Source organism: Streptomyces sp. NPDC050625 (assembly GCF_040654755.1).
In the GTDB taxonomy this organism is placed as follows: domain Bacteria; phylum Actinomycetota; class Actinomycetes; order Streptomycetales; family Streptomycetaceae; genus Streptomyces.
Map to the genome: position 1 here is coordinate 1 of NZ_JBFAIQ010000037.1, position 57,671 is coordinate 57,671.

Here is a 57,671-nt window from a genome sequence, read left to right on the forward strand (position 1 = left end):
GGGGGGGGGGGCCGCGCGCCCCCCCGGGGGGCCCCCGCCCGCGGGGGGGGCCCCGCGGGGGCGGCCGCCCCGGGCGGCCCCCCCCCCCCCCGCCCCCCCGGGGGGGGCGCCCCCGCCCCGGGGCCCCCCCGCCCCTGTCGTACGCGATCCCGTCTCAGCCCTGCTGGGCCTGCTGCCCCTGACCGGGCTGCCCGCCGCCCGGACCGCCGCAGCCACCGCCCTGGCCGCCACCCGGTCCACCCTGACCGCCACCCGGGCCACCGCTCGGGCCGCCGCTCGGCATGCCCGAGGGGACGCCGGTGGGGACGCCGGTGGGAGTGCCGGTCGGCCTGCCCGAGGGCGCGCCGGACGGGGCACCGCTCGGGCGTCCCGACGCACCGCCGGAGGGCATGCCGGACGGCGTCCCGCAAGCCTGCTGCCCGGAGGTGCCGTTCGAGGACGACGAGTCGCCCGAACCGCACGCGGTCAGCAGCAGCGGGGACAGCGCCAGCAGGGCGACTGCGGGGACGAGGCGTGCACGCTTCATGAGAGACAGCTCCACGGATGCTGAGGGAGTCCTGAGGCGGGCACTCAATCAACGGCGCTTAGGCCGTTCTTGGGACCGCCCTGTCACCCGCCTGTCGATCGGGTAAAGCACACCCCAAGGAACCGCGCCGACCTGGTCTTTCAGTCGCGCTCCCCGGCCGCCGCCCGGTACAGCTCCGTGACAGAACGGGCCGCGGCCGCCAGCTCCGCGCGCACCTCGGGCGGGGAGAGCACCTCCACCGAGTCCGAGAACGCGAGGAGTTGGCGGGCCGCGGGGACGAACGGGTACGACAGCCGGGCGGTCACCCACTCCTCGTCGCCCTCGCCGTCGGGGAGTTCGGTGAGCGACGAGGCCGTCATGCGCTGGAACAGGTCGAGGCGGTCCCTGCGGACCCGCACCGTGACCTCGATCCCGGCCGGCCGCTCCTCGACCTGGCGCCGCAACACCTCCCAGACGTCGGCGAGTTCGACACCGCTCCGGCGCCGTACCGGGTCGTCCAGCAGACGCGCGGAGCGCACCCGGTCGGCCCGGAACAGCCGCGGCTGCGCCCGCCGGTCGGCGACCAGGTACCAGACGCCCGCCTTGGCGACGAGGCCGTACGGGTCGACGGTGTACGTCCGCACCTCGCGCTCCCCGCTGTGCCGGTACCGCAGCCTCAGTCGCCGGTCGGCGAACACCGCGTCCTGCAGCACCTCCAGGTCCACGGCCTTCTGCGGGCCGCCCTTCCAGCGCGTGGCGTCGACCAGGATGCGCCGCGAGGCGACCTCGGCCGCCGGGCGGTACGGCGCCGGCAGGGCCGCCATCACCTTGCGCAGCGCCGAGCCGAGCGCCGCGTCCAGACCGAGCGCGGCGTGCGCGCCCTGGGCGGCCAGGACGAACAGGGCCCGGGACTCGTCGGCGGTCAGACCGGTGACGTCCGTGCGGAACCCGGCGAGCAGTTCGATGCCGCCGTGCCGGCCGCGCTCGGCGTACACCGGGACGCCGGAGGCCGACAGGGCCTCGATGTCGCGGTAGATGGTGCGCACCGACACCTCCAGGCGGTCGGCGAGTTCGCGCGCCGGGACCCGGCCCCGGGTCTGCAGGAGCAGCAGGATCGACAGCAGGCGGTCGGACTTCACCCCGCCACGATCGCGCCGCTCCGGGCCCGGACGCAAATGTTGACGGAAACTGTCAGGTTATCCGGCGATCCTCGGCTCACCGACCCAAGGAGAGGCTCGTATGAACGCCACGAACGCCCTGCCCATGGACCCCCGTCCGCTCTACGCCCGCGCCACCGAACAGGCCGCCGCCCTCATCAGGACCGTACGGCCGGAGCAACTGTCCGGACCGACTCCCTGTGCCGAGTTCGACGTCCGCACCCTGCTGAGCCACATCGTCGGCGGCTCCCGGCGGATCGCGGTGGTCGGCGAGGGCGGTGACGGCATGGCCGTGCACCCGTTCGCGGACGGAGTCGCGGACGACGCCTGGGCGGCCGCGTACGACGAGGTCCGGGACCGGGTGCTGAAGGCCTGGTCCTCCGACGAACGCATGACGTCGACGGTCCGCGTGCCCTGGGGCGAGGCTCCCGGCCACGCGGCCCTGTCCGGATACCTGATGGAACTGGTGACCCACACCTGGGACCTCTCCGAGTCCCTCGGCCACCCGCACGCACTCGACCCGGAGCTCGCCGAGGCCGCGCTCGCCACGGCCCGGCGTGTCCTGCCCGACCCCGAGCGCGACTCGAAGACCCCCTTCGCCTCGGCCCGCCCGGCCCCCGAGGGAGCCGACTCCTACGGGCGACTGGCGGCCTGGCTGGGGCGCGAGCCGATCAGGGCAGCCTGACGCGGGCCAGCTGGCGGGACTGGGCGACCAGCCGGTCCTGGCTGTCCCAGACCTCGGCGTCCTCCTCCAGGAAGCCGCCCGCCAGATTGCGGGTGGTGATCGAGACCCGCAGCGGGCCCGGGGCCGGGCGGTGCCGCACATGAACGGTGAGCTCGACCGTGGGCACCCAGCCCTTGAGGCCGATCTCGAACGCGGTGGGCGGCAGGGCGTCCACCGCGAGGAGGAGCGAGAAGGGGTCGGCGTCGCGGCCGTCCGCGAGGCCGAACCAGGCGCGCATCTCCCCCTTGCCGGAGGGCGCGCCGAGGGCCCAGCCCAGCGTGGAGGGGTCGAGCTTGAGCATCAGACGGTCGGCGATGGCGGAGCTGCCGTCCACCGGAGCGGGGCCGTCCTCGGGTCCGAAGCACTGGTCCATGGGCGGGATCGCGGGCGGCGTCGCCGTCGTACGGACGTCGTCGGGGAGGGCGTCGAGGTCGCCGTAGGAGGCGAGGACGCGGATGCGCTCGACCTCGTTGCCCTGCTCGTCGTACTGGAAGAGGGAGGCCTGGCCGGTGGAGAGGCCGCGGCCGACGCGCACGGTCTCGGTGCGGACGACCGCCGGGCCCGGCTGGGACGCCGTCAGGTAGTGCGCGGAGATGGTGAAGGGGTCCGGGTGCGGAAGGGCGTCCGCGAGGGCCCGGCCCAGGACGGCCAGCAGATAGCCGCCGTTGACGGCGTTGATGATCGTCCAGCCGGCCGAGAGGTCGATGTCGTAGACGCCGGGCTCGCGCCGGGCGACCGCGGTGTCGCGGTCGAACTCACTGTCGCCGATCACGGGTGCGGTAGCTGCTTCTGGCATACCTGAACGGTACAACATGAAATTACTAAGCGGTAGCTTTGGACGGGGCGCCCAGATCACCTGATGATCGTCCTGCCGGGTGAGGTTCCGGCAATTTCTCGGTAAGTGTCAGGACACGTCCACAACCCGGAGCCGCACGATCCCCTCTATGAGGACATGAGCCTCACCGGGACCCCGTTCCTCTACACGACCGTCGTGTTGTCCGTCGTCGCCCTCATACTGCCGCTCGTCCTGTGGTCGAGGATGCGGGGGCCCAAGGTCCTGCGCGCCACCGCCCGGGTCCTGATGCTGCTGTTCGCCCAGGGCACGGCCGTCACCCTGGTCTTCGTCCTGGTCAACAACCAGAACAACCTGTACGACAACTGGGCCGACCTGTTCGGCACCGGCAACCACGTCCAGCAGGCCGCGGACCTCGGCCGGGACGGCACCGGCGGAATAGCGCTGAAGAAGCTGCCCAAAGTGAAGCAGACGTTCAGAGCGGCCGACGGACCGGGTATGCGCCAGGCCGGCGGCGTGCAGGTCACCCAGCTCAAGGGCCGGGTGTCCGGCGTGAACGCCGAGGTCTACGTCTGGCTGCCGCCGCAGTACGGCGAACCCGCCTACCGGCACAAGAAGTTCCCGGTGGTGGAGGTGCTGCCCGGCTACCCCGGCTCGGCGAAGGCCTGGTTCGGGGCGCTGAAGGCGCACGAGCAGCTGCTGCCGCTGATGAAGAGCGGCCAGGTGGCGCCGTTCATCCTGGTGGCGCCCCGCACCAATCTGCTGGCCGGCGTGGACACCGGCTGCGCGAACACCCCCGGCGAGGTGAACGCCGACAGCTGGCTCAGCATCGACGTGCCGAAGATGGTCATGGACAACTTCCGCGCCGACCCCGCCCCGGGCGGCTGGGCCGTCGCCGGGTACTCGGCGGGCGCGCACTGCGCGGTCAAGCTGGCGGTCGCCCACCCCGACCGCTTCCGGGCCGCGGTCGGCATGTCCGGCTACAACGACCCGATCGGCGAGCGCAATTCGCTGGCCGCGCAGAACCCGACGGTGCGCGCCGAGAACAATCCTTACCTGATCCTCAAGAAGGCGGCCGTGCCGCCCCGGATCTCCCTCTACATCTCCGGCCAGCCCCGGGACGGCTACGAGGCGGGCGTGGCCCTCGAATCGGTCGCCAAGGCGCCGACGACGGTGCACGTGGTGTTCGTGCCGCGCAGCGCGGGCGGCCACACCATGGCGCTGTGGAAGCCGCAGGTGACGACGGTCTTCCGCTGGCTGACCCTGCAGATGGGCCAGAGCCGGGTCAGGACCGGGACTACTCCTCGGTCACCGTCGAGCGTCGATTCCACGCACGCGGCGCTCGCCAGTGGTACCGCATCGCGAGCAGGCGCAGGACGAAGGCGGTGACGACCGCGAGCCCGGTGGTGAAGGGGGTCAGCGCGTCGTAGTGGATGCACAGCACCACCGTGGTGGCGCCGACGATCGCCGGGACCGCGTACAGGTCGCGGTCCCAGCGCAGCAGCGAGGGCACCTCGTTGGCCAGCACGTCCCTGAGCACACCGCCGCCGACCGCGGTGGCCAGGCCCAGGGCGGCGGAGGCGGTCAGGTTGAGGCCGTAGGAGTACGCCTTCGTCGTACCGCTGACGGCGAACAGGCCCAGGCCGGCCGCGTCGAACACGAGGACGGCCGACTGGATCCGCTCCACGTGCGGGTGCAGGAAGAACACCATCAGCGCGGCGAGCAGCGGAGTGAGGAAGTACCCCAGGTCCGTGAAGGCGGCCGGGGGCACCGCCCCGATGATCACATCCCGGAAGATCCCTCCGCCCAGCGCGGTGACCTCGGCGAGGACGGCGATGCCGAACACGTCGAAGTTCTTGCGGACGGCCAGCAGCGCGCCGGAGATGGCGAACACGAAGATGCCGACCAGATCGAGCGTGTGCTGGACGGAGGGGCTGAAGAGTTGCTGGATCACCCTTCCATTCTCACCCAGAGAACGGTGTGCACCTTGCAATGCAAGGATTAAACGGCAGGTTTCCCTGTCGTGAACAGCCATGTCTGGAACAGGTCGTCCAGCTGCCGCCCGCTGATCCGCTCCGCGAGCCGGATGAAGTCGTCCGTGTCCGCGTTGCCGTAGCGGTGCAGCCGGGTCCAGGCGGGCAGCAGCCGGAAGAAGGCCGTGTCACCGATCCGCTCCCGCAGCATCTGGAGCGTCATCGCACCGCGCTGGTAGACGGCGGAGGCGAACATGGTGTCGCGCTGCGGGTCGGCGACCTCGGTCTGCCAGAAGGCCGAGTCGGCGGGGCGGGCGTTGTAGGCGGCGAGGAAGGAGTCGTGCGCCGAGCGGGTGCCCTGGTGTTCCGCCCACAGCCACTGGGCGTAGGTGGCGAAGCCCTCGTTGAGCCAGATGTCCTGCCACCGGGCCACGCTGACCGAGTCGCCGAACCACTGGTGGGCCAGCTCGTGCACGATCGTCGTCTCGCTGCGCACGGCCGAGTAGGCGGGCTTGGACTGCACCTCCAGCGAGAAGCCCGCCTCGGGCATGTCGTCGACGATCGCGCCGGTCTCCTCGAACGGGTACGGCCCGAAGACCTGGGACCAGTAGTCCGTGGCGGCCGCGGTGACGGCGTACACGTCGACGGCGTTGCCGCCCGCGAGGGTCGGGTCGATGGCGACGTAGATCGGGATGCCACCCGGGGTCCGCCCGGTCCGTACGTCGAACTTCCCGATGGTGGCGGTGGCGAGATAGGTCGCCATGGGCCTGCTCTCGCGCCAGTGGGTGTACGTCGAGCCGCCCTTGTCGTACGTCGAGACGAGCCGCCCGTTGGACACGGCGGTCAGGCCTTCGGGGGCCTTGATCCGGATGTCGTAGGTGGCCTTGTCGGCGGGGTGGTCGCTGGACGGGAACCAGGTGGAGGCCGCGTTGGGTTCGCAGGCGACGAAGACCCCGTCGCCGGTCTTCATCCAGCCGTAGTCGGAACCGAAGACGATGGGTCCGTTGAGGGGCTGGGGGATGCCGCCGTAGGTGACGGTGACGGTGAAGTCCCGGCCCTTTCGCAGGGAGTCGCGCGGGGTGACGACGAGTTCGTCTCCGTCGCGGGTGAACTGGGCCCGTCTGCCGTTGACTTCGACCCTGGTGACCTCCAGTTTCTGCAGGTCGAGGTCGAAGGAGGAGAGCTGCTGGGTGGCGCGGGCGGTGAGGGTCGTACGGCCGTCGAGGCGGCCGGTGGCCGGGTCGTAAGCGATGTCGAGGGCGTAGTGCCGGGCGTCGAAGCCGCCGTTGCCGAGCCGCGGGAAGTACGGGTCACCGATGCCGGGAGCGCCCGGGGTGGGGGCGGAGGAGGCGGCGATGACCAGGAGGGAGGCGGCCGCGGTGGCGACGGCGCCTGAACGTGCCGAACGGGAGAGTGCCATGAGTCGTCCCTTTCGAGCGTGTGTCTGTCAGTGGACGGACACGGTCGACTCTGCGCTCTCCCGTTCGGGCATGTACATGACTTTGCTCAGTTGTCATGTGTTACTTGTCGGTTGACTCCTGGGAGTCGGTCTCGGGTTCCTCGGCGACCTCGGCCGGCTCCGCCGACGCCTCCTCGGCCGGCTCCGCCGACGTGACCTCGGCGGCCACCGCCGCCGACGTCTCCGCCGACTCCTCCAGGACCGCTTCACCGACCAGCTCGGAGGCCTCCTTCGCCGCCGAGAGCAGGACCGTGTCCTGCGGGGCCTGGTCGGCGAAGTTCTCCGGGTGGTGGCACGCGACCCGCTGGCCGGGCTTCAGCTCGATCAGCTGCGGCTCGGTCGTCCTGCAGATCTGCGTGGCCTTCCAGCACCGGGTGTGGAAGCGGCAGCCGGAGGGCGGCGCGATGGGTGACGGGACGTCACCGCGCAGCAGGATCCGCTCACTCTTCGCGCCCCGGCGCTTCGGGTCGGGAATCGGCACGGCCGACATCAGCGCCTTGGTGTACGGGTGCATCGGCGCCTCGTAGAGCGCGTTGCGGTCGGCCAGCTCGACGATCTTGCCGAGGTACATCACCGCGATCCGGTCCGAGACGTGCCGGACGACGGACAGGTCGTGCGCGATGATCACGTACGTCAGGCCCAGTTCCTCCTGGAGGTCGTCCATGAGGTTGACGACCTGGGCCTGGATCGACACGTCCAGCGCGGACACCGGCTCGTCGGCCACCACGAGCTTCGGCTTCAGGGCGAGCGCCCGGGCGATGCCGATGCGCTGGCGCTGACCGCCGGAGAACTCGTGCGGATAGCGGTTGTAGTGCTCGGGGTTGAGGCCGACCAGCTCCAGGAGCCGCTGGACCTCCTTCTTCACCCCGCCCTCGGGCTCCACGCCCTGGAGCCGGAAGGGCGCCGAGACGATCGAGCCGATGGTGTGCCGGGGGTTCAGGGAGCCGTACGGGTCCTGGAAGATCATCTGCATGTCGCGGCGCATCGGGCGCATCTGCCCGGTGCTCAGCCGCGTGATGTCCCGGCCCTCGAACTCGATCGTGCCGTCCGTCGGCTCCTGGAGCCGGGTGATGACCCGGCCCATGGTCGACTTGCCGCAGCCCGACTCGCCGACGACGCCCAGGGTTTCGCCCTTGCGCACCTCGAAGTCGATGCCGTCGACCGCCTTCACGGCGCCGACCTGGCGCTGCAGGAGGCCCTTCCTGATCGGGAAGTGCTTCGTCAGGCCCTTGACCCGGAGCAGCACCTCACGCTCGGCGGAACGGTCCTCGGGAGCCGACGCCTGCTGCGGGACCGTGGCCTTGCCGGCGCCGTCCTCGACGGCGTCTGTCTTCTTCGTCTCACTCACAGCTTCGGCGCAATCTCTTCGGTCCAGATCCGCGTGCGGTCCTCGGCCGAGAGGTGACAGGCGGACCAGTGGCCGCCCTCCACCTGCTGCAGCTCGGGGCGCACCGTGCGGGTGACGTTCCCCTTGGGGAGGTCCGCGTACGGGCAGCGCGGGTGGAAGGCACAACCCGAGGGGACGTTGATGAGGCTCGGCGGCTGGCCCTTGACCGGGGTGAGCCGTTCGGCGGTCTCGCGGTCGATGCGCGGCATCGAGCCGAGCAGGCCCCAGGTGTACGGGTGCTGCGGCTGGTCGAAGATCTCCCCGACCGGTCCGCGCTCCACGCACCGGCCGCCGTACATCACCAGGACGTCGTCGGCGATCTCGGCGACCACGCCGAGGTCGTGCGTGATCATGATGACGGCGGAGCCGAACTCCTTCTGCAGATCCCGGATCAGGTCGAGGATCTGCGCCTGGACGGTGACGTCGAGGGCGGTGGTCGGCTCGTCCGCTATGAGCAGTTCGGGGTTGTTGACCAGTGCCATCGCGATCATGGCGCGCTGGCGCATACCGCCGGAGAACTCGTGCGGGTAGCCGTCGATGCGCTTGGCGGGCTCGGGGATGCCGACCCGGTCGAGCATCTCGATGGCGCGCGTGCGGGCCACCTGCTTGCTGACCTTGTTGTGGACCCGGTAGGCCTCGATGATCTGAGCCCCGACCTTGTAGTACGGGTGCATCGCGGACAGCGGGTCCTGGAAGATCATCGCCATCTTGCGACCGCGCAGCCGACGCACCTCGTCCGGGTCGGCGCCGATCAGCTCCTGGCCGTCCAGCCACACCTCGCCGGAGACCTTGGCGTTCGCCGCGCGGTGCAGCCCCATGAGGCCGAGCGACGTCACGGACTTGCCGGATCCCGACTCGCCCACGATGCCCAGGGTCTGACCGCGCCGTACGTCGAAGCTGACGCCGTCCACGGACTTGACCAGACCGTCGTCGGTGTTGAAGTGGATGCGCAGATCGCGAACGGAGAGGAACACGTCCTCGGCATCGGAAGGGGCGACGTCCGCGGCCGGTTCGCCCAGCGCCGCCTTTTCGAGCTTGCTCACGAGTACCTCACGCGGGGGTCGATGGCTGCGTACACCAGGTCGACGACCAGATTGGAGAAGACGATGAAGAAGGCGGCGACCAGGGTCACGGCCATCACGATGGGAAGGTCGTTGTCCTTGATGGCCTGGATCGAGTACGCACCGATGCCCTGGAGCGAGAAGACCGTCTCGGTGAGCACCGCGGTACCGATGAGGGTGCCGAAGTCGATGCCGAAGATGGTGACGATCGGGGTGAGGGTGGCGCGCAGGCCGTGCTTGGTGACGACCGTGCTCTCCCGCAGACCCTTGGCCCGGGCCGTCCGGATGTAGTCCTCGCTCATCGTCTCCAGCATGCCCGCCCGGGTGAGGCGGGCGTATGTGGCGGAGAAGAGGAACGCGAGGCTGACCCAGGGCAGCAGCAGGTGCCACGCCCACTCGCCCGGGTTCTGGGTGAACGGCACGTAGTCGGTGCTGTCCCAGATGGGCCACTGGTAGATGAACAGGACGTTGATGACCTGGCCGGTGAAGAAGATCGGGAGCGAGACGCCGGCGAGCGCGATGAACATCGAGATGCGGTCGACGGGCTTGCCCTTGCGCAGCGCCGAGATGACGCCGGTGGTGACACCGAAGATCAGCCAGATCACGGCCGCGCCGACGGCCAGCGAGAAGGAGACCGGGATGCGCTGCGTGAGCTGCGGCCACACCTCGACGTGACTCTTGAAGGAGTACCCGAAGCAGGGGGCGCTGCAGTGGGTCGCGTCGGGACCGAACTTGTAGTCGGCGCCCACGAACAGGCCCTTGATGTAGTCCCAGTACTGGATGTAGATGGGCTGGTCGAAGCCCAGGTTCCTCTTGATCGCGGCGATGGACTCGGGGTTGGCGTCCTTGCCGACGTACTGGGTGGCCAGCTGGGTGGCCGTCTGGCCGCCCAGGCGGGGGACCAGGAAGAAGATTGCGAAGGTGACTGCGCTGACCACCAGCAGCAGCACTACGGCGCCGAAGACGCGTCGGATGATGTACGCAGCCACAGCTGTGCGGCTCCGGGGGGCCGGGACGGAGTGTGTCCGTCCCGGCCGCCCGGCGCCTTCACCTGCCTTTCAGGGGTATCCGGCCTGCTGTTACTTCGAGGAGCCCAGCAGCGTGTAGTCGTACATGCCGAGGTACGCCTGCGTGACCGTGACGTTGGTCGCGGACGCAGGCCTGATCAGCAGGTTCTTGCGGTAGACCAGCGGGACGACCGAGGCGTTGTCCATGACCATCTTGTCGATGTCGCCCCAGGCCTTGGTGCGGGCCGCGGAGTCGGTGTTGGAGATGGCGTCGGACAGAGCCTTGTTGATCTTCGGGTCGTTCAGCTCCATCAGGTTGTTGCCGCCCGAGGGCTTGATGGCCGAACCGTCGATGATCTGGTCCAGGAAGCCGTAGCCGGTCGGCCAGTCGGCGCCCCACGCCATCATCATCATGCCGAGCTTGTGCTGGTGAACGTAGCTCGGGACACCGGCGAAGTTGGAGAAGTACTTGCCGGAGGGGAACTGCTTGATGTCGACCTTGATGCCGGCGGCCTTCAGCGAGTTCTGGATGGCCGTGGCGGCCGCCACCTCGGCGGGGCGGTCGGCGCGGGCCGTCAGCGTGGTGGAGAAGCCGCTCGGCTTGCCGCACTGCTTCAGCTCGTCCTTGGCCTTGGCCACGTCACCCTTGTGACCCGGCGTGGCGTAGGTGTCGAACTTGGTGTAGCCGTTGACCGACGGCGGCAGCAGCGTGGTGGCCACGTCGCCCTTGGGCGCACCGCCCATGGCGTCGATGACCGACTGCTTGTCGAGGGCCCACTGGACAGCCTTGCGGCAGTGGACGTTGTCGAACGGGGCGACGTTCAGGTTCAGGGCCATGTAGCCCGTGGCGCCCGCGTACGAGTTGTCCGTCTGCTTGGCGTACTTGCCGTTCAGGATCTTCGGCTGGGTCTGCGGCTGCACACCGGCGCCCGTGATGTCGGCCGTGATCTTGTCGGCGAGCAGGTCGTTGTCGACCGTGACCGGGTTGACCTTGAACTTGACGTTGATCTTGTCCGGCAGCGCCTTGCGGATCGGGTCCGTCTTCGGGTCCCAGTTCGGGTTGCGGACGAGGGAGGCGCTGGCGCCCTCCTCGTACGAGGCGAACTTGTAGGGGCCGGAGGACACGATGTGCTGGACGTACTTCGCGCCGTCGTCCTTCGCCTGCGGCACGGGGGCCGTCTGGGAGAAGGTCGCCAGGTAGTCGAAGTCGGCGAAGGGCTTGGCCAGGTGGAAGACGATCGTCTGGTCGTCCGGGGTCTCGATCGAGTCGAGACCCTTCTTGTCCTTGTAGGGGCCCTTGTACTTGTCGCCGCCCTTCAGGTACGCCTTGAAGTACGTAGGACCGTTGGACAGGGCCTCGGGCGCGAAGTTGGAGCGCTCGATCGCGTACTTGACGTCCTTGGACGTGATCGGCGTGCCGTCGTCGAACTTCAGGCCCGAACGCAGGTGGTACGTCCAGGTCTTGGCGTCAGCGCTGGCCTTGCCGAGGGAGTCGGCGAGGTCGGGGACGACGGTCAGGCCGTCCTTGCCGGCTGCCGGCTTGAACGTGACGAGCGTACGGGCGTACAGACGCGAGAAGTTCTGCACGAAGCCGTAGTACGTGTTGCCCGGGTCCAGGGAGTCCGGAACGTCGGAGTCCTCAAGGTTGACCGTCCCCCCCTTCTTGCTCGACGCGTTGACGATGGAGTTCAGCGCCGCGTCCTTCGCGCCGCTGCTGCCGCCACCGTTGTTGTTCTTGCTGTCGTTACCGCCGCCGCACGCGGCAGCGCCGAGCGAGACCGCCAGGACCGTCGCCACGGCGGCGGTAACCCTTCTCGTCTTCACGTGAGGAATGCCCCCTCGATTGTTGGATCACTTGCTGCGAGGGTCGAGCGCGTCACGCAGCCCGTCACCCAGCAGGTTGAATGCCAGGACGGTGATGAAGATCGCCAGTCCGGGCACGAACATGAACTGCGGATCTGCGGTGTAGAGATCCACAGCGTTGCTGAGCATTCCGCCCCAAGAAGCCTGCGGCGGTGCGATACCGACTCCGAGGAAGCTCAGCGCGGCCTCGAAGAGGATGTTCGTCGGGATGATCAGCGTCGAGTAGACGATGACCGGCGCGACGAGATTGGGGAGCAGTTCGCGGAACAGGATGTACGGGCCACGGGCGCCCATGCTGGTGGCGGCCTCCACGAACTCGCGCCGCGCGAGGCTCATCGTCTGGGCGCGCACGATACGGCCGATGTACGGCCAGCTGAAGAAGCCGATCACGAAGATCAGCACGCCGATGCGCAGTGGCAGCCCGTTGAAACCGAAGAAACCGTCCTGCACCGAGGCCGAGATGGCGATGGCGAACAGCAGCAGCGGGAACGCCAGGAAGGTGTCCATCAGCCGGCTGATGGCGCTGTCGACCCAGCCGCCGTAGTAGCCGGCGACGACGCCGAGCACGGTACCGATGATCACGGACAGCAGGGTGGCTCCGCCGGCGACCAGCAGCGAGACCCAGGAGCCCTCGATGATGCGGGCGAGCATGTCACGGCCGTACTGCGGCTCCACGCCCAGCGGGTGGTCCCAGCTCATACCGCCCCAGCTGCCCTTGGGGGCCAGCAGGGCCGGGTCGATGAGGTCCTGGTGGAACTGGTTGGGGTCCAGCCCGAAAGCCCACTCGATCGGCTTCGCGAGCACCGCCATCAGCACGAGCAGGATGACGACGACGCCACCCGCCACGGCCAGTTTATCCCGTTTGAACCGGGTCCAAGCGATCTGCGAGAGTGAACGCCCCTCGATCTGGGCTTTCTTGACCCCGGCGAGCACAGCCTCGGGCGGGGTCTCGGCCTCGGCTCCGGTGGTCTCGATCGGTGCGGTCACTATGAACCCGACCCCTCTCGCCGGTGGTGACCGGCCTGCGCCTGCCGCGGATTGCGGCTTTGTCGACTTGCTCATCGATCACCGGATCGACGATCCGGTGTCTGAGTCGCGAGTCTTCAGCGTGGTCACGATCACCCGCCAGATCTGACGGTGAAAGTATGCGCAACCGTGATGCAGCCTGTGGTTACCCGTTATGCGGACGGGCAGTTGCGGGGGGCGGACACCGCCAAACCGCCTATGAGTGAACAAAAGCCGAAAATTCACCCATATCTACGCGCGAAGATCTCTCTAAAACATCAAACAGGGACATACCCGCGAAAGTTGGGCGCGAGGCTCAGTACGCTCCGCTCTGCGGCAGCTGGGCCCAGTAGCCCCCACCTGCGGCGGGAGCGGCGTGCGCCTCACGGTCGTAGAAGGGGCGGGCGCCGGCCCGCATCCACATCACGACCGGGTCGTACTCGTCCGTCATCGCCACCGTCGACACCGGCAGCCCGTCCGGGACAGCGCCGACGGACTGCTGCATCATCGCCCGCACCGAGTCGACCGCGGGCGGGGAAGTGTCGTACACGTCCAGGCCGATGGCCAGGTACGGCGCCCCCAGCGCCGGTTGCACCCAGGCCCGGCGCAGCGAGCGGACCGCCGGGGTGCGGTGGGCGTTCTGCGCGAGCAGGGCGTAGAACTGGGGGATCTCGATGGCCGGTTCGGACAGCCGCAGCGGGCCCGCCGGCTGACGGTCCAGGCCGGTGGCGATGCGGCGCAGGTCGAGCCAGGGGATGCCCAGGCCGCCGCCGGGCGCGTGCGGGTTCAGCCAGAGGCCGTAGTGGTCGGGGTAGAGCGTGCGGGCCACGTCGAGGCCGTCGACGACCTCGTACGATCTGTTCCAGCCGCTGGCTGACAGCTCCTGGGCGGAGGTGACGCAGGGCGCGTAGCCGTACCCGTCGACCTCCATGTTTCCGTACTGGGCGTCCGGGGAGCCGCTCTGGCCGTGCCACAGGAGCATCCAGACCTGGCCGGAGGACGGGGTCGCCAGTGTGCGCAGCAGTGCCTCGTAGGCGTCGTAGCGCCCGGGCGTGACTTGCCGCAGCATGTGCTCGACCTGTCCGGTCGCGGTGCCGCTGCCGCTCGCGCTCACCTGGTTTACCGCCCCTTCGAGAAGTTGCCCCGCGTATGGAAACAGCTTAAGCGCCCGATGGCTCAGGACCCGGTGCGCGCAGGCGAAGCGCGCTTCAGTGGCCGTGCTGATAGAACGGCCTGACGTTGTCCCTCATCCAGTGGCCCACCGGGTCCTCCGCCACGTCGAGCAGTACGAGGTTGACCGGCCACCGCACCGGGGCGTTGCCCAGGGCCCTGCCCAGGGCTTCCAGGGGGAGCGCTCGCAGGTCGCCCTCCCACCGGGACAGTTCGACGCCCACGAACATCACCGGGTCCGCGGTCTCGATCGCGGCCAGGCAGCGGCGGGCCGTGGCGACCACGCCCGTCCCGGCGAACTCCGCCGAGGCCGCGGCGAGGAAGTCGACCGGGTCGTCCTGCCAGTCGGGTTCGAAGAGGCGGACGCGGCCGCCGGTCGAGGGGCCGTCGAGTTCGGTGCGCCCCGCCCGGCACAGCTCGGCGACCGCCTCCGGCGGGAGCGGGACGCCGACCACGCCGTCCGGGTTGATCGCGAGGCCGACCTGCGGGGGCAGACCGCGGGCGAACTCCACGGCGGGGGCGATGCTGTACGACATGTGGGAGCCGGCGACCTGGCGGAACTGCTCCTCGGAGCTGAACACCGGGACGTAGACCTGGCCCTCGATCTCCATCGTGGGCAGATCCAGGGGACCGCTGTTCGGGCCGCCGCCGTTGGGCAGCGGGATCCATACGAAGCTGCGGCTCAGGACCTCGACGATCCGGGCGCCGGCCGACGGCACGCCGAGTGACGCCGACAGCACCTCCTCCAGCTCGTTGCCGGGCCATCCGCCGTGAGGATGGGGGTGCGCCTGTGCCGGGAAGTCCGTGGGGAAGTCCGCCGGGAAGTCCATCTGCCTACCGCCTGCTGGGAACCACTGGTATGGCTGGAAAGGCTAGCGGGTACCGGTGACCCGGCCTTACCGCGCGAAGCCGATCCGGTGCAGGACATCTGCGGCGGCCCGGTCCAGCAGCACCGCCGAGCCGCAGCCCTCGGGCAGCTCGCCCCGCTCCACCGTGCGCAGGAGGCGGGCGGCGGCCCTGCGGTGGCGCAGGAAGGCGTAGCGGGAGACACCGCGACCGCGCTCGCGCTGGCCCTCCAGTGCGGTGTCCGGGGCGACGTCGAGCAGCAGCAGGTGCAGGGTGCCGCCACGGCGGCGGGCCTCGCGGGCCAGCCAGTCGCGCACCCATGCCTGGGCACCGCAGTCGTGCACGACGACCCCCTCGCCCGAGCGCAGGGCGCGGCGCAGCCCGGCGTAGTGGGCGAGGCGGACCAGGGGGCGGTAGACCGCGTACGGCAGGAGGCGGGGCATACGGGCGTCCCAGCGGTCACGGGTGTCCTGGGAGTCGATGCGCGCGCCCCGGACCGCCCGCCGCATCAGGGTGGACTTGCCGCTGCCCGGCAGGCCGGTGATCACGACCAGGTCGCCGGGGCCGAAGAGCAGGCCGTGCGGGCTGTGCCCGGCGCGGTCGCGCAGATCGCGGACGACCGGTGCCGGGCGCTCGTCGCAGCGTCCGCGGGCCGGGGCGGCGCGCCGCTTCGGCAGGGCCATGCCCGTGGTCGTGGCGTACGCAGTGGTCCTGTTCACCGTGATCGTCCTCCCCTTGGGCTCGGAGACCCCTGCCCGTCGAGTGTAAAGAGAAGGTAATGCCCGATGTCTCGCGTTTTCATGCGCGTACTGCCACAGCCCGGTTACAGAAGCCGACCTGCCGCGCGCGGGCGAGGCGTGCAATGATGTGGCCGCCAACTGCATACCGGCCGTTTGAATCCGCGCGGGAGAGTCCTCGGCAGCACATGCCGGGGCGCCGAAGGAGCAAGTCCCTCCCTTGAATCTCTCAGGCACCGTTACCGCGCGGGCGAGGCACATCTGAAAAGCGGGCCGCCGTGACGGTGGCCCCACCCAAGGTGCAAGCCGTGGTCGTCCCGGACAGGGGTGGTCATGGCGAACCTCTCAGGTTCCGATGACAGATGGGGAGGAACGACCTCGCCTTCCCCCACGCTCGAATTCGGCTCGCGCGGGGGACCCCCATCGCCTTGGGAGACAACCGACCGATGAGCAGTACCGAACTCCGTCATACCGCGCTCGATGCGCTGCATCGCTCGCTCGGTGCGACCATGACCGACTTCGCCGGCTGGGACATGCCGCTGCGTTACGGCTCCGAGCGCGACGAGCACATCGCCGTGCGCACGAAGGCCGGACTCTTCGACCTCTCGCACATGGGCGAGATCACGGTGACGGGCGCTGAGGCGGCGAAGTTCCTGAACTTCGCGCTCGTCGGCAACATCGCCTCCGTCGGGGTGGGCCGCGCCCGCTACACCATGATCTGCCAGGCCGACGGCGGCATCCTGGACGACCTGATCGTCTACCGGCTGGCCGAGACCGAGTACATGGTCGTGGCCAACGCCTCCAACGCCCAGGTGGTTCTGGACGCGCTGCTGGAACGTTCGCCCGGCTTCGACGCCGAGGTCCGCGACGACCGCGACGCCTACGCGCTGATCGCCGTCCAGGGCCCCGAGTCCCCCGGCATCCTGAAGTCCCTGACCGATGCCGACCTGGACGGCCTGAAGTACTACGCGGGCCTGCCCGGCACCGTCGCCGGTGTCCCCGCGCTGATCGCCCGTACCGGCTACACCGGCGAGGACGGCTTCGAGCTGTTCGTGAAGCCGGAGCACGCCGTCGAGCTGTGGCAGGCGTTGACCAAGGCCGGCGAGGGCGTCGGCCTGGTCCCCTGTGGCCTGTCCTGCCGTGACACGCTCCGCCTGGAGGCGGGCATGCCGCTGTACGGGCACGAGCTGACGACCTCCCTCACACCCTTCGACGCCGGGCTGGGCCGGGTGGTGAAGTTCGAGAAGGAGGGCGACTTCGTGGGGCGCGAGGCGCTCACCGAGGCCGCGGCCCGCGCCGAGCAGAACCCGCCGCGCGTCCTGGTCGGCCTGGTCGCCGAGGGGCGCCGGGTCCCCCGCGCGGGGTACGCGGTCGTCGCCGGCGGCGCGGTGATCGGCGAGGTCACCTCGGGTGCCCCCTCCCCCACGCTGGGCAAGCCCATCGCGATGGCCTACGTCGACGCGGCGCACTCCGCGCCCGGTGCGGCGGGCGTCGGCGTGGACATCCGCGGCAGCCACGAACCGTACGAGGTCGTGGCACTGCCCTTCTACAAGCGCCAGAAGTAGAGACTGATCACCGGGCCCCTCGCCCCGCCCACTTGTGATGCCGGGCACATCACCCCGCTCACCTGCGGTTTCAGTACTCCCCCAGTCATCAGCACCACCCCGCGTACAGGAGAATTCAGGCCATGAGCAACCCCCAGCAGCTGCGCTACAGCAAGGAGCACGAGTGGCTGTCGGGCGCCGAGGACGGCGTCTCGACGGTCGGTATCACCGAGTTCGCGGCCAACGCGCTCGGCGATGTCGTCTACGCCCAGCTCCCCGAGGTCGGCTCCACGGTGACCGCGGGCGAGTCCTGCGGCGAACTGGAGTCCACGAAGTCGGTCTCCGACCTGTACTCGCCGGTCACGGGTGAGGTCACCGAGATCAACGAGGACGTCGTCAACGACCCCTCCCTGGTGAACTCGGCCCCCTTCGAGGGCGGCTGGCTGTTCAAGGTACGCGTCACGGACGAGCCGGCCGACCTGCTCTCCGCCGACGAGTACGTCGCCCACACCGCCGGCTGAGGAGTCGTAGACGTATGTCCGTCCTGAACACGCCCCTGCACGAACTCGACCCGGACGTGGCCGCCGCGGTCGACGCCGAGCTGCTCCGCCAGCAGTCCACCCTCGAAATGATCGCCTCGGAGAACTTCGCTCCGGCCGCGGTCATGGAGGCCCAGGGCTCGGTCCTCACCAACAAGTACGCCGAGGGCTACCCGGGCCGCCGCTACTACGGCGGCTGCGAGCACGTCGACGTCGCCGAGCAGATCGCCATCGACCGGGTCAAAGAGCTGTTCGGCGCCGAGTACGCCAATGTGCAGCCGCACTCGGGCGCCTCGGCCAACCAGGCCGCGCTCTTCGCGCTGGCCCGGCCCGGCGACACCATCCTCGGTCTGGACCTGGCCCACGGCGGCCACCTGACCCACGGCATGCGGCTGAACTTCTCCGGCAAGCAGTTCGACGTGGTCGCCTACCACGTGGACGAGGCCGGCCTGGTCGACATGGCCGAGGTCGAGCGGCTCGCCAAGGAGCACCGCCCGAAGGTGATCATCGCGGGCTGGTCGGCGTACCCGCGGCAGCTGGACTTCGCCGAGTTCCGCCGGATCGCCGACGAGGTCGAGGCGTATCTGTGGGTCGACATGGCGCACTTCGCCGGTCTCGTCGCGGCGGGTCTGCACCCGAACCCGGTCGAGTACGCCGATGTCGTCACCTCCACCACCCACAAGACGCTGGGCGGCCCGCGCGGCGGCATCATCCTCGCCAAGAAGGACTTCGCGAAGAAGCTCAACTCCTCCGTCTTCCCGGGCTTCCAGGGCGGTCCCCTGGAGCACGTGATCGCGGCCAAGGCGGTCTCCTTCAAGGTCGCCGCCTCGGAGGACTTCAAGGAGCGCCAGCGCCGTACGGTCGAGGGCGCGCGGATCCTCGCCGAGCGGCTCACCGCGGCCGACGCCCGCGAGGCCGGGGTCAACGTGCTGACCGGCGGCACCGATGTGCATCTGATCCTGGTCGACCTGCGCGAGTCCGAGCTGGACGGTCAGCAGGCCGAGGACCGCCTCCACGAGGTCGGCATCACGGTCAACCGGAACGCGGTCCCGAACGACCCGCGTCCGCCCATGGTGACCTCCGGTCTGCGGATCGGTACGCCGGCCCTGGCGACCCGCGGCTTCGCGGCCGAGGACTTCGCCGAGGTCGCGGATGTGATCGCCGAGGCGCTGAAGCCGTCCTACGACGCGGAGGCCCTGAAGGCCCGGGTCAAGGCCCTGGCCGACAAGCACCCGCTGTACCCGGGGCTGTCCAAGTAGTTCACCCCGGCGCGGGCACCGCGCACACTGGAAGCGCACGTTTCTTCCGTGGGCGCGGTGCCCCACCCCTTCGCACCACCCCCGTACTGAGGAGTCACCGTGGCCATCTCGGTCTTCGACCTGTTCTCGATCGGCATCGGCCCGTCCAGCTCCCACACGGTGGGACCGATGCGCGCGGCACGCATGTTCGCCCGCCGGCTGCGCAATGAGGGCGTGCTGGAGTCCGTCACCTCCATACGTTCCGAGCTGTACGGCTCCCTCGGCGCCACGGGCCACGGCCACGGCACGCCCAAGGCGGTGCTGCTGGGCCTGGAGGGCGAGTCTCCGCGGACGGTGGACGTGGAGACGGCGGACGACCGGGTGGCACAGATCAAATCGGGCGGGCGGATCCGTCTCCTCGGCGAGCACGAGATCGCGTTCTCCTTCGACGACGACCTGAAGCTGCACCGCCGCAAGGCGCTGCCGTACCACGCGAACGGCATGACCCTGTGGGCGTACGACGCCGAGGGCACGGAGCTGCTCTCGAAGACGTACTACTCGGTGGGCGGCGGCTTCGTCGTCGACGAGGAAGCGGTCGGCGCCGACCGGATCAAGCTGGACGACACGGTTCTGAAGTACCCCTTCCGCACGGGCGACGAGCTGCTGCGCCTGACGAAGGAGACGGGCCTGTCCATCTCCTCCCTCATGCTGGAGAACGAGCGGGCCTGGCGCACCGAGGCGGAGATTCGCGCGGGCCTGCTGGAGATCTGGCGCGTGATGCAGGCGTGCGTGTCCCGCGGTATGACCCGCGAGGGCATCCTGCCGGGCGGGCTGCGGGTCAAGCGCCGGGCGGCCGTCACCGCCCGCCAGTTGCGCGCCGAGGGCGACCCGCTGGCGCACGCGATGGAGTGGATCACGCTCTACGCGATGGCGGTGAACGAGGAGAACGCGGCGGGCGGCCGTGTGGTGACCGCCCCCACGAACGGCGCGGCGGGCATCATCCCCGCGGTGCTGCACTACTACATCAACTTCGTCCCCGGCGCCGACGAGGACGGTGTGGTCCGCTTCCTGCTGGCCGCCGGTGCCATCGGCATGCTCTTCAAGGAGAACGCCTCCATCTCCGGCGCCGAGGTCGGCTGCCAGGGCGAGGTCGGCTCCGCGTGCTCGATGGCCGCGGGCGCCCTCGCCGAGGTCCTCGGCGGCAGCCCCGAGCAGGTCGAGAACGCGGCCGAGATCGGCATGGAGCACAACCTCGGCCTGACCTGCGACCCGGTCGGCGGCCTGGTCCAGATCCCGTGCATCGAGCGCAACGGCATGGCCGCGGTCAAGGCGGTCACGGCCGCCCGCATGGCGATGCGCGGCGACGGCTCCCACAAGGTGTCCCTGGACAAGGTCATCAAGACCATGAAGGACACCGGAGCGGACATGTCCGTCAAGTACAAGGAGACGGCGCGGGGCGGGCTGGCGGTCAATATCATCGAGTGTTAGCCGAGTCCTACGTGCGGACGGTCCGGCCCCGGCACAGCGGTCCCGTGATTCCCGTGAACTCCAGGTCGAGCCCGAGGCCGTCACGTTCGGCGTGGATGTGCAGGTGGGGCTCCGTGGTGTTGCCGGAGTTGCCCACCTCGCCGAGCACCTGCCCGACGTACACCGGGTCGCCTGTCGTCACCGTCACGGTGCCGCGGCGCAGATGGGCGAGCTTGACGACCTCGGCGCCCGTGTCGATGAACACGTGGTTGCCGTAGGGGGGTTGGTATCGGATGGCGCCGGGTTCCTGGTCGTCGATGTGAGCGGCGGCCGAGACCACCGTGCCGTCGCACGGTGCGTGCACGATCCGCCCGTACACGAGATAGCTCTCGTTTCCTGCGCGCATGCCTCCGCCGCGTGCTCGCGCACCGCCGGGGCCCACCTGGATCACGTCCAGGGCACCGCGCTGCTCGGGGAAGGGCGCGTGATGGTTCAGGCCGGGCCCTCCGCCTTGTGCGACGTACCAATTCCCGCCCCGCAGAGGGAAGGTGAGGGGTCGTGACACGGAAGTTCCCCAGCGATGACGCCGCGCCCGGATCAGGAATCCCCCGAAGATGGCGATCAGAACGACACCCACGACCAGTTCGCCCTCGCCGCCGCCCGACGTGGGCAGCCCTGGCAGACGCCACGCGGAGGCGAGGCCCACGAGCGCCCCGGCCTCCATGGCTCGGCGTATCCACCACGGCAGCCGGGCCGGGGTGCGCCAGCCTTCCATGATCAGGTAGCCGGCCGCGACGATGAGCAGGCTCCCGCACCAGGCGATGCGGGAGGGGGCCTGCCAGCATGCGTCGATTCGCGCGGCAAGGAGCAGCGCCCACACGGTCCACGCGAGGGCGGCGCGTGCTCCGTGGGGGATGCGCAGGCGCGGCGCGCGGTACGCGCCCGGGGCGATCAGGAGCCCATCGAGCACCTTGCCGTCGCTGGTGGCGGCGAAGGCGAGGGCGCGCCCCTTGGTGCCTTCGATCACCAGCCCGTCGGGGCTGTCCCGTACGCCTGTGATCTCGCCGACGCGTTCGCGGGTACCGTCCATGATCCGGTCGAGCCGCTCACGCCCCACAGCGGCGACTACGCGCGGCGCGAGAGACTCCCGGTGTACGCGCTCGACGGTGAGGAACCTGTACAGGATGTCGGCCGCCGGTTGCCCCGTTCGGCCAGGGTCCGTCGTTTTCCCCGTCTCCTCACGCATCGGCCGTACCGTCCCTCCCTGCCGGCATCGCCAAGGGTGTCATGCCGCGCGCCGCAGGCCGGGGCCGGCACCGCTTTTGATGTTCCTCCCGGGGCTACCGGGCAGTAATCACATTCCCCTACGCTGCCGCCAACTCGGCGACGACGAAGGGGAGTTCACACGTGCGCTCGGTTGGTGTGGTGAGACGGGTGGCGGCGCTGCTGGGTGCCGCCGCTCTGCTGATGGTGGTGCCGGCGAACGCCCGTGCGGCGGCGCCGAAGTTGTCCGAGACGACGGCGATCGGCACGCACAACGCGTACGACAAGGCCAAGTACACCTATTTCGCACAGGCGTTGGACTCGGGCGCCTCGCTGCTCGAAATCGACGTCTACGTCGACAGCATCACGCACCGCTGGCGGGTCAGCCACAGCAACCCGCTGGGCAACGACAACAACTGCGAGGCCGCGAAGACCCCGGCCGAGCTGTACAGCAAGGCCCGCAACCAGGACTTCGGGTCCTGCCTGGACAACATCGCGGCCTGGAACCAGCTCCACCCGGACCACCCGCCCATCGTGTTCAAGGTGGAGGTGAAGGTGGGCTTCAACGGCCGGGCGGGCATGGGCCCGGACGCGTTCGACAAGCTGGTGTCGCAGAAGCTGGGCAGCAGCGTCTACAAGCCGTCCGACCTGCTGGGCTCGGACTACTCCACGCTCGACGCGGCGTCGAGGGCGAACGCCTGGCCCGCTCGTGACGCGCTCAAGGGCAAGTTCCTCTTCGAGCTGATCCCGGGCACGGTCGAGCAGGCCAACCCCTTCGACAGCTACTGGACGGACGAGGAGTACGGCGACCATCTCCGCGACCTGTACGCGGCCGGGAACATCTCGGCGGCCCAGGCCTTCCCGGCGGTGCTCGGCGCGGCGAACGGCGACCCGCGCACCAGCCGCTACGACGCCTCGATCCGCCCCTGGTTCGTGTTCTTCGACGGTGACGCGGCGACCTATGTGAACAACGCCTACGACACGTCCTTCTACTCCACGAACCACTACTTCCTGATCATGACGGGAGCGGACGGCGTAGCCCCGGCGATCTCGTCGACCGCCCCGACGGACTCGGAGGTCGCCGCCCGGCTGTCGCTGCTGGCGGGGGACCACGCGAGCTTGATCACCTCCGACTGGTCGGCCAAGTCGGCCGCGGTGCTGGGGTCGGTGACGACCCGAAGCTGACAATCCAGGCGCGCGAACGGATCACACGTGCAAAGGTGGGACTGACCACACATCAGCTCCTGTCACCCCACTGGCACTTCAGGGAGTTCCGCATGCTGCACGGCATCGACGTGAGCGCGTTCCAGTCCGCCTCGTACGACACGGACGGCCTCTCCTTCGCCTTCATCAAGGCGACGGAGGGGCGTTCGTACATCAACCCGAGGCTCACCGCCCAGACCAAGACCGCCCGTGACGCCGGACTGGTCGTCGGCTTCTACCACTTCCTGTGGCCCGGCCATCTCACCGCGCAGGCCGAGTACTTCGTCAGTCACGCCCCCGAGCGGGCGGGCGACATCCTCGCCGTCGACTGGGAGACGACGAGCGACGGAACGCACGCGAGCAACGCGGAGAAGGACCTGTTCATCCGGAAGGTCAAGGAACTCCGGCCGCACAACAAGGTCGTGCTGTACGCCAACCGCAACTACTGGCTGGACGTCGACGTCACCTCGTACGCCGGTGACGGCCTCTGGATCGCCGACTACGTCACCGCGGGCAAGCCCCGCATCAAGGCCAAGTGGCTCTTCCACCAGTACACCAGCGATCCGCACGACAAGAACGTCGCCGCGTTCGAGAGCAGGGCCGCGCTCCGGGAGTGGGCGGGCGACGTCTGACCGGGTCACACTGGTGCGGTCCCGGTACGGTGGCCCGAGGACGGGAGGACGGGGCGTGACGAAGACGGGTTCGATACGGGTCAGGAGACGGCAGGTGCGGCGGTCGTCCGCACTCGGGTCCCTGGCCGTGCGGCCGTTGGGCTGACCGCAGTGGCTCTTCGCCCCGCCCCCTTCTGGGAGGCGCTCCACGCCGATGACCGGGCCGCGCTGCTCCGGGCGGCGACCCGGGTCATGGTGGAGGCCGAACGGCAGTTCCTGACGCAGGGCGAGGACTCGGACCATCTGGTCGTGCTGGTGCGCGGCTGGGTCAAGGTGATCGCCCAGTCGCACGCCGGGTATCGGGCCCTGCTCGCGCTGCGGGGTCCCGGTGAACTCCTCGGTGAACAGGCCTCGGTGGAGAGCGGGCGGCGCTCGGCCTCGCTCGTCACGGCGACCCCGGCCGAACTGCTGCAGCTGTCCGCCACCCGCTTCCACGCCCTCGCCCGCGCCCGGCCGGGCATAGCCGCCGCCCTGGAACAGACCCTGTCGCGGCGGCTGCGCGAGGCCGATCTCCAGCGCGTCGGCATCACCGAGCCGGTGCCCGCCCGGCTCGCCGCGCTCCTGCTCGACCTCGTGGAGCGGTGCGGCATGCCGGAGCCGGACGGCACCGGCCGCCGTCTCGCCCTCGCCCTGTCCCAGGACGACCTGGCCGGCCTGCTGCTCACCTCCCGGCGCACGGTCAGCCGCGTGCTGGAACAATGGCGGGCCAAGGGATGGATTGTGACTGGACGTCAGTATCTGTCCGTCCGGTCGGTGGATCAGCTGAAGGCGCAGGCCTTCGGCGGGTGAGGGTCAGCAGGAGGTGTAACTCACCCCGTCCCTCGGCGCCTTGTAGATCCGGTAGCCGTTCGAGTCGGTCAGCTGATAGGTGACCGTCCACTGGTCACAGGTGTCGGACGGGCTGGAGGCGGGGCCGTATCCGGCGTCCTGATGGCTGGTGAAGTTCACGGTGGCCAGCGTGTAGGTGCCGTCCGAGGACAGGTCGCTCAGGACGAAGTCGCTGTCCCGGGTGGTGGACATGACGTCCTTCCACTGGTTCCGGGCCGACTTGGAGCCGAGGTTCACCACCGAGGTGCCGGGGTCGTAGTGGTCCAGGGCCGTGTCGTAGTCGTGCTTGTTGATCGCGCCGAAGAAGCGGGCGAACATGGCGGCCACGTCCTCGGCCTCGGGGTCGTCCGAGACCTGCGAGTAGTCGACGGTGGCTCCGGGGGCCACGGCCCGGTCGGACGGGGTGTCCTCGCCGGAGTCCGGGGTGCTGACGCCGGAGTCCGAGTCACCGCTGGTGTGGACGTCATCGGTGGCCGTCGCCGAGGGCCCGCCCGAGGACGGCGACGCCGAGGCGCCCGTGGAGTCCATATGGGTCGCCGCATAGCCGACGAGGCCGCCCACCAGGACCGCGCCCAGCAGCCAGCCGGCCACCCTGTTGCCCATCGAGCCGCTCCGGGCCGGACGGCGCGGCTGGGGCTGGGCGGGGAAGGTGAACCCCTGGGGAGGGGACGCCGGCTGCGGCTGGGGCCGGTAGGGGCCCGCGGGCGTCGGGGTCGGGGTCGGGGCCGGCGGCTGAGTGGTGTGCGCCGTGGCCCGCCGGGTCCGCTTGACCCGGTTGTGCACCAGCTCCAGCCTGGTCACCCACTCGGACATCGGTGGCCGTCGCTGCGGGTCCCGGTTCTGGGCGAGGCTGGCGAGCTGGGCCAGCTCGGTGGACACGGCCCGCAGCGGGCCGAGATCGGGGCTGTCCTGGTCCCGGTTGAAGACCCGCGCGGCGAGCAGACCGAACTTCCAGGAGTCCGAGGCCACCGTGGCCTTCTCCGGCTCCGGCACCTCCCAGCCCGTGGTCTCCACCTGCTTGAGCACGTCCTTGCCGGTGTAGCGCATCGAGTCGCAGTCGATGAACCGGCAGCGGGCCTGCCCCCGCAGGGTGAACAGGACGTTCTTCGGCGAGAGGTCGCCCACCGTCACCCCGCGCCGGTGCAGCCAGTCGAGGGTGCGGGCCTGGTCGAGCAGCAGCTCCACGCGGTGCGCGTCGGCGACGTACAGGCCGACCCGGGTCATATAGCCGTCCGGGTTGAGCAGGAACTCCAGCGCCTGGAGCTTCACCTCGCCGCCCGGCATGCGCAGCTCGTAGTCCTGGGTCACGCGCCGCATGAGGAAGCCGACCACCCTGGTGCGCGGGTTGCGCGACGGGCGGGGGTCCGTCGGGGTGTCGCCCAGGTAGACCAGGGCGAGCGGCCAGGTCAGCCGCTCGTCCAGGAAGGCGCGGTCGGCCCGGGACAGCAACTGGCGGAAGCAGACCATGTCGTACAGGACGTCGCTGTCGTACGCCTCCGTCGGCCGGTACTCCTTGTACGCCAGATACTCGCCCGCGAACTTGCCCGGTGGGTCGGGCACCCCGTACACGATGCCCTGCCCGCCGTCGCCCAGCTTGTGCGCGGTGTAGGTGCCCAGCTTGTCCGGCAGTACCCAGGGCACCGTGACCTCGCTCATCGCGGACCCCCCGCCGGGCCCCCGCGCGGCCACAGGGCCACCAGTGTGCGGTCGTCGTCGAAGGTCTCCCGGTAGAAGTCGAGCAGATGGGCGAAGCCCAACGGCGGTACCGGGCGCTCCAGTTCACGGCAGAACAGCTGGGCCACCACACCCCGCCCGTCGCCGACCGGGTCGCCGAATCCGTCCGTGCCGATCAGCAGCACACCGGTCGGCTCCAGGACGTACTCGAACGGGACGACCTCGGCTGGGACATACGGCAGGGGCCGTACGGCGGAGGAGACCAGGCCGTCCGCGCCGACCGCCTTGCCGCCCTGGAGCGGATACAGCGCCCCGTTCTTGATCAGCCACACCCCGGAGTCGCCGACCGACACCAGCGCCACCCGTACCCCCGCCGGGGTGGGCGTGGCCGCCCCGGCGACCAGGGTGGTGGCCAGCAGGTCGGCCGTCTCGTCGACGGTGGCGTCGTCCTGGTGCAGCAGCCGGCGGGCCTGCACCCGGAGCTGCCAGTGGACGTTGCTCAGCAGCTTGGGCCAGTCGGTGACGAACCCGCCGCTCGCGCGCACCTGGGCGAGCATCTCGTCGACCGCGCTGCGGCAGGCGAGCTGGGAGCCGATGTGCGGCTGGCGGGCGTCGGAGACACCGTCGGCGACGGCGAACACCACGGTGCGGGTGTGCTCGTCCCAGGCCGCGGCCGCGTCGTCCTCCCGCGGCCGGCCCTCGGCCCGGTGGGCGTAGCCGCGCACCGAGGCGAGCCGCAGGTCGAGCGCCTCGGTGGACCAGCCGTCGCAGACGGTGTCGGGGCGGTACGACAGGGCGCCGATCGGCGGTCTCGGGTCGAACTCGGGAACCGCGCCGTCCACGCTGATCGTCTGCCATCCCTCGGCGAAGGCGTCGGACCGGGGAGGGGAAGCCGGCGCCGGGGCGGGGTGCGGGGGCGGCTGGGCGGGCCGGCCGACGGGCGGCCACGGCCGGCCCGGCTGCCAGTCGTGGGAGTAGGAGCCCGCCGGTTCCGGCCGGTCGTAGGACTCGGCCGGTTGCTGCGGGTACAGCTCGGGCGCGGGGCGGGGAGGCGGCGGCACGGGCCGCTGCCCCTCCCGGTCGTCGTCGGGGTGCCGGCCGGGGAACCAGGTCACGTCAGATCACATCGATCGCTACGGTGAAGCCTTCCGGCTTGTCGACCACCAGCTGCGGGGACGCCGAGCCCAGCGAACGGCCCGAGGAGATCACGCTCTTGGTGAGGGCGGTGCAGAACTTCGCGATGGCACCGCCCACATCGACGCCCTTGTTGGCGACGAACCCGAACTGCGGTTCCGTGGCGACCTGGTTGATGGTCTGCGCGTCGGCGTCCACGATGCCGCACGCGATGATGTTCGGCGCGCCGAGCGTGACCGAGCGGTCGGTGAGCCTGCGGTGGGCGTCCTGCCAGTCCTCGCCGTGGTTGGGCAGCCCGTCGCTGAGGAAGAACACCGCGGGCCGGTGCACCTGGTAGCCCTCGCTCTTGAGGGCGTTGACATCGCCCGGGATGCGGTTGATCAGGTCCTCGAAGGCGGCGAGGTAGCTGGTCATGCCGCGGGTGCGCAGCAGCGGGAACTCATTGGCGCTGCGCAGGTCGACCAGGTGGACCCGTTCGACCACGTCGTCCGAGAAGCCCAGGACCGAGAAGCGCACCTTGGCCGCGGCCATCGGCTCGCCGAGCAGCGCCTGGTGCAGTGAGCGCAGGCCGTCGTTGAGGTCGTCTATGTGCTCGGTCATCGAGCCCGACTCGTCGGCCAGGACGTAGATGGGGAGCAAGTGCCCCCGATTGCTTTCCATCATCGTCTTTCCGTTCTTGCGTGGTGGGACTGACTGCTCTTGCGTGGTGGGACTGACTGCGTGGGAGGTGGTGCGGTTCAGTAGGCGTCCTCGGCCCGCCGGAAGCCGTCGGGCGGGTTGACCGAGAACTGCGGGTCGCCGGAGGCGAGGCGCCGGGCGTAGCCGACGATGCTGTCGCGCAGGAACCCGGCACAGCTGTGGGCGGCCGACACGGCGTCCTGGTTCGGCGGTGCCATGAAGCCGAACTCGGGCCGGGTGGCGACGGCACGGACCGCGAAGGCGTCGGCCCGGCCCAGGCCGAGGGCGATCACGTTCGGCGCGGCCGGGTTGCCGCCGATGTCGGTCAGCCGCTGATGGGCCTCGCGCCAGCCGTTGCCCTCGTCGGGGACGCCGCCGGTCAGGAAGTACACGATCGGCCGCAGCACCTGGACGCCCTCGGCCTTGACGACGGCGACGTCCTGCCCGACGACGGTCTTCAGCAGCTGGAAGGCGCTGCTGTACGACAGCCCCGGGCGGCCGGTGAGGATCGGCGTGCGGGTGCCGTGGGTGACGGTCTCCAGCTGGAGGCGCGGCTCGGCGGTTGCCGCCATGCCGAGGACGGACAGCCGCAGGGACCTGGCGACCTCCGGTGCGCCGGAGAGCGCGGAGTGCAGGTCGTTCAGGCCGCGGTTGAGCTCCTGGAGGCTGTCGCGGTCGAGGGACTCGTCGAGCACGAGATAGATCAGGGCGGCGTAGGTGGGGACGGCGGGCCGTCCGGCGTACGGGGGGAGGGAGTCGCCCACGACGGTGGACCCGGGGCCCTGGACGGTGAACCCGGGGCCCTGGTCCGCGGGCCTGGGCGGCGGGGCCTGGGCCTGGGTCTGGGGCTGGGGCTGTGTCTGAGCGGATCCGGCGATGGACGCCGAGGGGAGCTGGGCGGCCGGGGCGTCCCAGGGCCGGGCGCCGGGAAGCTGCGGGGCGCCGGCGGAAGGGAGCTGGGTGGCGCCGCCGGTGGCGCGGCCGACCACGTCGGTCAGCAGCTGCCGCATCACCTCCAGGTCGCCGGCCTGCACCAGGTTCTTGTCGGCCATCGCCTGGAACAGGGCCAGCGCGCGCTGGTTCTGCAGCTCGGCGGTGGCGAAGCGGGCCTCCTCCAGCTTGCGCAGCATGTCGAACGCGCCCGCGGCGTCCTCCGGGTGCGTGTTCATGTACTGCCGGATCAGGCCCTCGCTGTCCATGGCGACATGCCTGAGGGCCTCGGCCTGGCGGGCGGCGGCCTCCATCTCCTGTTCCTGCTTCTTGGCCGCGATCTGGCCCTCGCGCAGCACATCCCCCATGTTGGGCACGTGTTCGGCCTGGCCCAGCGTCTCCCGGCGGCCCGCCTCGATCAGGGACTCCAGGTAGGCCTTGGACTTGGCGTCGGGCTGCACCGACACCTGGCAGCCGTAGACGACCAGCCCTTCGGCGAGGGTCACCTGCTGCCCGCACCGCTGATTGAGGTAGTGCTGGAGGCCGAAGGAGTCCTCGATGGCGAAGCGCTGCCCGGCGGCGTGGAACAGGCTGGTGAGGTAGGTGTGCACCAGCGGCAGCGGGTTGTCTATGCCGGAGCGGACCAGGGCCTTGGCGCCGTCCCAGCCGTCCACGCGGAAGGCGAAGTCGACCTTCACCTCGAATGCGTGCACGCCGTCCCGGGAGACCAGCGGGTTCCGGCCGAGGACGGCGCTGCGCCGGTAGCCGCGCAGATCGACCTCGTAGCGGGTGCGGTACTTGGAGAAGACCTGCTGCGAGGGGGTCATCGGGCGGCCCTCGAAGCACTCCACCTCACCGGCGGCGGTGGCGTACACGACCGCCAGGTGCGGCTGGGTCGCCTTGGTGGGCCCCACCGCCATGCGGGGTACCGGACTCCGGTTGACGATCAATGAGACCGGCTCGGTCACCGGCCACCTCCTGGCTGAGTGGGTCGGGCGGGTGGGGCGCTGTGCAGGCGGGCGCCGAGGACCCGGGCGGAGCGGGGCAGCGGGCGGAAGCGGTCGCGGTCGGTCCAGTGCCGGGCGTAGCGCTCCAGGAGCATTCCGGCCCGGGGGCTGCGCGCCGCCACGTCCTCCACGAGGACGCGGACCATGTCGTCGAGGAGCTGGGGGTCGGCCTCGGCCTGGGCGGCCCAGGCCTCCAGCACGGTCCCGGCCTGGTCGGCGAAGAGTTCGCCGCTGATCGCCTCGGACCACAGATAGCCGAGCAGCCGGCGCAGCTCGCCGCCGGGCGGGGCATCCGCGGCCAGCCGGAGCAGGGTGGGCCGGCTGCGCGGAGGGGCGCCGCCCGCCGCCGGCTCGTCGGTGGCCAGGGCGTCGGCGAGGATGAGGAACGCGAGGTGGCCGGAGGGGCGGCTGGCGGGTTCGTGCGACATCTCGGCGATGGCGCGCAGCACGTGGGGGGCATGGGTGTCGACGTCCTCCTCCATCAGGTCGGCGAAGGCGTCGCCGATCTCGATGGCGACCTGGATGTGGTCGACGGTGCCGAGCCGGGTGAGGGTCTGCAGGGCCGTCGGGAGGTCGGCGCCGCCCAGGCAGAGGCCGTAGGCGCGGGCGGCCGCGGCCTGGAACTGCCAGGTGCCGCTCATGTACCAGCCGTCGACGAGGTTGCGTACGCCGGTGCGCAGCGCGGGGTCGCGGGCGCACACGCGCAGGGCGTAGGCGATGGCCTCGCGGCGCAGCGAGCCGGTGTTCTCGTCCATGACCCAGCCGGGGAAGATCTGGGTGGCGATGTGGTCGAAGGACTCGGTGGCGATCAGGCCGAGCGCGGTTCCGGCGAAGCTGCGCACCTGTTGGGAGGGCCGGTCGACCAACTCGCCGAGCCAGGCGACGAGTTCCTGCTGGATGCGGTACTCCGACCAGACGTGCCGGATGATCCGTGCCGGGTGGTCGAGGTTGCGGTACTCGGCGACGGTGCAGGGCAGCCAGCCGAAGTCGCCCCGGGTGACGGCGGAGTAGGTGCGCGCCCGAAGCTTCTCGGCGAACTGCCTGCGGGACTGGCTGAAGGGGTCCTGGCGCAGGGGTACGGGTCCTTGCTCGACGCTGGCGGTGAGGACGCCGCGGTCGCTGCGGAACCGGTCGAGGAGGGAGCTCGCGGCGAGGGACACATACTCCTGGGGGAGTCCGCCGAGGACGGCGAGGGCGATAGCCTGGGTGCGCAGTCCCATGTCGCCGAGTCCCTCGAACCACTCCTCGGGGCCCTCTCCGCCGGTCTGTTCCATGCGGGAGCGGATCCGCCGCGGGTCGACGGTGCCGTCGCGGTGTTCCTGTTCGAGGATCCAGGCCAGCTGGGCGGCGATCCGGCAGGCGGCACCCTGGTCCAGCAGTTCGGCGGTGAGTTCGGCGACGCCGTCCGTGGCGAGGACGAGTTCGGCCTCCGATTCGCCGATCCGGTGGGCCAGATGGGCGGCGAGCACGGTGTCCAGGGCCTCGGGGTGGGCGATGCGCTGCACGTACTCGCCGAGGTCGCGGTCGAGTTCGGCCTCCGGTCCCGCGGTCACCACGACATGGGCGTCGGCGTCCCGCAGCAGGCTCTCCAGGCCGGCCAGCTGGGGGCCGCGCAGCAGGCCGAGGTCGACGGGCCGGTCGAGCAGCAGGCCGGCGCCCGCGATCTGTCTGAGGTCGGTCAGCCGGGTCAGTTCGGCCACCGAGTCGATCAGGTAGAAGGCCTTGGCCCGGGCGGATATCAGCAGGCGCACGGCGGCCGCTGTCTTGCCCGCGCCGCCGGGGCCGCGCAGTACGACCGAGCGGCGCTGCCAGGCGTCGACGACGACGTCGTCCCAGCGGGGCGGGGCCCGGAAGGTGTGCTGGACGGCCGCCACGTCCGCGGCGGCGAGGGTGCGCAGCACGACTCGGTGTTCGCCCCCGGCATGGATGACGATCTTGTCGCCCTCGACCCGGTCGCCGCCGATGTGGGTCCAGGCGGTGCGCAGCAGCCCGGCGCGCAGACTGCCCTGCCCGGTACGGGCGGTGGCCTGGCTGGCGCTGTCGCTGCCGCCGACGGTGTTGTCGGGGGCCGCCGGTGGTGGTGTGCCGCCCGGCTGGGGCGTACCGCCGTCCGCGCCGCCCCCGGTGCCGGGCTGGGGCGGGCCGCTGTTGCCGCCGCTGCCCCCGGCGCCGCCCTGCGCGGGTGTGCCGCCGCCGGGCGGCGGTGCGCCCTGCGGGGACGGCGCCCCTCCCCCGGTGGGCGCCGTCGTCGTGGGGGCGGGGGCAGGGGCGGGGGCGCCGCCGGCGGGCGGTGTGGTCATGAGCCGTCCGCCGAGGTGCCGCGGCGGGGCACGTCGCGGGAGCCGTGGTGATGCTCGATCTTGTTGCCGTGCACATAGTCACCGCCCACGGCCATCGCCCCGTCCCCCACCGCGATCTGACCGTTCGTCATCTCACCGATGCGGAGCGAGGGCGGCAGGACCGGGCTCCCCGGTTCGGTCCCACCGCCCGCTCCTCCCGCGGTACCGCCCGTGCCGGGGTCCGCCCCCGGTCTCGTACTGCCACGTGGCGGCTCCCCCGAGTCCGCGGGAAGTCCGGGTGGCGCCGGATAGCCGGGTACGGTGACCCAGCCCCGGCGCGGTTCGCCGTGCTTGGTGACGAAGTCGGCGGGCAGATACGCCGCCGGGTCGATGCCCGGGTAGCGGCCCAGCACCACCTTGCGGTGGATGTCCTCGGAGACGACCACCACCAGATGGGCCCGGCCGGCCCGGGCGAGCACCTGCTTGACGGGGCCGGCGTCGACCAGCCGGGAGAGGTCGTTGATGGCGTTGCTGGTCCATCGCTCGCCGCGCCTGCTGACCAGCCCCTGCTCGAACCCGACCCGCAGCCGCATCCGGTGGTCGTGGTTGTAGGTGTCGCGGTGGTGGACCAGCGCGTCCTCCAGGCCCCGCACCAACTCCCTGAGCAGCAGGGTGGGTCTGGTGTCCGGCGGGGCCAGCAGCAGCATGCCGTCCCCGCGGTCCTGCACCTCGCATCCGTCCAGGCCGAGCCCGGCCCGCCGTAACCCGAACTCGACCACGTGGTACAGGTCGTCGTGCAGCGTCGCCTGGGTGGTCTCCGCGCGCAGACTGAAGTCCTCGATGTCGAGGAGCACGATCCAGTGGCTGTGCGGATCTTCCGGAACCACCACCATGTGCGACCTCCCCCGTGCCTGTAGCAGGGGCCGCGTCCGCCCCACGCATCTCTGGATAGAACCTGCTGTCGGCAGTGTCTACGCCAACTGGCGCACAGTGCCCTCTTGTCGACGCCTTCGCCGCCGTTTCCGACGGAACGTCACACGGCTGCGCGACATGCCTCGACGACGTTCACGTAACCCCCGAAACTCCCCGACCGGAAACTGCCGTTCCGTCATAATCGGTGCGACAGATGGTAGTTGATCGACTACCTCATGCGCAGACGGATGGTGGAGGGGGCTCCGGGTGCGCCAGTTCCGCGTCCCGCCGCAGCTGTTGATCGGCTTCGTCCTCGGCCTGGTGGTCGTGGTGTTCGCCCGCTCCTGCGGGGACGGGCCCGCCGGCCCGGACGGCGCCGCGGCGGCGGCCCCCTCGGCGGCCGACGGCAAGGCGCGGACCACCCGCTCCGGAAGCGCTCCGGCGCAGGTCCCCGCCCTGTGGCCCGCGCCGCGCGGCGTGCGCCGGGACGCGGGTTCGGTGCAGATCGGGCGCAGCGTGGCCGTGCGCGCGGACGCGGGGACGGACGCGGCCACGCTGGACGTCGTCACACGGGCGCTGCGCGCGGGCGGCGCGGACGAGATACGCCTGGGGGACGCGCCGAAGTCCGGCGAGCTGCTGGTCACGGTGGCGTCGGGCGGCACGTCGGCCGCCCTGGCTCCGCTGCGTGCCGCCCCGCCCACCGGTCTCGCCGCGGGCGGGTACGTCCTCGCCGTCGGCACCGACCAAGGGCAGCCCCGGGCGGTCCTCGCCGGGGTCGATCCGGACGGTGCCTTCCACGCCGCGCAGACCCTCGCCCAGCTGGTGCGCCCCGTCGGTTCCCGGGCCGCGCGCACCGCACTGCCCGCCGTCCGTATCCGGGACTGGCCGGCCACCGCCGCCCGCGGGATCGTCGAGGGCTTCTACGGCACACCCTGGTCCCCACGGGAGCGCCTGGAGCAACTGGACTTCGCGGCACGCTGGAAGCTCGACACATACATGTACAGCCCGAAGGACGACCCCTATCTGCGCGGCCGCTGGCGCGAGCCGTACCCCGAGCCCCGGCTCGCCGAACTGCGCGCCCTGGCCGCGCGGGCCGCGACCGACCACATCTCCTTCGTGTACGCGCTCTCCCCCGGCCCCTCCATCTGCTACTCGTCGGCCTCGGACACCGCCGCGCTGGTGCGCAAGTTCCGGCAGCTGTGGGACGGCGCGGGAGTGCGGGCCTTCGCCGTGCCGCTCGACGACATCGAGATCGACCACTGGAACTGCGCGCGCGACGCCGCCGTGTACGGCAGCGGGCGCGGCGCGGTCGGGCGGGCGCAGGCGGATCTGCTGAACAAGGTGCAGCGCGAGTTCCTCGACACCCGCGGCGGTGCCGCTCCGCTGATCACCGTGCCCACGGAGTACGACGGGGCGCGGGCGAGCGCGTACAAGACCGCGCTGGCCGGGCGGCTGGACCGGGACGTCCGCGTCATGTGGACCGGGCCGCTGGTCGTCTCCCCGGCGCTGCGCACCGAGCAAACCCGTGAGGCCGGCCGGCTGTACGGGCACCCGCTGCTGGTGTGGGACAACTACCCGGTCAACGACTACACGGCGGACCATCTGCTGCTCGGCCCCTACACGGGCCGCGAGGACAGTCTGCCCGGCGCGGTCGCGGGTCTGCTGGCCAACCCGATGAACCAGGCGGCCGCCTCCGACCCGGCGCTGTTCTCGATGGCCGCGTACGCCTGGAACCCCACCGCGTACCGGCCGGCCGCGGCACTCGACGCGGGCCTGTCCGCACTGGCCGGCGGCGACCGGCGCGCGCTCACCGCCCTGCGTGCCTTCGCCGACGTCAACCGCGCCTCCCGGCTGAACACGGCACAGGCACCGCAACTCGCGACGCTGACGGCGGCCTACTGGCGCGGCGGCGCGCAGGCCGAACGGGCCCTGCGGGAACGGCTCACCGTCCTGGCCGGGGTGCCGGACACGGTCCCCGCGCCGCTGCGCGCCTCGGCCGCCCCCTGGCTGGCGGCCACCCGGGACTGGGCCCGCGCCGCCCTCGCCGCCCTGGACCTGCGGGACGGCAAGGGCACCCGGGCCGGGGTCCGGTCCCTGCGCACGGCGGCCCGCTCCCACACGATCACCGACTGGCAGGGGCGCACCCGGGCGGTCGAAGTGGGGGCGGGGGTCCTGGACACCTTCGTGGCAAGGGCGCTCGGCTGAGGACCGGACCGGTCCCCGCCTTTACCCCCTGCCGCTACCCCCTGAAGTCCGCCGGCCTGTCCTTCGGCGCCTTGGCCAGTGCCTCGGTCACGCCGTCGACGCCCGCGCGCAGGCCGTACACCGGGGTGCCGGGCTGCTGGTGCCAGGAGTCGTCGATACCGCCCGAGTCGACCGTGTCGAAGCCCAGCTCGTCGATCAGGTCGCGTACGACCCGCTTGGCGGCCGCGTCGTCGCCGGCCACCGGGAGGGCCAGCCGGTCGGGGTCGCCGGCCGGACGGGGGCCGTCCAGGATGTCCTGGGCATAGGTGCCGTTGAAGGCCTTGATCACGGGGTGCCCGATGTGCCGCTCGGTCCAGCGGCTCTCGGTGAGACCCTCGTCCTCGATCCCCGTGATCCTGCCGTCGCGCTGGGGGTAGTAGTTGCCGGTGTCGATCACGGCGACGCCCTCGGCCGCGCCGTCCAGCAGCCCGGACGGAAGGTCCGGGACCGCCTTCAGCGGGACCGTGACCACGACGACCTGCGCGCCGCGCGCCGCCTCCTCGACGGGTACGGGGGTCGCGCCCGTCTCCTGGGCGAGTTCGGTGAGCGTGTGCGGGCCACGGGAGTTGGCGACCGAGACGTCGTGCCCGAGGGCGGTGAGCCGCCGGGTGAGGTTGCCGCCGATGTTGCCCGCGCCGATGATGCCGATCTTCATGACAGGCCCTTCCGGGATCGATGCATGTGCATGCGTCTGCTGTGCGGCGTCAACCCCGGGGGCCTGCGGACTATTCCGCGGCCAGGGGGTCGGGCATGCGGAAGGGGGGCACCCGGGCCGGGTGCCCCCCTTCCCCGCGGGCGTCACTTGTTCAGGTAGGCCCAGAACTCGTCGAACGACAGGACCTTGTCGCCGTTCAGGTCGCGGGTCTTGATGATGGCCTCGGCCACCGCCTCGGTGACGTTCCAGTCACCCTCCTGGGCCAGGGCGGACTTGAGCTCGGCGGCGGTGATGAAACCGTCACCGTTCGCATCGATCCGCTGGAACTGCTTGCGTGCTTCCTCGATGTCCGCCATCGATCCGCCCCTTTTTGTCGCGTTTTCTAGGTCATACAGGCGTACTGCCGCAGGTCAGACTAACGGCCCGCACGAAACTCCAGTGCGGCGACCACCCAGGCGAAGTCCTCCTCGTGGGCGGGCTGGGCCGTCCCCTTGAGGATGCCGATCAGTTCCCGGTAGCGGGCGGCCCTGACGTTGTGGGTCGCCTTCATACGGGCGAGCACGTCGCCGCGGTCGGCCGTGCCGAGCAGGTCCCGCAGTACGGGCTCGGCCTCCGGCGACTGCGGGGCGATGCCACGCTCTCGGGCCCGCCCGACCAGCTCGACGAGCCGCTTGAAGAACCACATCGACGCCCCGGCACGCGCGTCGTGCCCCCGGTCGGCGGCGTTGAACTCGGCCGCGCCGCGCATCAGCGCCCGGAACTCGGGGTCCTGGATCAGCTCGGCCAGCTCCACCCAGGCGTCGACCTGCTCGGGCGTCGGGTCGTCCGGCAGCGAGAGGGCAGTGTTCCGCATCCGTTCGCGGATGTCCGGGTCCGCGGTGTCCAGTCCGTGGAAGATCTCGTCCACGAACTCCTCCAGGATCCGCCTCCGCTCGGCCGCCGACAGCCGCGCCAGCTTGTTCATCAAGGTCATCTCCTCTGCGGTCGAACCGCGTCGTGCCACGGTCGACAGCACCGCCCGGGTCAGCCTCAGCGAAGCGATCTGCGCGTCCAGCGCGGCCACATGAGCGGCCGCCACCCGCGCCACCGTCGTCTCGCCCGCCAGCACCGCACGCACGTCGTCCAGGCCGAGGCCCAGTTCGCGCAGGGTGCGGATCAGCTCAAGGCGGGCGACGCACTCGGCGTCGTACAGGCGGTAGCCGCCCGCGGAGCGGGTCACGGGGGACAGCACGCCCTCGTCGGACCAGTACCGGATGGTGCGGACCGTGAGTCCGGTGCTCCGGGCCAGCTCGCCGATGGTGAAAAGTCCGGTGCCGTCGTCGATCATGTCTGCGAGTCTGGGGCTTCCAGTCGGTGGAGACTCAAGGGGTGCGGTCGTGGCGGAGACCCTGCGGGACATTCTCGACGCGGCCGCGCGCGGTGTCTTCCCGCCGGACGACGGCGGTACGACGGTCGTGCCCCAGCACACGTACCGGGACGCCGGGGTCATCGCCTTCACGGCCCACTCGGTCGTCTTCACGGACGAGGATCCGCGGTGGGTGCGCGAGACGCTGCGGGCGGTGGCGGTCGACTGTGACGCGCTCGCCGCGACGCTGAACGCGCGGTTCCTCGCGGCCTTCGTGGAGCGCACGGGCCGTACGACCGACACCATCGACGCCCTCGTGGTGGGCTCGCCCCTGCCGGGCCGGCCGCCGCTCACGCTCACGGAGGTCGCCGACCCCGGCCATCCGCGCGCCGTGCGGGCCCGTGCGCGCCGTGACGACGTGCGGTTGTGGGAGGCGGACGGCGGTGTGGTCGTCCTGGGACGCGGGGTCGCGGGCCGGCTGGAGGTCGCGGTCGAGGTGGACGAGGAGGTACGGCACCGGGGGCTGGGACGCCGGCTGGCGACGGCCGCCCGGCACCTCGCCGGGGAGCCGGTGTGGGCCCAGGTCTCCCCGGGGAACGCCCGCAGCCTGCGGGCGTTCCAGGCGGCCGGATACCTGCCGGTGGGGGCGGAGGCACTGCTCCTCGCCCCCTGAGAACGCACTGACGGCAGGCTGCCGATCGGACGGCCTAGCGGAAGATGCCGGTGTGGCCCAGCGAGTAGCGGCCCGGCTGTGGGTAGACGGCGAGGCCGTGCGGGCCGCTGCCGACCTTGATGCGGGCCAGTTCGGCCCCGGTGCCGGTGTCGATGGCGTACACCTCGGAGTTGTAGCGGCCGGACAGCCACAGGACCTTGCCGTCGGCCGAGACCCCGCCCATGTCGGGGCTGCCGCCGCCCGGCAGGTGCCACTTCTTGGTGAGCCCGTTCTGGGCGAAGTCGAAGATGGAGATGGTGCCCTCGCCCCGGTTGGAGATGTACATCTCACGGGAGTCACGGCTGACGTACAGACCGTGGGCCCCCTTGCCGGTGGGCAGGAGGGAGGGTCTGGTGAACCGGTCGCCGTCCAGGATCCACACGCCGTCGGCCATCATGTCGGCGATGTAGAACCGCTTGCCGTCGGGCGACACCTTGACGTCCTGCGGCATCGCGCCCTGGAACGGCAGCTTCTCCTGGGCGACGACCTTCATCCGCGCGGTGTCGACCTTGAGCAGTTCGCCGCTGAACTCGCAGGAGACGATGAAGTAGCGCCCGTCGAGGGAGAAGTCGGCGTGGTTGACGCCGTAGCAGCTGACGGGCACGGTCTTCACGCGCTTCATGGTGTGCGCGTCGCGGAAGACGAGTTCGCGGTCGAGGGAGGCCATGACGACGGCGTACTTGCCGTCGGGCGTGAAGTAGAGGTTGTACGGGTCGTGGACGGAGACCGTCTTGCCCGCCTTCCCGGTCCTCGGGTCGATGGGGGTGAGGGTGTTGCCCTTGTCGTTGTTGACCCACAGCGTCTGCAGGTCCCAGGAGGGCACGACGTGCTGGGGCTGCCAGCCGACCGGGATCGTCTCGACGACCCGGTACGTCTTCGGGTCGATCACGGAGACCGTGTTGGAGTTGGTGTTGGGCACGTAGACCCGGGACGGGAAGTCCTTCACCGCCGGGGAGAGCAGGTTGGGGCGGTCGGCGGCGTAGACGTCGTGGGCGTCGAGCACGGGCGGCATCCCGGGCAGTCCGTCGACCAGTTGCTTCTTCTTCTGGGGCGGTGCGGGCGCCTTGCTGCCGAGGGCCTCGTTCTCGCGGTGCTCGGACCCGCTGCTGCACGCGGGCAGCAGCGTCAGGGCGGCGAGGGCGGCGCCGGCGGCCAGGACGCGGACGGCTTTGGTGGGACGCATCAGCTCAGCAGCTCCGTGGTGGTGACCGCGTGCAGTCCGCGGCTGTCGAGTTCTTGGAGTACGGCGGGAAGGGCGGCGACCGTGTCCGGGTATCCGAAGTGCATGCTCACCACGGACCCGCCCCGGACCTCGGCCAGGACCTTCCGGGTGACGGCGGGGGCGCCCGGCCGGGTGTAGTCGAGCGAGTCGACGTCGTACGACAGCACATGGGGGTAGCCCGCGGCACGGGCCAGCCGGACAACGAGCGGCGAGGCGGTCGGGGCACGGGAGGGCCTGAACCAGGTGCCGATCGAACCGGTGAGCCGTCTCAGCCGGTCCGCGCACTCGGTGATCTCGGCGCGGGCAGCGGTCTCTGACATGGTGTTGACGGCCACGTGCCGCTGGGTGTGGTTGCCCAGGTCGTGGCCGCCGTCGAGGATCCGGCGGGCGATGTCCGGCTGTTCGTCCAGCCAGGTGCCCACGGCGAGCACGGTGATCCGGGCGCCGTGCCGCTCGGCCTCGGTGAGCAGGGCGTGGGCCAGCGCGGGATCGCCCTGGCCGTGGAAGGTGAGTGCGACACGGGGGCGGTCACGGGGGCCGTGGGTGATCTGCGCGGGCTGCCGGGGGAAGGCGCGCGGGGCGGGGGCGGCGAGGGGGGCGGGCTTCGCGGGCGTGGGTTTCGCGGGGGTGCGCGAGGGCGTGGCTCGCGCGGGGGCGGGCTGCGCGACGGAGCCGGTGGCGGACGAGCATCCGCCGGCGAGGGCGCCCCCGGCGACGAGCCCGGCCCCCGCCCGCAACGCCCCGCGGCGGTCGGTCGTGGTCACCCGCACCATTTAAGGGCGATTGGGTAAGAAAACGGCCGATTGACCCGATAGGAGGATCCGTACGGGTCGTCACCTCCGCGAACGTTCGCTCAGCGGTCGGCGACCCTCATCTCGAACCATGTCGTCTTGCCTCGGGGCAGCAGATCGACGCCCCATCGGTCGGCCAGCTTGTCCACCAGGAACAGCCCCCGGCCGCTGATGTCCAGCTCCTGAACCGGCATCAGACAGGGCAGCCCGCGGGACGGATCGCGGATCTCGACACGGATCCAGCCACGGCGGCGGCGCATCCGGAGCCCGAAGACGCGGGCGCCGGTGTGCCGTACGGCGTTGCCGACGAGTTCGGAGACGAGCAGGACCGCGTCCTCCGTCATCTTCGGGGTGAGTCCCCACTGGCGCAGCACGACGACCTGGGCGAGCCGGCGCGCGGTGGCCGCGGACTCGGGGCGGGACGGCAGCGGGACTTCGGCCTCCGTCGGATTGCCGAACAGTTCCAGTGCCTTGAGTGCCTGTTCGTCCTCGACCGCGGGCGACCAGCGTGCCGCGGCCGCACGACTGTGTCCCCGCGGCTGTTCGATGCCCTCCAGCCCCGCCATGCCCCCCATCATGGCCGCCCGGAGCGCCCTCCGTGGGCGTTCCTGAGGAATACGCCCCCCGGAAACCCCTATTCCGGGCCATCCGGTCGGCATATGCCGTTGGCATTTCGGTGCCCGCGACGGCCCGCCCCACCTGCACGGACGGCCCGAATCCGGGCATGGGACGGGCCGCCTCGACAAGACAGGCTTAAGGTTGCCTTAAGGTTTCTATAAGCCGCCCCATCGAGGGACCCGGGTGAGACACCGTGTCAATTGCAAGGGGTTCCACGGAAAACCTGGCGAAGTACGGGAACCCGGGGGGAACTCAGAGGAACTTGGCCTTGCCGGGCCCTTCCTCCACAAAGCTCTTCATGCCCCGCTCGCGGTCCTCGGTGGCGAACAGGCCCGCGAACCAGTTCCGTTCGACGGCGAGGCCGGTGTCGAGGTCCGTCTCCACTCCGGTGTCGATCGACTCCTTCGCCGCGCGCAGCGCGATCGCCGGGCCCTGCGCCAGCCGGGCCGCCCAGGCATGGGCCTCGGTGTACACGTCGGCGGCCGGGACGACCCGGTCCACCAGGCCGATCGCCAGGGCCTCGTCGGCCTTCACCATCCGGCCGGTGAAGATCAGGTCCTTGGCCTTGGAGGGGCCGACGAGCCGGGGCAGCCGCTGGGTGCCGCCCGCGCCCGGAATGAGGCCGAGCAGGATCTCCGGCTGGCCCAGCTTGGCGTTGTCGCCGGCGATGCGGTAGTCGGCGCACAGGGCCAGTTCGCAGCCCCCGCCCAGCGCGTAGCCGGTGACGGCGGCGACGACCGGCTTGGGGATGCGGGCCACGGCGGTGAAGGAGTCCTGGAGGGCGCGGGCGCGCAGGACCATCGCGGTGTGGTCCATGGCCTGCATCTCCTTGATGTCCGCGCCCGCCGCGAACACCTTCTCGCCGCCGTAGATCACCACGGCGCGCACGTCGTCGCGCCGCGTGGCCTCCTCGGCGAGTTCCTTGAGCCGGTCCTGGGTGGCGACGTCCAACGCGTTCATGGGCGGCCGGTCCAGCCGCAGCGTACCGACGCCTTCGGCGACTTCGAGAGAGACGGTCATGCAGAGCAGGTTAACGGGGACTAACGCGAACGGCCCGGTGCCGTCGATCACACCCGGCCGGGGGTCTGGGGGTTGCCCCCAGGCAGACACAGCACGGGGACTAACGCGAACGGCCCGGTGCCGTCCGTCACAGCACCGGGCCCTACGTCCGTCGGAAAGTCCTACGACTTCCACTTCTCCCAGGACATGTTCCAGCCGTTGAGGCCGTTTTCCGGGGCCACGGTGGCGTCGTGGGCGTTCTTGACGACCACCACGTCGCCGATCATCGAGTGGTTGAAGAACCAGGCCGCCGGGACGCTCTTGCTCCAGCCGCCGCGCACGTCCCGCAGGCCCACGCAGCCGTGGCTGGCGTTGTAGTTGCCGAAGGCGCCGCCGCCCCAGTAGTTGCCGTGCACGAAGGTGCCGGAGTCGGTCAGCCGGATGGCGTGCGGGACGTCCTTGATGTCGTACTCGCCGCCGTAGCCGACGGTGTCGCCGTTCATCCGGGTCACCGTGAGCTTCTCGCTCATGACCATCTGGCCGTTCCAGGTCTCGTAGCCGGGCTTGCCGGTGGTGACCGGGATGGTCTTGATGACCTTGCCGTCCTGGGTGACCTTCATCGTGTGCTTCTTGGCGTCCACGATGGAGACCTGGTTGCGGCCGATGGTGAACTTCACCGTCTTGGCCTGCTTGCCGTAGACCCCGGGTCGGCCCTCGACGCCGTCGAGGTTGAGGTCGACGGTGACCTTCGTGCCCGCCGCCCAGTACTTCTCGGGACGGATGTCCAGGCGGTCGTTGCCGAACCAGTGGCCCTCGACGTCGACGGGCGGCTCGGTCTTGACGGTGATGGCCTTCTCGACGTCCTCGGGGTGCGTGATGCCCCGGGTGAAGCGGATGGAGAACGGCATACCGACGCCGACGGTGGAGCCGTCCTCGGGAGTGAAGTAACCGGCGAAGGTGTTCTGCGGCGTGAGGGTGGTGAAGCTGGAGTCCTCGGCCGCCTCGCGGCCCGCGGAGTCCTTGGCGACCGCGTGCACCGTGTACTTGGTGGAGGCGGCCAGGTGGGACGAGGGCGTCCAGGTGGCGCCCCCGTCGGTTATCTTCCCGTCTATCCTGCCGCCCTTGGCGTCCTTGACCTCGACCGCGGTCAACTTGCCCTTGGCGGCGGTCACCTTGAGCGCCCCGCTGGTCCGCACCGACTTCGCGCCGTCCTTGGGCGCGATGCTGACGACGGCTTCGGACTGCTTGCCCTGCTGCGTCGAGCCGTCCTTGCCCTTCCCGGCACCGGAGCCGGAACCCGTGTCCGCCTCTCCCCCACCGCACGCGGTCAGGGCCATGAGAAGGACGCCGGCTATCAGCACCGGCATCCCCTTCCGGCCCCGCCCTCGCGCGTCAACCGACGCCCCCGATATCGGCCGCACGTTCACGTTCTCTCCCCTCGCGGGGCCTGGTCAGGCCCGCTCCCCGGCGCGCCCCGCGCACCCACTGGCGCATATTAACCGCAGGGTTTTGAGCTTCGTGTCAGGCAAAGGTCACCGTTCCGTCGCAACTTCGGCGGTCCGTCGGCGCCCCGAATCCCGTCCCCCTCCTGGTTACTTGACCGCGCTGCCCGCCTTCCACTCGTTCCACCCCATGTTCCACCCTCCGAACCCATTGTCGGGAGAGACCTTTTTGTCATTGCTGTTGACGACTTCGACGACGTCCCCGATCAGGGTCCGGTCGAAGAACCAGCCCGCGGGCGTGTCCGAACTGCCCCCCTTGACGTCCATCAGGCCCACGCAGCCGTGGCTGACATTGCTGTTCCCGAAGGCGTCCCCCGCCCAGTAGTTGCCGTGCAGGAAGGTCCCGGAGTCGGTGAGCTTGATGGCGTGCGGGACGTCGGGGATGTCGTACTCGCCGCCGAAGCCGACGGTCTGGCTGTTCATGCGGGTGACCTCCAGCATCTCCATCACCACCATCTTGCCGTTGTAGGTGGTGGTCTTCGGGGCGCCCGCGGTGATGGGCACGGTGGTGAGCAGCCGGCCGTCGCGCTTGACCTCCATGGTGTGCGCGGCCGCGTCCACCACGGAGACCTGACTGCGGCCGACGGTGAAGGTCACCGTCTTGTACTGGAGTCCGTAGACGCCGCGCGCCCCCTCGACGTCGCGCAGCCGCAGTTCGACGGTGACCCGGGTGCCGGGCTTCCAGTACTGCTGGGGGCGGAAGTCGAGGCGGTCCTCGCCGAACCAGTGCGGGCTGATCTCGACGGGGGGCTTCGCCGTGACGCGAACGGCGCGTTCGACGGCGGCGCGGTTCTGGATCGGCCGGTTGAAGGCCAGCGAGACGATCATTCCGGTGCCGACGGTGGAGCGGTTCTCGGGGGTGACGTACCCGATGAACCGCTTGTCGGGGACGTACGTCGTGAAGGTGGCGTGCCGGGCCGAGCGGCGCCCGTGCCCGTCCAGCGCCACCGCGTCGACGGTGTACTTGGCGGCGAGCGCCAGCTTCCGCTCGTCGGGTTGCCAGGTCCTGCCGTCGTCGGTGATGTGCCCGGTCACCGGGGTGTCCTGGGCGTCCTGGACCCGGACCACGCTCACCGATTCGAGTCGTCCGTCGGACACCCGTACCCGCAGCGGCTCGACGGAGCGGACGTCCTTGCTGCCGTCGTCCGGGGAGATGCGGATGATGTCCCCGGCTGCCGGGGGTTTGCCGAAGATCCGGTCGAGGGCGTCGCCGCCCGAGCCGTCCCCGGTACAGCCGGCGGCTCCCGCCAGCAGTCCTGCCCATGTCAGTACGGCGGCCAGCACGGCCCCCGCGCGCCGTGCGCGCCCTTGTGCATACCTCACGAGCGGCTCAACGACAGGGCCCGCCCTGGGGAAACGTGAGTGCGACGCAAGCGCTGGGCAGAACAGTGGGAGGACGACGCGATGGGGAGCCGCGCCCGTGAGCCGCGGGGACGCCGGCGCCGGGAGGTCGTGCGCGCAGCGGGCCCCGCCGGGGGCCGGGCGCGGCGGCCGCCCCGGCGCTGGCTGAGAGCGCTCCGAAGGCGAACGAGCCGACACAAAGGGGCCGCAAGGTGACGAGCGCAGCCGAGCAGCAGACAGTGGCCCAGGAGCGGGCCCTCGACGGCGGCCGCCCGGCCTCCGCGGTGAACGGCGCGGAGCGCGCCACCGCGCCGACTCCACCCGTTTGGCCGGGCGCGCCCATGCCGCTGGGCGCCCGTTTCCGGTCGGGTCCGGAGGGGGTGGCGGGCACCAACTTCGCGTTGTGGGCGGCCGGGGCGGAGGCGGTCCAGCTGTGTCTGTTCGACGAGCGGGGCCGGGAGACGCGGGTGCGGCTGGCCGAGCTGACGCACGAGATCTGGCACGGCTTCGTGCCGGGCGTGATGCCAGGACAGCGCTACGGCTATCGGGTGGACGGCCGCTGGGACCCGTGGATCGGCGCCCGCTGGAACCCGGCGAAGCTGCTCCTCGACCCGTACGCGCGCGCGGTGGACGGCGAGTTCAGTCTGCCGCCTGAGGTGTACGGGCACGTCCGCGACTGGCCGGAGCAGCATGTCGCGGACACGGTGCGCGACGACCGGGACTCGGCGCCGCACGTCCCGAAGGGCGTGGTGGTCCACGATGACGACGACTGGTCGGACGACCGCCGCCCCAAGACCCCCTGGGCCGACTCGGTCATCTACGAGCTGCATGTGCACGGCTTCACCCAGCTGCACCCGGACATCCCGCCCGAGCTGCGCGGCACGTACGCGGGCCTGGCGCACCCGGCGGCGATCGAGCACCTGGTGAAGCTGGGCGTGACGGCGGTCGAGCTGCTCCCGGTGCACCAGTTCGCCCACGAGGACCATCTGCTGCGCCGCGGCCTGAAGAACTACTGGGGCTACAACTCGATCGGGTACTTCGCCCCGCACGCGGCCTACGCGGCCTCCGGTACGACGGGACAGCAGGTCGGCGAGTTCAAGCGGATGGTCCGCGCCCTGCACGCGGCGGGCATCGAGGTCATCCTGGACGTGGTCTACAACCACACGGCGGAGGCGGGCGAGCTCGGCCCCACCCTCTCGCTCAAGGGCATAGACAACCGCGGCTACTACCGCCTCCAGGACGACGCCCGCCGCTACGCCGACTACACCGGCTGCGGCAACACGCTGCACGTGGTCCAGCCGCAGGTCCTACGCCTCATCACCGACTCGCTGCGCTACTGGGTGACGGAGATGGGCGTGGACGGCTTCCGTTTCGACCTGGCGGCGGCGCTGGCGCGCTCCATGCACGACGTCGACATGCTCTCCCCCTTTCTCGCGGTGATCGCCCAGGACCCGGTGCTGCGTCGGGTGAAGCTGATCGCCGAGCCCTGGGACATCGGCTCCGGCGGCTACCAGGTGGGGGCCTTCCCCCCACTCTGGACGGAGTGGAACGACCGCTACCGCAACGCGATCCGCGACTTCTGGCGCGGCGCGCTCCCCGATGTGCGCGACCTCGGCTACCGCATCTCCGGCTCCAGCGACCTGTATGCCTGGGGCGGCCGACGCCCCTACGCCTCGGTCAACTTCATCACCGCCCACGACGGTTTCACCCTGCGCGACCTGGTCTCCTACGAGGGCAAGCACAACGAGGCGAACGGCGAGAACAACCGGGACGGCTCCCACGACAACCGCTCCTGGAACTGCGGCGCGGAGGGCGAGACGGGCGAGGAGCCGATACGCGCGCTGCGCCGCCGCCAGCTGCGCAACCTGCTGACGACGCTACTGCTCTCCACCGGTGTGCCGATGCTGGTGGCGGGCGACGAGCTCGGTCGCACTCAGCGCGGCAACAACAACGCGTACTGCCAGGACAACGAGATCAGCTGGCTGGACTGGACCCTGCTGGACGACCCGTCCTGGCGCCCCTTGTTCGACCTGACCTCCCGCCTGATCGCCCTGCGCCACCGCCACCCGGTCCTGCGCCGCCGCGCCTTCTTCTCCGGCCGCGCCCACTCGGCGGACGGCCTGCGGGACCTGGCCTGGTTCACGGCGCACGGCGAGGAGATGACCGAGGGCGACTGGTACGCCCCCGCGGCCACGCTCGGCATGTACCTCTCCGGCCGGGACATACCGGGCCGCGACGAACAGGGCGCCCCGATCACCGACGACAGCTTCCTCGCGATCCTCCACGCCGGCGACGCCCCGACGACCTTCACCCTGCCGGGCCCACCGTGGGCGGAGCGCTACGAGGTCGTGGTCGACACCTCACGGGAGGAACAGGGGGAGGCACCGGGGGTGGTGCACGGCGCGGGGGCGGGGCTGACGGTGGAGGGGCGGTCGGTGGTGTTGCTGCGGGTGATGGGCTGAGGGTGTCGCGGCCTGGAGTCTTCACCCGCCCTTGAAGATCGCAAGAGCTGGACCGTGTCGCAGCCCTACGGCCGGGAGACCCACACCATGGATCTGGACTGAGACCCCGCGGATCCGGATCCGGCCGGGGCCCGGCGAAAACTCTGTGGGCGTTGTCGGTGGCGGTCCGTAGGCTCGCGGGTGATGCCCACGACACGTGCAACCACCAGCGATCGCTCAACCATACGCATCCTGTTGCGGCTGTGGCCGTACGTTCGGCCGGTGCGGGTGCGGCTGTTCACCGCCGCGTTCGTCGCGGTCGTGGCCTCCTGTCTGGGGCTGGTGATCCCGCTCGTCCTGAAGTGGATGGTGGACGGGCCGGTGGCCGACCGGGATCCGGGCGGGGTGTGGCTCGGCGCGCTGTACCTGCTGCTGCTCGGGGTCGCGGAGGCGGGGCTTTTCGGGCTGCGGCGGTGGCTGGTCGCGCGGCCGCTGTCGAACGTCGAGGCGGAGATGCGGGCGGGCCTGTACCGGCATCTGCAACGGCTGCCGGTGGCCTTCCACGACCGGTGGGCCTCCGGGCAGTTGCTCTCGCGAGCCACGACCGATCTCATGCTGCTGCGCATGTTCCTCGCCTTTCCGCTGACGTTCCTGCTGGTCAACGGGGTGACGATTCTCGTCGGCCTGGTCATCATGCTGCAGCAGGACTGGACCCTGGGACTGGTCGTCCTGGGTCCCGCCGTGCCCGTGATGTGGACCTGCGTCGTCTTCGAGCGGCGGTACGCCGAGGTGGCCCGGCTCGCCCAGGACCAGGTCGGCGACCTGACGACGGTCGTCGAGGAGAGCGTGCTCGGGATCCGCATCATCAAGGGGTTCGGCCGGCACCGCAGCCAGGCACGGGTGTTCCGCATGCTGTCGTGGACGCTGCGCGGCACCGAACTGCGCAAGGCCCGGCTGCTGGCGACCATCTGGGGCGTCATCGTGACGCTGCCGGAGCTGGCGATCGGCGCGGCGCTGGTGCTGGGGGCGGTGCGGGTGGCGGACGGGCACCTGTCGACGGGAACCCTGGTCGCCTTTCTAAGTACGGCACTTGCGCTGCGCTGGCCCGTGGACTCCATCGGGTTCCTGCTGGCGATGACCCAGGAGGCGGCGACCGCGACGGAGCGGTACTTCGAGGTGATGGACGCGCGGCCGGAGCATGGGCACGTCACCGAGCGGACCGGGAGAGAGGCGGCCGCACGGACCGGTCTGCGGTTCGACGGCGTCACGTTCCGCTACCCCGACGCCCCGCCCGGCTCCCCGCCCGTCCTCGACCGTATCGACCTCCACATCCGCCCCGGCGAGTCCATGGCCCTGGTCGGGGCCACGGGCAGCGGCAAGACCACGCTCACCGCGCTCGTCCCCCGGCTGCACGAGGTGACCTCCGGGCGGATCACGCTGGACGGCGAGGACATCACCGCGATGTCCCGCGAGGAACTGCGCTCCAAGGTGGCGGTCGCCTTCGAGGAGCCCACCCTGTTCTCGGCGAGCGTCGGGGAGAACGTGCTCATGGGGGCAGGCGACGGCGCCGGTGCGCCGGAGCTGGAGCGGGCACTCGCCGTCGCGCAGGCCGAGTTCGCGCACGGGCTGCCGCAGGGCACGGACACACAGGTCGGCGAGCAGGGGCTGAGCCTTTCCGGCGGGCAGCGGCAGCGGCTGGCCCTCGCCCGGGCCGTCGTCGGCCGGCCCGGGTTCCTGGTCCTCGACGACCCGCTGTCCGCGCTCGACGTGCACACCGAGGCCGCCGTGGAGGCGGCGCTGCGGCAGGTCCTCGCGGACACCACCGCGCTCATCGTGGCCCACCGGCCCTCCACGGTACTGCTCGCCGACCGCGTCGCCCTGCTCTCCGAAGGCCGCATCACCGCGGTCGGCACCCACCACGAACTACTGCGCACGAACGCCGAATACGCCCATCTGATGTCTGGCGAACCGACGAGGAAGCCGGCCGGGGAACCAGGCGGGCAACCGACCGAGGAAGCAGGCGGGCAGCCGACCGAGGAAGCGGAGGACAACGACCGATGACCGCCACCACCTCCGCCTCCTCCACTGCCCCGACCGGCGACGAAGGCGAACTCCCCCGCCCGCCCGACGGCACCGACCCCTTCGACCGCGACGTCCTGCCCACCCGGCCCGGTGCCACGGCCGCCCTGCTGCGCTCGCTGCTCGCCCCGATGAAGGCCCGCGTCGCCGTCACCACCCTTCTGCTGCTGCTCCAGCAGGCGGCCGTCCAGGCGGGCCCGCTGCTGGTGGCGTACGCCATCGACCGCGCCGTACCGGCGTTCCGGGACCACGAGCACGGTCCGCTGATCGCGGTGGCCGTCGGCTACGGGCTGTGCGCGCTGGTCTCCGGCGTGCTCCAGTTCGCGTTCATCGAGGCCTCCGCGCGCGTCAACCAGGACGTGCTGCTCGACCTGCGCGGCCGGATCTTCCGGCACGCCCAGGCGCTGAGCGTCGACTTCCACGAGCGATACACGAGCGGCCGGCTGATCTCCCGCTCGACCACGGACGTCGAGTCGCTGCGGGAGCTGCTCAGCGAGGGGCTCCAGGAACTGGTCACGGTCGTCCTGTCGTTCGTCTACATCTCGGCGATGCTGCTCTGGCTCGACCTGGGTCTCGGCGCGGTCGCGGTGGTCTCGTTCGTGCCGCTCTACCTCCTCGTACGGCTGTACCAGCGGCGCGCGGGGCGGGTGTTCACGGCGCGGTCCACGGCGATCGCGGCCGTGATCGTGAAGTTCGTGGAGACGATGAACGGCATCCGGCCGGTGCGCACCTTCCGTCGGGAGGCCGCGAACGACGCCGGCTTCCGCGTCCTGAACCGGCGCCACGAACGCACCAACGGCGACGCCCTGTTGGAGATGGCCCGCTATGTGGTCGGCTCCCGGCTGGTCGCCAACACGGCGGTCGCGGTGATCGTGCTGTGGGGCGCCCACCGGGTGGCGTCCGGCTCGCTGGAGCTCGGTGTGCTGGCTGCCGCGGTGCTGTATCTGCGGCGGCTGTACGACCCGATCGACCGGCTGGGCATGTTCCTCAACTCGTACCAGTCGGCGGCCGCCTCCCTGGAGAAGATCGCCGGGCTGCTGGCCCAGACCCCGTCCGTGCCGGAACCCTCGGCTCCCAGCGAGCTCCCGGCGCTCACATCGGCGGACCACCCCGGCCGCGAGGTCGTCTTCGACGGCGTGCGGTTCGCCTACCGCACCGGCGGCGAGGTGCTCCCCCGCTTCGACCTCACGCTCCCGGCCGGGCAGACGGTCGCGGTGGTCGGCTCGACCGGCGCGGGCAAGTCGACGCTGGCCAAGCTGCTCGCCCGCTTCTACGACCCGTCCGAAGGCCGGGTCCTGCTGGACGGAGTCGACCTGCGCGAACTGGCCGTGCGCGAACTGCGGCGCGGGGTGGTCATGGTGACCCAGGAGGCGTTCCTGTTCTCCGGGACGGTCGCCGAGAACATCGCGATCGGGCGACCGGACGCGAGCCGTGCGGAGATCGAGCGGGCGGCCAAGGCGATCGGCGCGCACGAGTTCATCAGCGCGCTGCCCGACGGGTACGACACGGACGTACGCAAGCGCGGCGGCCGCATCTCCGCCGGGCAGCGCCAACTGGTCGCCTTCGCAAGGGCCTTGCTCGCCGACCCGGCGGTGCTGATCCTCGACGAGGCGACCAGCTCGCTGGACGTCCCCGGCGAGCGGGCGGTGCAGCGCGCGATGTCTACGGTGCTGCGGGGCCGTACGGCCGTGGTGATCGCACACCGGCTGTCGACCGTGGAGATCGCCGACCGGGTACTGGTGATGGAGCACGGGCGGATCGTCGAGGACGGCCGGCCGGACGAACTGATCGCCGGCACGGGCCGGTTCGCCGATCTGCACCGGGCCTGGCGGGACAGTCTGGCCTAGCGGGCGGAAACGGGGGCTGAGGATGATCGACGCGTACGAGGATCCGGGGACACCCGACTGCCGTGGCGGCTGGCGCTTCCTGTGGTGGCTGGTGCTGCGGCAGCCGGGCCGGTCGCTGTGCGGGGCGCTGCTGGCCAGCGTCTGGATGGTGCTGATGGCGACGGCGCCCTATCTGATGTCCCGGGCGGTCGACGACGGGCTGGTGCCGGGGCACTTGGGCCGGCTGGCCTGGTGGACGCTGGTGCTGTTCCTGGTCGGGGCCGTCAACTCATGGGTGAGCATCATGCGGCACCGCACCATGACGAGGGTGCGGATGGACGCCAACTTCCGCACGGTCAAGGTGGTCGTCGGGCAGGCCGTGCGGCTGGGTGCCGCGCTGCCGAGCCGGGCCGGGGCCGGGGAGGTCGTCACGATCGGTGTCGGCGACGTGCAGACGATCGCCCAGTCCCTGACCGTCGTCGGGCCCGGGGTGGGCGCCGTGGTCGTCTACGCGGTGGTGGCCGGGGTGCTGCTGTCGATCTCGGCGCCGCTGGCCGCGGTGGTCCTGCTCGGGGTGCCGGTGATCGTGCTGGTCGCCGGGCCGCTGACGGTGCGGTTGCAGGGTGAGGAGACCGAGTACCGGGAGCGGCAGGGCGTGCTGACCGCGCGCATCGGCGACCTCGCGGGCGGCCTTCGCGTCCTCAACGGCCTGGGCGGCAAGGGGCTGTTCGCGGACGCCTTCCGGCGGGACTCGCAGCGGCTGCGGGCGCAGGGCTACCGGGTCGGCGCGGTGGCCAGCTGGGTGCAGGCGCTCGGGGTCGGGCTGCCGACGCTGTTCCTCGCGGTGGTGACCTGGCTGGCGGCCCGGCTGGCCGCCCAGGGGCAGCTCACCATCGGCGAGTTGGTCTCGGTGTACGGCTATGTGGCCGTGCTGGTGGGGCCGGTGGCGTTCTTCCTGGAGATGGGCTACCAGCTCAGCCGTGGCGTGGTGGCCGCGCGGCGGGTCGTACGGCTGCTGCGGCTGGAGCCGGAGCCGGACGACGGCACGCTGTCCGCGCCCACGGAACCGGCCGCGCTGCACGACCCCGAGTCGGGGGTGCGAGTGCTGCCGGGACGGCTCACCGCCCTGGTCGGCGCCCGCCCCGCCGACACCGCCGCGGTGGTCGACCGCCTCGGCCGGTACACGCCGTCGGCCGCCACCTGGGGCGAGGTACGGCTCGACGCGGTCCCGCTGGTGGAGGTGCGGTCGCGGATCCTGGTCGCCGACAACGAGGCCGATCTGTTCGCGGGCCCGTTGCGGGAGGTGGTGAGCGGGCACCGGGACCGCGACGACGCCGCCGTCGCGCGGGCGGTGCACGCGGCGGCCGCCGACGACATCGTGCAGGGCCTGCCGGACGGCCTGGACTCGGCGGTGGCCGCCCAGGGCCGCAGCCTCTCCGGGGGCCAGCGGCAGCGGGTGCGGCTGGTGCGGGCGCTGCTGGCCGACCCGGAGGTGCTGCTCGCCGTGGAACCCACCTCGGCGCTGGACGCCCACACGGAGTCCACGGTCGCCCACCGGCTGCGCGCCGCCCGCGTGGGCCGTACGACCGTGGTGACCACCACCTCCCCGCTGGTCCTGGACCGCGCGGACACCGTCCACTACCTGGTCGACGGCAAGGTCGCGGCGAGCGGCACGCACCGGGGGCTGCTGGAGTACGAGCCGGGCTACCGGGCGCTGGTGGCACGGGACACGGAGGAGGTCGTACGGTGACGCAGCCTGCCGCGGGTCAACTGCCCGTCGCCGAACGGGCCGACGTACGCCGGGCGGCCGTCCGCCTGGTGAAGGCCGACCGAGGGGCCTTCGCCGCCGTACTGGCGCTGAACGCGCTGGCCGCCGGGTCCGGTCTGGCCGGGCCGTGGCTGCTCGGGCGGATCGTGGACGAGGTGCGGGCCGGGCACGGGACCGGGGCCGTGGACCGGCTGGCGCTGTGGATCCTGGCGTGTGCGCTGGCGCAGTTGCTGCTGGCCCGCTGGGCCCGGTACGTGGGGCACCGCTTCGGGGAGCGGACCCTGGCCCGGGTCCGTGAGGAGTTCGTCGACCGGGCGCTGGCGCTGCCGGCGTCGGTGGTGGAGCGGGCCGGCGCCGGTGATCTGACCGCGCGCGGCACCGCCGACGTGGGCGCGGTGGGCACCACGCTGCGGGACATCGGGCCCGAGCTGCTGGTCTGCTCGGTGCAGGCGCTGTTCGTGCTGGGCGCGGTGTTCGCGCTCGACCCGCTGCTCGGGCTCTTCGGGGTGCTCGGGCTGACGCCGGTCTGGTTCGCCCTGCGCTGGTATCTGCGCCGGGCCCGGGACGGGTATCTGGCCGAGGGCGCGGCCACCTCGCAGGTCGCGGAGATCCTCGCGGCGACCGCGTCCGGGGCCCGTACGGTGGAGGCGTTCCGGCTCGGGGAGCGGCGGACCGCTGCGAGCCGGGACGCGCTGGAGACGTCCCGCAGGACCCGGCTGTACACGCTGTATCTGCGGAGCGTGTTCTTCCCCGCGGTCGAGGTGTCGTACACGGTGCCGGTGGCCGGGGTGCTGCTGATCGGCGGGGTGCTGCACGCGCACGGGCGGGTGGGCCTGGGTGCGGTGGTGGCGGCCGCGCTGTATCTGCGGCAGTTCACCGAGCCGCTGGACCAGATCCTGATGCGGGTGGAGCAACTCCAGAGCAGCGGGGCCTCGTTCGCCCGGGTGGAGGGGCTGGCGCGGGCCCCGCGGGCGCGGGAGGACGGCGGCTCCCCGGCTCCCTCGGACGACCGGATCGACGTGTGCGGGGTGCGGTACGCCTATGAGCGCGGCGGCGAGGTGCTGCGCGGGGTCGATCTGATGGTGCGGCCCGGGGAGCGGCTGGCCGTGGTGGGTCCCTCCGGCGCGGGCAAGACGACGCTGAGCCGGCTGCTCGCGGGCGTCGACGCGCCGGGCGTGGGCACGGTGACGGTGGGCGGGGTGCCGATCGCCTCGCTGGAGCCGGAACGGCTGCGCCGCCAGGTGGTGCTGGTCACCCAGGAGCACCATGTCTTCCTCGGCACGGTCCGCGACAACCTGCTGATCGCCGAACCGTCGGCCACGGACGAGGAGTTGTGGACGGCGCTGGCGGCGGTGGGCGCCGAGGACTGGGTACGCGACCTGCCGGACGATCTCAACTCCATTCTCGGTACGGGTGGTTGCCCCACGGACGGCTCACAGGCCCAGCAACTCGCCCTCGCCCGGGTGGTGCTGGCCGACCCGCACACCCTGATCCTGGACGAGGCCACGGCCCTGCTGGACCCGACGACCGCCCGGCACACCGAACGCGCCCTGGCCGCCGTACTGGAGGGCCGCACGGTCATCGCCATCGCCCACCGCCTGCACACCGCCCACGACGCCGACCGCGTGGCGGTGATGGAGAACGGCCACCTCACCGAACTGGGCACCCACGAAGCCCTGGTGGCGGCGGGGGGCGCCTACGCGGCCCTGTGGCGAACGTGGCACGGGGACGCCGCGCGGTGAGCGGCCTCAGGAGGGCTTCGCCTCCGCCCATCCGGCGGCGTTCGAGAAGGACTCGTACGAGTAGCGGGTGTCCCGGGCCCACGGCTCGCCGGTGAGGCGTGCGTACGCCGCGTCCGGCACATAGAGCAAGGGCTCCGCCCAGACCAGCCCGGCGGCGTACGACCCGAAGCGGGCCGGGTCCCGGAGGACCGCCTCGTACGGGCCGCGGCCGTCGGCGACGACAGCGGCACGCGTGTACAGGAAGGCGTCCCCGGACAGCCGCTCCCCGAACTCCCGCCGGTCCAGCCGGTACAGCGCCCACGACAGCTGTTCGGCGAATCCGACGACCGCAGCGAGCGGTCCGGCGGACAGGCGGGCCGTGAGGGCCGCCGCCAGTTCTTCCGCGTCGGGATCGGGGGCGCAGGGGCGACAGTCGTCGATCAGCTGCCAGAAGGCGTCCTCGTGCATGCGCCAGCATGACGGACGGCACTGACACTCGGCGCGCGCCCCCGGCCGGTCGCATCCCGGGCCAACGGTCCGCATAGCGAACATGAACATCCGGACAACGGACCATTTCCGGCCAAATTTCTGACGCGGTCCTGACAGATGGCTTGATCCCCTGTCACTCTTCCCACGGCCGACTCACAGCAACCCCACAGCTACATCTGCTCTGCACGAGCCGGCCCCGCACAGGCACATGGTTCCGCGTTACGCCTGTTCTGCCCGGACGCCCCAACCCACCGTCCGGATCTCCCCTGGCCGCGCGACCCGCGGCCATGCAGAAGGAGTCAGTGTTGAGAAGCAGTTCCTCTCGCGGACGCACCTCCCACACCATGCACCGCCGCACCGCAGCCGTCGCCCTCGCGGGCGTCACCGCACTGATCGCCGCCGCCGTCCAGTCCGGCGCAGCCAGCGCCGCACCGGCGTCCCAGGCCCCGTCGGCCAAGGGCAACCCGGCCCACTCGGCGGTCCGGCTCACCCCCTCGCAGCGCGCGGAACTGATCCGCGACGCCGGTGCCGCCAAGGCGGACACCGCCAAGGCGATAGGCCTCGGGTCGAAGGAGCGGCTCGTCGCCCGTGACGTCGTCAAGGACACCGACGGCACCCTCCACACCCGCTACGAGCGCACCTACGCCGGCCTCCCGGTCCTCGGCGGCGACCTGATCGTCGACACCGCGAAGTCGGGTGCGACCCAGCGCGTCATCAAGGCCACGAACGCCACCATCAAGGTCGCCGGTCTCACCCCGGGCGTCACGAAGGCGGCCGCCGAGCGGCAGGCCGTCAAGCGCGCCCAGGCCCTCGGCGGCACCCGGTCCGCAGCCGACAGCTCCCGCAAGGTGATCTGGGCGGCCACCGGCAAGCCCGTGCTCGCCTACGAGACCGTCGTCGGCGGACTGCAGGACGACGGCACCCCGAACCAGCTGCACGTCATCACCGACGCCGCCACCGGCAAGAAGCTCTACGAGTACCAGGGCATCGAGACCGGCGTCGGCAACACGCAGTACAGCGGCCAGGTCACGCTCACCACCACCCAGTCCGGGTCGAACTACACCCTCACCGACGGGGCGCGCGGCGGCCACAAGACGTACAACCTGAACCACGGCACGTCCGGCACCGGCACGCTGTTCTCGCAGTCCAACGACACCTGGGGCAACGGCACCACGTCGAACGCCGCCACGGCGGGCGCGGACGCGCACTACGGCGCCGCCGCCACCTGGGACTTCTACAAGAACACCTTCGGCCGCAGCGGCATCAAGAACGACGGCGTCGGCGCCTACTCGCGCGTCCACTACGGCAACTCGTACGTCAACGCCTTCTGGGACGACAGCTGCTTCTGCATGACGTACGGCGACGGCTCCGGCAACAGCAAGCCACTGACCGCGATCGACGTCGCGGGCCACGAGATGAGCCACGGCGTCACCGCCAACACCGCCCGCCTCAACTACAGCGGCGAGTCCGGCGGCCTCAACGAGGCCACCAGCGACATCATGGGCAGCGGCGTGGAGTTCGCCGCCAACAACAGCTCGGACGTCGGCGACTACCTCATCGGCGAGAAGATCGACATCAACGGCAACGGCACCCCGCTGCGCTACATGGACAAGCCCAGCAAGGACGGCGCGTCCAAGGACAGCTGGTACTCCGGGCTCGGCGGCATCGACGTGCACTACTCGTCGGGCCCCGCGAACCACTTCTTCTACCTGCTGAGCGAGGGCAGCGGCACCAAGGTCATCAACGGCGTCAGCTACAACTCGCCCACGGCGGACGGGCTTCCGGTCACCGGCATCGGCCGGGACAAGGCGCTGCAGATCTGGTACCGGGCGCTGACCACCAAGTGGACGTCCACCACCAACTACGCGGACGCCCGCACCGGCACCCTCGCGGCGGCGGGTGAGCTGTACGGCACCACGAGCACCGAGTACAAGGCGGTGCAGGACGCCTGGGCGGGCGTGGCGGTCGGCTCGCGGTCCGGTGGCGGGGGCGGCGGCGGTACGTCGTACGAGAACACCTCACCCGTGGCGATCCCGGACAACGGGCCCGCGGTCACCTCGAACATCACCGTCTCCGGCCGGAGCGGCAACGCCCCGAACAACCTCCAGGTGACGGTCGACATCTCGCACACCTGGCGCGGTGACCTGGTGATCGACCTGGTCGGCCCGTCGGGCACCGCGTACCGCCTGAAGAACTTCAGCTCGTCCGACTCCGCGGACAACGTGAAGGCGACCTACACGGTCAACGCCTCCTCCGAATCGGCCAATGGCACCTGGAAGTTGAAGGTCCAGGACCAGGCGGCGCAGGACGTCGGAACAATCAACAGCTGGAAGCTGACGTTCCCGTAAACCGCATGTCACCGGCTCGTCGGCAGGGCGCCGTCCGGGAGGTTCGACTCCCCCGGGCGGCGCCCGTTTTACATGGCCGCAACATTTACCGGACAGCCGGTTTTCGGCCAACATCACTTGAGGGTCCTGACATGTACGCGTCCCTGGTGTCACTCTTCCCTCACCCGCCGCACAACAGCACTTCCCACTCCGGTCAGTAACCCCACACTGCCCGGACTCCCCCACGAGAAGGAGCTTGAGTGAGCCCCCTCTACGCGCGTCACAAGCGCACCACTCTGGCCATCGCCACCGCTGTCGCAGCCGGAGCCCTGCTCTCCACCGGGCTGACCACCAGTGCCTCTGCGCAGACCCCGACCGGGTCCGCCTCCGCAAAGCCCCTGGCCGCCGCCCCGACCGCGCTGTCGGCCGCGGCCCGCACCACCCTGGTCCGCCAGGCGCAGGCCGGCGCCGCCGAGACCGCCCGGAGCATAGGCCTCGGCGCCAAGGAGAAGCTGGTCGTCAAGGACGTCGTCAAGG

Annotated in this window: 48 protein-coding genes and 1 riboswitch (1 of these 49 running past the window's edge); of the genes, 18 read left to right on the forward strand and 30 right to left on the reverse strand. The window is 71.1% G+C overall.

Translation table 11 applies throughout. The annotated features are described in order from the left end of the window. Positions 1 to 154: 154 nt before the first annotated feature. Entirely contained in the window at positions 155 to 526 is a 372-nt protein-coding gene (locus AB0I54_RS41615; protein ID WP_363301555.1) for a hypothetical protein, read from the reverse strand. 140 nt (positions 527 to 666) lie between these two features. Beyond that, complete coding sequence (locus AB0I54_RS41620) at positions 667 to 1,644, reverse strand: YafY family protein (RefSeq protein WP_363301556.1); 978 nt, start codon at positions 1,642 to 1,644, stop codon at positions 667 to 669. Between the two features lie 100 nt (positions 1,645 to 1,744). Here AB0I54_RS41620 and AB0I54_RS41625 point away from each other — a divergent pair, with 100 nt between their 5' ends. Next, the gene (locus AB0I54_RS41625) at positions 1,745 to 2,347 is read left to right on the forward strand and encodes a TIGR03086 family metal-binding protein (protein WP_363301557.1); all 603 of its coding nucleotides are present in this window, start codon (positions 1,745 to 1,747) and stop codon (positions 2,345 to 2,347) included. On the opposite strand, the gene AB0I54_RS41630 is transcribed toward AB0I54_RS41625, so the two are convergent. Next, positions 2,334 to 3,182, reverse strand: coding sequence for a thioesterase family protein (locus tag AB0I54_RS41630; protein WP_363301558.1), 849 nt, complete (start codon positions 3,180 to 3,182; stop codon positions 2,334 to 2,336). The genes AB0I54_RS41625 and AB0I54_RS41630 overlap by 14 nt on opposite strands. A 156-nt stretch (positions 3,183 to 3,338) precedes the next feature. On the opposite strand from AB0I54_RS41630, the gene AB0I54_RS41635 reads away from it, so the two are divergent. Continuing rightward, on the forward strand, positions 3,339 to 4,568 hold the full coding sequence (locus AB0I54_RS41635) for an alpha/beta hydrolase-fold protein (protein ID WP_363301559.1): 1,230 nt from the start codon (positions 3,339 to 3,341) through the stop codon (positions 4,566 to 4,568). Here AB0I54_RS41635 and AB0I54_RS41640 read toward each other — a convergent pair. The 10 genes from AB0I54_RS41640 to AB0I54_RS41685 form a co-directional block, all read right to left on the reverse strand. Next, positions 4,477 to 5,133, reverse strand: a complete 657-nt coding sequence (locus AB0I54_RS41640; RefSeq protein WP_363301560.1) for a trimeric intracellular cation channel family protein — start codon at positions 5,131 to 5,133, stop codon at positions 4,477 to 4,479. The genes AB0I54_RS41635 and AB0I54_RS41640 overlap by 92 nt on opposite strands. 47 nt (positions 5,134 to 5,180) lie before the next feature. Then, on the reverse strand, positions 5,181 to 6,572 hold the full coding sequence (locus tag AB0I54_RS41645) for a M1 family metallopeptidase (protein ID WP_363301562.1): 1,392 nt from the start codon (positions 6,570 to 6,572) through the stop codon (positions 5,181 to 5,183). Between the two features lie 100 nt (positions 6,573 to 6,672). Further along, positions 6,673 to 7,959: a dipeptide ABC transporter ATP-binding protein gene (locus tag AB0I54_RS41650; protein ID WP_363301563.1), complete on the reverse strand. Its 1,287-nt coding sequence runs from the start codon at positions 7,957 to 7,959 to the stop codon at positions 6,673 to 6,675. Then, entirely contained in the window at positions 7,956 to 9,041 is a 1,086-nt protein-coding gene (locus tag AB0I54_RS41655; RefSeq protein ID WP_363301564.1) for an ABC transporter ATP-binding protein, read from the reverse strand. The genes AB0I54_RS41650 and AB0I54_RS41655 overlap by 4 nt, the downstream gene beginning before the upstream one ends. After that, entirely contained in the window at positions 9,038 to 10,048 is a 1,011-nt protein-coding gene (locus AB0I54_RS41660) for an ABC transporter permease (RefSeq protein ID WP_363301565.1), read from the reverse strand. Before AB0I54_RS41660 ends, AB0I54_RS41655 begins: the two co-directional genes overlap by 4 nt. 90 nt (positions 10,049 to 10,138) lie before the next feature. Further along, positions 10,139 to 11,890 (reverse strand): ABC transporter substrate-binding protein, encoded by a 1,752-nt coding sequence (locus AB0I54_RS41665; protein WP_363301568.1) that lies wholly within the window; start codon positions 11,888 to 11,890, stop codon positions 10,139 to 10,141. A gap of 27 nt (positions 11,891 to 11,917) precedes the next feature. Beyond that, the gene (locus tag AB0I54_RS41670; protein WP_363301569.1) at positions 11,918 to 12,916 is read right to left on the reverse strand and encodes an ABC transporter permease; all 999 of its coding nucleotides are present in this window, start codon (positions 12,914 to 12,916) and stop codon (positions 11,918 to 11,920) included. A 334-nt stretch (positions 12,917 to 13,250) separates the two neighbouring features. Continuing rightward, positions 13,251 to 14,003, reverse strand: a complete 753-nt coding sequence (locus AB0I54_RS41675) for an enhanced serine sensitivity protein SseB C-terminal domain-containing protein (protein WP_363301611.1) — start codon at positions 14,001 to 14,003, stop codon at positions 13,251 to 13,253. A 139-nt stretch (positions 14,004 to 14,142) separates the two neighbouring features. After that, the gene (locus tag AB0I54_RS41680) at positions 14,143 to 14,934 is read right to left on the reverse strand and encodes an enhanced serine sensitivity protein SseB (protein WP_363301570.1); all 792 of its coding nucleotides are present in this window, start codon (positions 14,932 to 14,934) and stop codon (positions 14,143 to 14,145) included. 66 nt (positions 14,935 to 15,000) lie between these two features. Further along, positions 15,001 to 15,675, reverse strand: a complete 675-nt coding sequence (locus tag AB0I54_RS41685) for an AAA family ATPase (RefSeq protein WP_363301613.1) — start codon at positions 15,673 to 15,675, stop codon at positions 15,001 to 15,003. Between the two features lie 169 nt (positions 15,676 to 15,844). Then, positions 15,845 to 15,942: riboswitch (glycine riboswitch) on the forward strand. A gap of 191 nt (positions 15,943 to 16,133) precedes the next feature. On the opposite strand from AB0I54_RS41685, the gene gcvT reads away from it, so the two are divergent. From gcvT to AB0I54_RS41705, 4 genes are all read left to right on the forward strand, one after another. After that, positions 16,134 to 17,252, forward strand: coding sequence for a glycine cleavage system aminomethyltransferase GcvT (gene gcvT / locus AB0I54_RS41690; protein WP_363301571.1), 1,119 nt, complete (start codon positions 16,134 to 16,136; stop codon positions 17,250 to 17,252). 122 nt (positions 17,253 to 17,374) lie between these two features. After that, on the forward strand, positions 17,375 to 17,752 hold the full coding sequence (gene gcvH, locus AB0I54_RS41695; protein WP_363301572.1) for a glycine cleavage system protein GcvH: 378 nt from the start codon (positions 17,375 to 17,377) through the stop codon (positions 17,750 to 17,752). Positions 17,753 to 17,766: 14 nt separating this feature from the next. Further along, complete coding sequence (gene glyA / locus AB0I54_RS41700; RefSeq protein ID WP_363301573.1) at positions 17,767 to 19,029, forward strand: serine hydroxymethyltransferase; 1,263 nt, start codon at positions 17,767 to 17,769, stop codon at positions 19,027 to 19,029. A gap of 99 nt (positions 19,030 to 19,128) precedes the next feature. Further along, a complete protein-coding gene (locus AB0I54_RS41705; protein ID WP_363301574.1) occupies positions 19,129 to 20,496 on the forward strand; it encodes an L-serine ammonia-lyase in 1,368 nt (455 codons plus the stop codon). Positions 20,497 to 20,503: 7 nt separating this feature from the next. Here the strand turns inward: AB0I54_RS41705 and AB0I54_RS41710 are convergent, their stop codons facing one another. After that, entirely contained in the window at positions 20,504 to 21,592 is a 1,089-nt protein-coding gene (locus AB0I54_RS41710; protein ID WP_363301575.1) for a M23 family metallopeptidase, read from the reverse strand. A 290-nt stretch (positions 21,593 to 21,882) separates the two neighbouring features. Between AB0I54_RS41710 and AB0I54_RS41715 the strand changes: the two genes are divergently transcribed. The 3 genes from AB0I54_RS41715 to AB0I54_RS41725 all read left to right on the forward strand — a co-directional run bounded on the left by AB0I54_RS41715 (position 21,883) and on the right by AB0I54_RS41725 (position 24,401). After that, entirely contained in the window at positions 21,883 to 22,923 is a 1,041-nt protein-coding gene (locus tag AB0I54_RS41715) for a phosphatidylinositol-specific phospholipase C domain-containing protein (protein WP_363301576.1), read from the forward strand. A 92-nt stretch (positions 22,924 to 23,015) separates the two neighbouring features. Then, positions 23,016 to 23,573 carry a GH25 family lysozyme gene (locus tag AB0I54_RS41720; protein ID WP_363301577.1) on the forward strand — a complete coding sequence of 186 codons (558 nt, stop codon included), beginning with the start codon at positions 23,016 to 23,018 and terminating at the stop codon, positions 23,571 to 23,573. 150 nt (positions 23,574 to 23,723) lie between these two features. Next, complete coding sequence (locus tag AB0I54_RS41725; RefSeq protein ID WP_363301578.1) at positions 23,724 to 24,401, forward strand: Crp/Fnr family transcriptional regulator; 678 nt, start codon at positions 23,724 to 23,726, stop codon at positions 24,399 to 24,401. Between the two features lie 3 nt (positions 24,402 to 24,404). Here the strand turns inward: AB0I54_RS41725 and AB0I54_RS41730 are convergent, their stop codons facing one another. The 6 genes from AB0I54_RS41730 to AB0I54_RS41755 form a co-directional block, all read right to left on the reverse strand. After that, complete coding sequence (locus AB0I54_RS41730) at positions 24,405 to 26,096, reverse strand: hypothetical protein (protein WP_363301579.1); 1,692 nt, start codon at positions 26,094 to 26,096, stop codon at positions 24,405 to 24,407. Next, positions 26,093 to 27,229 carry a protein phosphatase 2C domain-containing protein gene (locus AB0I54_RS41735; RefSeq protein ID WP_363301580.1) on the reverse strand — a complete coding sequence of 379 codons (1,137 nt, stop codon included), beginning with the start codon at positions 27,227 to 27,229 and terminating at the stop codon, positions 26,093 to 26,095. Before AB0I54_RS41735 ends, AB0I54_RS41730 begins: the two co-directional genes overlap by 4 nt. Before the next feature lies 1 nt (position 27,230). Next, entirely contained in the window at positions 27,231 to 27,911 is a 681-nt protein-coding gene (locus AB0I54_RS41740; RefSeq protein ID WP_363301581.1) for a hypothetical protein, read from the reverse strand. Between the two features lie 74 nt (positions 27,912 to 27,985). Continuing rightward, entirely contained in the window at positions 27,986 to 29,824 is a 1,839-nt protein-coding gene (locus AB0I54_RS41745; protein ID WP_363301582.1) for a hypothetical protein, read from the reverse strand. Next, positions 29,821 to 32,163, reverse strand: coding sequence for a hypothetical protein (locus tag AB0I54_RS41750; RefSeq protein WP_363301583.1), 2,343 nt, complete (start codon positions 32,161 to 32,163; stop codon positions 29,821 to 29,823). The genes AB0I54_RS41745 and AB0I54_RS41750 overlap by 4 nt, the downstream gene beginning before the upstream one ends. Continuing rightward, positions 32,160 to 33,035, reverse strand: a complete 876-nt coding sequence (locus AB0I54_RS41755) for a hypothetical protein (protein ID WP_363301584.1) — start codon at positions 33,033 to 33,035, stop codon at positions 32,160 to 32,162. Before AB0I54_RS41755 ends, AB0I54_RS41750 begins: the two co-directional genes overlap by 4 nt. 286 nt (positions 33,036 to 33,321) lie before the next feature. Between AB0I54_RS41755 and AB0I54_RS41760 the strand changes: the two genes are divergently transcribed. Further along, positions 33,322 to 35,259 carry a beta-N-acetylglucosaminidase domain-containing protein gene (locus AB0I54_RS41760; protein ID WP_363301586.1) on the forward strand — a complete coding sequence of 646 codons (1,938 nt, stop codon included), beginning with the start codon at positions 33,322 to 33,324 and terminating at the stop codon, positions 35,257 to 35,259. 34 nt (positions 35,260 to 35,293) lie between these two features. On the opposite strand, the gene AB0I54_RS41765 is transcribed toward AB0I54_RS41760, so the two are convergent. The 3 genes from AB0I54_RS41765 to AB0I54_RS41775 all read right to left on the reverse strand — a co-directional run bounded on the left by AB0I54_RS41765 (position 35,294) and on the right by AB0I54_RS41775 (position 37,280). Next, the gene (locus AB0I54_RS41765) at positions 35,294 to 35,953 is read right to left on the reverse strand and encodes an NAD(P)-binding domain-containing protein (protein WP_363301587.1); all 660 of its coding nucleotides are present in this window, start codon (positions 35,951 to 35,953) and stop codon (positions 35,294 to 35,296) included. Positions 35,954 to 36,096: 143 nt separating this feature from the next. Next, entirely contained in the window at positions 36,097 to 36,309 is a 213-nt protein-coding gene (locus tag AB0I54_RS41770) for an EF-hand domain-containing protein (RefSeq protein ID WP_363301588.1), read from the reverse strand. Positions 36,310 to 36,368: 59 nt separating this feature from the next. Continuing rightward, positions 36,369 to 37,280, reverse strand: coding sequence for a MerR family transcriptional regulator (locus AB0I54_RS41775; protein WP_363301589.1), 912 nt, complete (start codon positions 37,278 to 37,280; stop codon positions 36,369 to 36,371). 49 nt (positions 37,281 to 37,329) lie between these two features. On the opposite strand from AB0I54_RS41775, the gene AB0I54_RS41780 reads away from it, so the two are divergent. Beyond that, positions 37,330 to 37,971: a GNAT family N-acetyltransferase gene (locus tag AB0I54_RS41780; protein WP_363301590.1), complete on the forward strand. Its 642-nt coding sequence runs from the start codon at positions 37,330 to 37,332 to the stop codon at positions 37,969 to 37,971. A gap of 34 nt (positions 37,972 to 38,005) precedes the next feature. On the opposite strand, the gene AB0I54_RS41785 is transcribed toward AB0I54_RS41780, so the two are convergent. The 6 genes from AB0I54_RS41785 to AB0I54_RS41810 all read right to left on the reverse strand — a co-directional run bounded on the left by AB0I54_RS41785 (position 38,006) and on the right by AB0I54_RS41810 (position 44,465). Continuing rightward, complete coding sequence (locus AB0I54_RS41785; protein ID WP_363301591.1) at positions 38,006 to 39,193, reverse strand: hypothetical protein; 1,188 nt, start codon at positions 39,191 to 39,193, stop codon at positions 38,006 to 38,008. Beyond that, positions 39,193 to 40,005 carry a polysaccharide deacetylase family protein gene (locus AB0I54_RS41790; RefSeq protein ID WP_363301592.1) on the reverse strand — a complete coding sequence of 271 codons (813 nt, stop codon included), beginning with the start codon at positions 40,003 to 40,005 and terminating at the stop codon, positions 39,193 to 39,195. The genes AB0I54_RS41785 and AB0I54_RS41790 overlap by 1 nt, the downstream gene beginning before the upstream one ends. An 80-nt stretch (positions 40,006 to 40,085) precedes the next feature. Beyond that, positions 40,086 to 40,589: an ATP-binding protein gene (locus AB0I54_RS41795; RefSeq protein WP_363301594.1), complete on the reverse strand. Its 504-nt coding sequence runs from the start codon at positions 40,587 to 40,589 to the stop codon at positions 40,086 to 40,088. A gap of 304 nt (positions 40,590 to 40,893) precedes the next feature. Continuing rightward, positions 40,894 to 41,661: an enoyl-CoA hydratase-related protein gene (locus tag AB0I54_RS41800; protein WP_363301595.1), complete on the reverse strand. Its 768-nt coding sequence runs from the start codon at positions 41,659 to 41,661 to the stop codon at positions 40,894 to 40,896. Between the two features lie 161 nt (positions 41,662 to 41,822). Then, complete coding sequence (locus AB0I54_RS41805) at positions 41,823 to 43,007, reverse strand: Ig-like domain-containing protein (protein ID WP_363301596.1); 1,185 nt, start codon at positions 43,005 to 43,007, stop codon at positions 41,823 to 41,825. A gap of 225 nt (positions 43,008 to 43,232) precedes the next feature. Next, positions 43,233 to 44,465 (reverse strand): Ig-like domain-containing protein, encoded by a 1,233-nt coding sequence (locus AB0I54_RS41810; protein WP_363301597.1) that lies wholly within the window; start codon positions 44,463 to 44,465, stop codon positions 43,233 to 43,235. A gap of 230 nt (positions 44,466 to 44,695) precedes the next feature. Here AB0I54_RS41810 and glgX point away from each other — a divergent pair, with 230 nt between their 5' ends. From glgX to AB0I54_RS41835, 5 genes are all read left to right on the forward strand, one after another. Further along, positions 44,696 to 46,945 (forward strand): glycogen debranching protein GlgX, encoded by a 2,250-nt coding sequence (gene glgX / locus AB0I54_RS41815; RefSeq protein WP_363301598.1) that lies wholly within the window; start codon positions 44,696 to 44,698, stop codon positions 46,943 to 46,945. Between the two features lie 183 nt (positions 46,946 to 47,128). Then, positions 47,129 to 48,985, forward strand: a complete 1,857-nt coding sequence (locus tag AB0I54_RS41820; protein ID WP_363301599.1) for an ABC transporter transmembrane domain-containing protein — start codon at positions 47,129 to 47,131, stop codon at positions 48,983 to 48,985. Continuing rightward, on the forward strand, positions 48,982 to 50,850 hold the full coding sequence (locus tag AB0I54_RS41825) for an ABC transporter ATP-binding protein (protein ID WP_363301601.1): 1,869 nt from the start codon (positions 48,982 to 48,984) through the stop codon (positions 50,848 to 50,850). Before AB0I54_RS41820 ends, AB0I54_RS41825 begins: the two co-directional genes overlap by 4 nt. A 22-nt stretch (positions 50,851 to 50,872) precedes the next feature. Next, a complete protein-coding gene (locus AB0I54_RS41830) occupies positions 50,873 to 52,579 on the forward strand; it encodes an ABC transporter ATP-binding protein (RefSeq protein WP_363301602.1) in 1,707 nt (568 codons plus the stop codon). Next, entirely contained in the window at positions 52,576 to 54,339 is a 1,764-nt protein-coding gene (locus AB0I54_RS41835) for an ABC transporter ATP-binding protein (protein ID WP_363301603.1), read from the forward strand. The genes AB0I54_RS41830 and AB0I54_RS41835 overlap by 4 nt, the downstream gene beginning before the upstream one ends. Positions 54,340 to 54,345: 6 nt before the next feature. On the opposite strand, the gene AB0I54_RS41840 is transcribed toward AB0I54_RS41835, so the two are convergent. Beyond that, positions 54,346 to 54,786 carry a DUF4240 domain-containing protein gene (locus tag AB0I54_RS41840; RefSeq protein WP_363301604.1) on the reverse strand — a complete coding sequence of 147 codons (441 nt, stop codon included), beginning with the start codon at positions 54,784 to 54,786 and terminating at the stop codon, positions 54,346 to 54,348. Positions 54,787 to 55,112: 326 nt separating this feature from the next. Here AB0I54_RS41840 and AB0I54_RS41845 point away from each other — a divergent pair, with 326 nt between their 5' ends. Next, the gene (locus AB0I54_RS41845; protein WP_363301605.1) at positions 55,113 to 57,155 is read left to right on the forward strand and encodes a M4 family metallopeptidase; all 2,043 of its coding nucleotides are present in this window, start codon (positions 55,113 to 55,115) and stop codon (positions 57,153 to 57,155) included. 239 nt (positions 57,156 to 57,394) lie between these two features. Further along, a protein-coding gene (locus tag AB0I54_RS41850; protein WP_363301606.1) for a M4 family metallopeptidase crosses the window boundary here: on the forward strand, positions 57,395 to 57,671 show its beginning. Its footprint extends 1,388 nt past the window's final position; the window shows 277 of its 1,665 coding nt (coding positions 1-277); the start codon lies at positions 57,395 to 57,397; its stop codon lies off the right edge, out of view.

Excerpts from the sequence above, each read along its gene's own strand:
- AB0I54_RS41615 (WP_363301555.1), bottom strand. The coding sequence starts at position 526 with ATGAAGCGTGCACGCCTCGTCCCCGCAGTCGCCCTGCTGGCGCTGTCC.
- AB0I54_RS41625 (WP_363301557.1), top strand. The coding sequence starts at position 1,745 with ATGAACGCCACGAACGCCCTGCCCATGGACCCCCGTCCGCTCTACGCC.
- AB0I54_RS41630 (WP_363301558.1), bottom strand. The coding sequence starts at position 3,182 with ATGCCAGAAGCAGCTACCGCACCCGTGATCGGCGACAGTGAGTTCGAC.
- AB0I54_RS41635 (WP_363301559.1), top strand. The coding sequence starts at position 3,339 with ATGAGCCTCACCGGGACCCCGTTCCTCTACACGACCGTCGTGTTGTCC.
- AB0I54_RS41645 (WP_363301562.1), bottom strand. The coding sequence starts at position 6,572 with ATGGCACTCTCCCGTTCGGCACGTTCAGGCGCCGTCGCCACCGCGGCC.
- AB0I54_RS41675 (WP_363301611.1), bottom strand. The coding sequence starts at position 14,003 with ATGCTGCGGCAAGTCACGCCCGGGCGCTACGACGCCTACGAGGCACTG.
- AB0I54_RS41680 (WP_363301570.1), bottom strand. The coding sequence starts at position 14,934 with ATGGACTTCCCGGCGGACTTCCCCACGGACTTCCCGGCACAGGCGCAC.
- gcvT (WP_363301571.1), top strand. The coding sequence starts at position 16,134 with ATGAGCAGTACCGAACTCCGTCATACCGCGCTCGATGCGCTGCATCGC.
- gcvH (WP_363301572.1), top strand. The coding sequence starts at position 17,375 with ATGAGCAACCCCCAGCAGCTGCGCTACAGCAAGGAGCACGAGTGGCTG.
- glyA (WP_363301573.1), top strand. The coding sequence starts at position 17,767 with ATGTCCGTCCTGAACACGCCCCTGCACGAACTCGACCCGGACGTGGCC.
- AB0I54_RS41720 (WP_363301577.1), top strand. The coding sequence starts at position 23,016 with ATGCTGCACGGCATCGACGTGAGCGCGTTCCAGTCCGCCTCGTACGAC.
- AB0I54_RS41730 (WP_363301579.1), bottom strand. The coding sequence starts at position 26,096 with ATGAGCGAGGTCACGGTGCCCTGGGTACTGCCGGACAAGCTGGGCACC.
- AB0I54_RS41740 (WP_363301581.1), bottom strand. The coding sequence starts at position 27,911 with ATGATGGAAAGCAATCGGGGGCACTTGCTCCCCATCTACGTCCTGGCC.
- AB0I54_RS41750 (WP_363301583.1), bottom strand. The coding sequence starts at position 32,163 with ATGACCACACCGCCCGCCGGCGGCGCCCCCGCCCCTGCCCCCGCCCCC.
- AB0I54_RS41755 (WP_363301584.1), bottom strand. The coding sequence starts at position 33,035 with ATGGTGGTGGTTCCGGAAGATCCGCACAGCCACTGGATCGTGCTCCTC.
- AB0I54_RS41765 (WP_363301587.1), bottom strand. The coding sequence starts at position 35,953 with ATGAAGATCGGCATCATCGGCGCGGGCAACATCGGCGGCAACCTCACC.
- AB0I54_RS41770 (WP_363301588.1), bottom strand. The coding sequence starts at position 36,309 with ATGGCGGACATCGAGGAAGCACGCAAGCAGTTCCAGCGGATCGATGCG.
- AB0I54_RS41775 (WP_363301589.1), bottom strand. The coding sequence starts at position 37,280 with ATGATCGACGACGGCACCGGACTTTTCACCATCGGCGAGCTGGCCCGG.
- AB0I54_RS41785 (WP_363301591.1), bottom strand. The coding sequence starts at position 39,193 with ATGCGTCCCACCAAAGCCGTCCGCGTCCTGGCCGCCGGCGCCGCCCTC.
- AB0I54_RS41790 (WP_363301592.1), bottom strand. The coding sequence starts at position 40,005 with ATGGTGCGGGTGACCACGACCGACCGCCGCGGGGCGTTGCGGGCGGGG.
- AB0I54_RS41795 (WP_363301594.1), bottom strand. The coding sequence starts at position 40,589 with ATGGCGGGGCTGGAGGGCATCGAACAGCCGCGGGGACACAGTCGTGCG.
- AB0I54_RS41800 (WP_363301595.1), bottom strand. The coding sequence starts at position 41,661 with ATGACCGTCTCTCTCGAAGTCGCCGAAGGCGTCGGTACGCTGCGGCTG.
- AB0I54_RS41805 (WP_363301596.1), bottom strand. The coding sequence starts at position 43,007 with ATGCCGGTGCTGATAGCCGGCGTCCTTCTCATGGCCCTGACCGCGTGC.
- AB0I54_RS41820 (WP_363301599.1), top strand. The coding sequence starts at position 47,129 with ATGCCCACGACACGTGCAACCACCAGCGATCGCTCAACCATACGCATC.
- AB0I54_RS41825 (WP_363301601.1), top strand. The coding sequence starts at position 48,982 with ATGACCGCCACCACCTCCGCCTCCTCCACTGCCCCGACCGGCGACGAA.
- AB0I54_RS41830 (WP_363301602.1), top strand. The coding sequence starts at position 50,873 with ATGATCGACGCGTACGAGGATCCGGGGACACCCGACTGCCGTGGCGGC.
- AB0I54_RS41840 (WP_363301604.1), bottom strand. The coding sequence starts at position 54,786 with ATGCACGAGGACGCCTTCTGGCAGCTGATCGACGACTGTCGCCCCTGC.